Origin of the sequence: Acidovorax temperans (assembly GCF_028596105.1) — a bacterium.
Taxonomy (GTDB): Bacteria; Pseudomonadota; Gammaproteobacteria; order Burkholderiales; family Burkholderiaceae_C; genus Acidovorax; species Acidovorax temperans.
The window spans coordinates 495,229-552,899 of record NZ_CP117193.1 but is presented as its reverse complement, the minus strand read 5'-3'; the positions used below and the strand labels follow the sequence as shown (position 1 = coordinate 552,899).

Annotated in this window: 46 protein-coding genes, 11 pseudogenes and 2 other annotated features (1 of these 59 running past the window's edge); of the genes and pseudogenes, 30 read left to right on the top strand and 27 right to left on the bottom strand. The window is 60.3% G+C overall.

All coding sequences use genetic code 11. The annotated features are described in order from the left end of the window. Positions 1–2,178, bottom strand: the 5' portion of a protein-coding gene (locus PQV96_RS02580) for an ATP-binding protein (RefSeq protein WP_273624469.1). The gene continues 621 nt to the left of window position 1, outside the view; only the first 2,178 of its 2,799 coding nucleotides appear in the window; the start codon lies at positions 2,176–2,178; the stop codon falls past the left edge of the window. A gap of 68 nt (positions 2,179–2,246) precedes the next feature. Here PQV96_RS02580 and PQV96_RS02575 point away from each other — a divergent pair, with 68 nt between their 5' ends. Continuing rightward, positions 2,247–3,353 (top strand): ABC transporter substrate-binding protein, encoded by a 1,107-nt coding sequence (locus PQV96_RS02575; RefSeq protein WP_273624466.1) that lies wholly within the window; start codon positions 2,247–2,249, stop codon positions 3,351–3,353. 771 nt (positions 3,354–4,124) lie between these two features. Here PQV96_RS02575 and PQV96_RS02570 read toward each other — a convergent pair. Then, positions 4,125–4,244 (bottom strand): annotated as a pseudogene (locus PQV96_RS02570) (AAA family ATPase); the annotation flags it as partial. Positions 4,245–4,736: 492 nt separating this feature from the next. On the opposite strand from PQV96_RS02570, the gene PQV96_RS02565 reads away from it, so the two are divergent. Then, the gene (locus PQV96_RS02565) at positions 4,737–8,813 is read left to right on the top strand and encodes a hypothetical protein (RefSeq protein WP_273624465.1); all 4,077 of its coding nucleotides are present in this window, start codon (positions 4,737–4,739) and stop codon (positions 8,811–8,813) included. Between the two features lie 47 nt (positions 8,814–8,860). Then, a protein-coding gene (locus PQV96_RS02560) for an IS3 family transposase (RefSeq protein ID WP_273624464.1) occupies positions 8,861–10,089 on the top strand; the annotation gives its coding sequence in 2 pieces (ribosomal slippage) (positions 8,861–9,152 and positions 9,152–10,089; 1,230 coding nt in all). Further along, positions 9,139–9,255: a sequence feature (AL1L pseudoknot), on the top strand. (Overlaps the previous gene by 117 nt.) Before the next feature lie 41 nt (positions 10,090–10,130). Here PQV96_RS02560 and PQV96_RS02555 read toward each other — a convergent pair. Beyond that, positions 10,131–10,958: pseudogene (locus PQV96_RS02555) on the bottom strand (type I restriction enzyme subunit R domain-containing protein); the annotation flags it as partial. A gap of 385 nt (positions 10,959–11,343) precedes the next feature. Between PQV96_RS02555 and PQV96_RS02550 the strand changes: the two are divergent. Further along, positions 11,344–13,329, top strand: coding sequence for a relaxase/mobilization nuclease domain-containing protein (locus PQV96_RS02550; protein ID WP_207375601.1), 1,986 nt, complete (start codon positions 11,344–11,346; stop codon positions 13,327–13,329). A gap of 68 nt (positions 13,330–13,397) precedes the next feature. Here the strand turns inward: PQV96_RS02550 and PQV96_RS02545 are convergent, their stop codons facing one another. Then, positions 13,398–13,745 carry a DUF4148 domain-containing protein gene (locus PQV96_RS02545; RefSeq protein WP_207375331.1) on the bottom strand — a complete coding sequence of 116 codons (348 nt, stop codon included), beginning with the start codon at positions 13,743–13,745 and terminating at the stop codon, positions 13,398–13,400. Positions 13,746–13,969: 224 nt separating this feature from the next. Here PQV96_RS02545 and PQV96_RS22310 point away from each other — a divergent pair. Further along, positions 13,970–14,176, top strand: a pseudogene (locus PQV96_RS22310) (type II restriction endonuclease); the annotation flags it as partial. A gap of 109 nt (positions 14,177–14,285) precedes the next feature. On the opposite strand, the gene PQV96_RS02540 reads toward PQV96_RS22310, so the two are convergent. From PQV96_RS02540 to PQV96_RS02495, 10 genes and pseudogenes are all read right to left on the bottom strand, one after another. Beyond that, complete coding sequence (locus PQV96_RS02540) at positions 14,286–14,576, bottom strand: hypothetical protein (protein WP_207375602.1); 291 nt, start codon at positions 14,574–14,576, stop codon at positions 14,286–14,288. Positions 14,577–14,765: 189 nt separating this feature from the next. Next, positions 14,766–15,072 (bottom strand): annotated as a pseudogene (locus tag PQV96_RS02535) (IS3 family transposase); the annotation flags it as partial. A gap of 6 nt (positions 15,073–15,078) precedes the next feature. Continuing rightward, positions 15,079–18,210, bottom strand: coding sequence for an efflux RND transporter permease subunit (locus PQV96_RS02530; RefSeq protein WP_207375329.1), 3,132 nt, complete (start codon positions 18,208–18,210; stop codon positions 15,079–15,081). A gap of 15 nt (positions 18,211–18,225) precedes the next feature. After that, entirely contained in the window at positions 18,226–19,830 is a 1,605-nt protein-coding gene (locus PQV96_RS02525) for an efflux RND transporter periplasmic adaptor subunit (protein ID WP_273624462.1), read from the bottom strand. After that, complete coding sequence (locus PQV96_RS02520; protein WP_207375327.1) at positions 19,827–21,101, bottom strand: TolC family protein; 1,275 nt, start codon at positions 21,099–21,101, stop codon at positions 19,827–19,829. The genes PQV96_RS02525 and PQV96_RS02520 overlap by 4 nt, the downstream gene beginning before the upstream one ends. Then, positions 21,098–21,346 carry a DUF2789 domain-containing protein gene (locus PQV96_RS02515; RefSeq protein WP_066697057.1) on the bottom strand — a complete coding sequence of 83 codons (249 nt, stop codon included), beginning with the start codon at positions 21,344–21,346 and terminating at the stop codon, positions 21,098–21,100. The genes PQV96_RS02520 and PQV96_RS02515 overlap by 4 nt, the downstream gene beginning before the upstream one ends. Positions 21,347–21,804: 458 nt before the next feature. Continuing rightward, positions 21,805–22,152, bottom strand: a complete 348-nt coding sequence (locus tag PQV96_RS02510; RefSeq protein ID WP_207375326.1) for a DUF4148 domain-containing protein — start codon at positions 22,150–22,152, stop codon at positions 21,805–21,807. Between the two features lie 124 nt (positions 22,153–22,276). After that, a complete protein-coding gene (locus PQV96_RS02505; RefSeq protein ID WP_207375325.1) occupies positions 22,277–23,686 on the bottom strand; it encodes a heavy metal sensor histidine kinase in 1,410 nt (469 codons plus the stop codon). Beyond that, positions 23,687–24,370, bottom strand: coding sequence for a heavy metal response regulator transcription factor (locus PQV96_RS02500; protein WP_207375324.1), 684 nt, complete (start codon positions 24,368–24,370; stop codon positions 23,687–23,689). It lies immediately after the preceding gene. A 152-nt stretch (positions 24,371–24,522) separates the two neighbouring features. After that, positions 24,523–25,387 (bottom strand): IS5 family transposase gene (locus PQV96_RS02495; RefSeq protein WP_156445078.1). Its coding sequence is split into 2 segments (ribosomal slippage): positions 24,523–24,970 and positions 24,969–25,387, totalling 867 coding nucleotides; the frame shifts between segments, so codons are not numbered across the junction. Positions 25,388–25,461: 74 nt separating this feature from the next. Here PQV96_RS02495 and PQV96_RS02490 point away from each other — a divergent pair. From PQV96_RS02490 to PQV96_RS02470, 5 genes are all read left to right on the top strand, one after another. Then, the gene (locus PQV96_RS02490) at positions 25,462–25,797 is read left to right on the top strand and encodes a hypothetical protein (protein ID WP_242638333.1); all 336 of its coding nucleotides are present in this window, start codon (positions 25,462–25,464) and stop codon (positions 25,795–25,797) included. Next, the gene (locus PQV96_RS02485) at positions 25,794–27,224 is read left to right on the top strand and encodes a TolC family protein (protein ID WP_210570223.1); all 1,431 of its coding nucleotides are present in this window, start codon (positions 25,794–25,796) and stop codon (positions 27,222–27,224) included. The genes PQV96_RS02490 and PQV96_RS02485 overlap by 4 nt, the downstream gene beginning before the upstream one ends. Positions 27,225–27,240: 16 nt before the next feature. Then, complete coding sequence (locus PQV96_RS02480; RefSeq protein ID WP_273624461.1) at positions 27,241–28,653, top strand: multicopper oxidase family protein; 1,413 nt, start codon at positions 27,241–27,243, stop codon at positions 28,651–28,653. 33 nt (positions 28,654–28,686) lie between these two features. Beyond that, positions 28,687–29,178 (top strand): cupredoxin domain-containing protein, encoded by a 492-nt coding sequence (locus PQV96_RS02475; protein WP_207375578.1) that lies wholly within the window; start codon positions 28,687–28,689, stop codon positions 29,176–29,178. A gap of 79 nt (positions 29,179–29,257) precedes the next feature. Then, a complete protein-coding gene (locus PQV96_RS02470; RefSeq protein ID WP_207375577.1) occupies positions 29,258–29,599 on the top strand; it encodes a copper-binding protein in 342 nt (113 codons plus the stop codon). Positions 29,600–29,767: 168 nt separating this feature from the next. Here the strand turns inward: PQV96_RS02470 and PQV96_RS22385 are convergent. Together PQV96_RS22385 and PQV96_RS02460 are read right to left on the bottom strand one after the other, a co-directional pair. Further along, positions 29,768–30,148 (bottom strand): annotated as a pseudogene (locus tag PQV96_RS22385) (IS110 family RNA-guided transposase); the annotation flags it as partial. A gap of 71 nt (positions 30,149–30,219) precedes the next feature. Further along, a pseudogene (locus tag PQV96_RS02460) lies at positions 30,220–31,487 on the bottom strand (IS256 family transposase). A 305-nt stretch (positions 31,488–31,792) separates the two neighbouring features. On the opposite strand from PQV96_RS02460, the gene PQV96_RS02455 reads away from it, so the two are divergent. Further along, on the top strand, positions 31,793–32,143 hold the full coding sequence (locus tag PQV96_RS02455; RefSeq protein ID WP_207375624.1) for a DUF4148 domain-containing protein: 351 nt from the start codon (positions 31,793–31,795) through the stop codon (positions 32,141–32,143). A gap of 67 nt (positions 32,144–32,210) precedes the next feature. Here the strand turns inward: PQV96_RS02455 and PQV96_RS02450 are convergent. Continuing rightward, a pseudogene (locus PQV96_RS02450) lies at positions 32,211–32,456 on the bottom strand (DUF3363 domain-containing protein); the annotation flags it as partial. Positions 32,457–32,584: 128 nt separating this feature from the next. After that, a complete protein-coding gene (locus tag PQV96_RS02445) occupies positions 32,585–33,154 on the bottom strand; it encodes a transposase (protein ID WP_210570231.1) in 570 nt (189 codons plus the stop codon). Positions 33,155–33,265: 111 nt separating this feature from the next. Here PQV96_RS02445 and istA point away from each other — a divergent pair, with 111 nt between their 5' ends. Both istA and istB read left to right on the top strand, forming a co-directional pair. Then, the gene (istA, locus tag PQV96_RS02440) at positions 33,266–34,693 is read left to right on the top strand and encodes an IS21 family transposase (RefSeq protein ID WP_207375626.1); all 1,428 of its coding nucleotides are present in this window, start codon (positions 33,266–33,268) and stop codon (positions 34,691–34,693) included. A 34-nt stretch (positions 34,694–34,727) separates the two neighbouring features. After that, on the top strand, positions 34,728–35,465 hold the full coding sequence (istB, locus tag PQV96_RS02435) for an IS21-like element helper ATPase IstB (protein WP_207375629.1): 738 nt from the start codon (positions 34,728–34,730) through the stop codon (positions 35,463–35,465). A gap of 138 nt (positions 35,466–35,603) precedes the next feature. Here istB and PQV96_RS02430 read toward each other — a convergent pair whose 3' ends face one another. The 4 genes and pseudogenes from PQV96_RS02430 to PQV96_RS02415 form a co-directional block, all read right to left on the bottom strand. Then, a complete protein-coding gene (locus tag PQV96_RS02430; RefSeq protein ID WP_210570238.1) occupies positions 35,604–35,981 on the bottom strand; it encodes a transposase in 378 nt (125 codons plus the stop codon). A 150-nt stretch (positions 35,982–36,131) separates the two neighbouring features. Beyond that, positions 36,132–37,058: pseudogene (locus PQV96_RS02425) on the bottom strand (IS5 family transposase); the annotation flags it as partial. Positions 37,059–37,099: 41 nt separating this feature from the next. Continuing rightward, a complete protein-coding gene (locus PQV96_RS02420; protein WP_242638358.1) occupies positions 37,100–37,423 on the bottom strand; it encodes a hypothetical protein in 324 nt (107 codons plus the stop codon). Beyond that, positions 37,424–38,107 carry a heavy metal response regulator transcription factor gene (locus PQV96_RS02415; protein WP_207375457.1) on the bottom strand — a complete coding sequence of 228 codons (684 nt, stop codon included), beginning with the start codon at positions 38,105–38,107 and terminating at the stop codon, positions 37,424–37,426. A 136-nt stretch (positions 38,108–38,243) separates the two neighbouring features. Between PQV96_RS02415 and PQV96_RS02410 the strand changes: the two are divergent. The 9 genes and pseudogenes from PQV96_RS02410 to PQV96_RS02370 form a co-directional block, all read left to right on the top strand. Then, a pseudogene (locus PQV96_RS02410) lies at positions 38,244–38,402 on the top strand (cupredoxin domain-containing protein); the annotation flags it as partial. 32 nt (positions 38,403–38,434) lie between these two features. Further along, positions 38,435–38,779, top strand: coding sequence for a copper-binding protein (locus PQV96_RS02405; RefSeq protein WP_273624457.1), 345 nt, complete (start codon positions 38,435–38,437; stop codon positions 38,777–38,779). An 89-nt stretch (positions 38,780–38,868) separates the two neighbouring features. Further along, positions 38,869–39,342, top strand: a complete 474-nt coding sequence (locus PQV96_RS02400) for a hypothetical protein (protein WP_273624456.1) — start codon at positions 38,869–38,871, stop codon at positions 39,340–39,342. A 25-nt stretch (positions 39,343–39,367) separates the two neighbouring features. Beyond that, entirely contained in the window at positions 39,368–39,643 is a 276-nt protein-coding gene (locus PQV96_RS02395) for a DUF2933 domain-containing protein (protein ID WP_207375455.1), read from the top strand. Continuing rightward, positions 39,640–40,308, top strand: a complete 669-nt coding sequence (locus PQV96_RS02390; protein ID WP_207375454.1) for a methyltransferase family protein — start codon at positions 39,640–39,642, stop codon at positions 40,306–40,308. The genes PQV96_RS02395 and PQV96_RS02390 overlap by 4 nt, the downstream gene beginning before the upstream one ends. 51 nt (positions 40,309–40,359) lie before the next feature. Then, positions 40,360–40,653: a heavy-metal-associated domain-containing protein gene (locus tag PQV96_RS02385; RefSeq protein WP_011804760.1), complete on the top strand. Its 294-nt coding sequence runs from the start codon at positions 40,360–40,362 to the stop codon at positions 40,651–40,653. Between the two features lie 84 nt (positions 40,654–40,737). Next, the gene (locus PQV96_RS02380; RefSeq protein WP_059401319.1) at positions 40,738–40,989 is read left to right on the top strand and encodes a DUF2933 domain-containing protein; all 252 of its coding nucleotides are present in this window, start codon (positions 40,738–40,740) and stop codon (positions 40,987–40,989) included. A 3-nt stretch (positions 40,990–40,992) separates the two neighbouring features. Next, positions 40,993–43,326, top strand: a complete 2,334-nt coding sequence (locus PQV96_RS02375) for a heavy metal translocating P-type ATPase (protein WP_059401318.1) — start codon at positions 40,993–40,995, stop codon at positions 43,324–43,326. Between the two features lie 20 nt (positions 43,327–43,346). Beyond that, the gene (locus tag PQV96_RS02370; protein ID WP_207375453.1) at positions 43,347–45,257 is read left to right on the top strand and encodes a DUF3141 domain-containing protein; all 1,911 of its coding nucleotides are present in this window, start codon (positions 43,347–43,349) and stop codon (positions 45,255–45,257) included. Between the two features lie 53 nt (positions 45,258–45,310). Here PQV96_RS02370 and PQV96_RS02365 read toward each other — a convergent pair whose 3' ends face one another. Further along, positions 45,311–46,330 (bottom strand): IS30 family transposase, encoded by a 1,020-nt coding sequence (locus PQV96_RS02365; RefSeq protein WP_207373746.1) that lies wholly within the window; start codon positions 46,328–46,330, stop codon positions 45,311–45,313. Between the two features lie 114 nt (positions 46,331–46,444). On the opposite strand from PQV96_RS02365, the gene PQV96_RS02360 reads away from it, so the two are divergent. The 3 genes and pseudogenes from PQV96_RS02360 to PQV96_RS02350 all read left to right on the top strand — a co-directional run bounded on the left by PQV96_RS02360 (position 46,445) and on the right by PQV96_RS02350 (position 48,561). Further along, the gene (locus PQV96_RS02360; protein ID WP_207375758.1) at positions 46,445–47,137 is read left to right on the top strand and encodes a heavy metal response regulator transcription factor; all 693 of its coding nucleotides are present in this window, start codon (positions 46,445–46,447) and stop codon (positions 47,135–47,137) included. Beyond that, positions 47,121–48,041: pseudogene (locus PQV96_RS02355) on the top strand (HAMP domain-containing protein); the annotation flags it as partial. The gene PQV96_RS02360 and the pseudogene PQV96_RS02355, both read left to right, overlap by 17 nt. Before the next feature lie 199 nt (positions 48,042–48,240). Further along, positions 48,241–48,561, top strand: coding sequence for a hypothetical protein (locus PQV96_RS02350; protein ID WP_207375760.1), 321 nt, complete (start codon positions 48,241–48,243; stop codon positions 48,559–48,561). A gap of 93 nt (positions 48,562–48,654) precedes the next feature. Here PQV96_RS02350 and PQV96_RS02345 read toward each other — a convergent pair whose 3' ends face one another. Continuing rightward, complete coding sequence (locus tag PQV96_RS02345; RefSeq protein WP_207375671.1) at positions 48,655–49,221, bottom strand: HAD domain-containing protein; 567 nt, start codon at positions 49,219–49,221, stop codon at positions 48,655–48,657. Positions 49,222–49,539: 318 nt separating this feature from the next. Between PQV96_RS02345 and tnpA the strand changes: the two genes are divergently transcribed. The 3 genes from tnpA to tnpC all read left to right on the top strand — a co-directional run bounded on the left by tnpA (position 49,540) and on the right by tnpC (position 51,888). After that, positions 49,540–49,968 (top strand): IS66-like element accessory protein TnpA, encoded by a 429-nt coding sequence (tnpA, locus tag PQV96_RS02340; protein WP_066161161.1) that lies wholly within the window; start codon positions 49,540–49,542, stop codon positions 49,966–49,968. Beyond that, positions 49,965–50,297, top strand: a complete 333-nt coding sequence (gene tnpB / locus PQV96_RS02335) for an IS66 family insertion sequence element accessory protein TnpB (protein WP_066161156.1) — start codon at positions 49,965–49,967, stop codon at positions 50,295–50,297. The genes tnpA and tnpB overlap by 4 nt, the downstream gene beginning before the upstream one ends. Positions 50,298–50,379: 82 nt before the next feature. After that, positions 50,380–51,888: an IS66 family transposase gene (tnpC, locus tag PQV96_RS02330; protein WP_218298111.1), complete on the top strand. Its 1,509-nt coding sequence runs from the start codon at positions 50,380–50,382 to the stop codon at positions 51,886–51,888. Positions 51,889–51,916: 28 nt separating this feature from the next. Here tnpC and PQV96_RS02325 read toward each other — a convergent pair whose 3' ends face one another. After that, positions 51,917–52,225 carry a hypothetical protein gene (locus PQV96_RS02325; RefSeq protein WP_084397648.1) on the bottom strand — a complete coding sequence of 103 codons (309 nt, stop codon included), beginning with the start codon at positions 52,223–52,225 and terminating at the stop codon, positions 51,917–51,919. Positions 52,226–52,330: 105 nt separating this feature from the next. Between PQV96_RS02325 and PQV96_RS02320 the strand changes: the two genes are divergently transcribed. Continuing rightward, positions 52,331–53,541, top strand: a protein-coding gene (locus PQV96_RS02320) for an IS3 family transposase (RefSeq protein WP_273624443.1) whose coding sequence is annotated in 2 segments (ribosomal slippage) — positions 52,331–52,604 and positions 52,604–53,541 — 1,212 coding nt in all. Because the reading frame shifts where the segments join, the coding sequence is not laid out codon by codon here. Next, positions 52,591–52,707, top strand: a sequence feature (AL1L pseudoknot). (Overlaps the previous gene by 117 nt.) Before the next feature lie 259 nt (positions 53,542–53,800). Here PQV96_RS02320 and PQV96_RS02315 read toward each other — a convergent pair. Both PQV96_RS02315 and PQV96_RS02310 read right to left on the bottom strand, forming a co-directional pair. Continuing rightward, a pseudogene (locus PQV96_RS02315) lies at positions 53,801–56,080 on the bottom strand (heavy metal translocating P-type ATPase). Between the two features lie 147 nt (positions 56,081–56,227). Next, a complete protein-coding gene (locus tag PQV96_RS02310; RefSeq protein WP_207375631.1) occupies positions 56,228–56,500 on the bottom strand; it encodes a hypothetical protein in 273 nt (90 codons plus the stop codon). A gap of 522 nt (positions 56,501–57,022) precedes the next feature. On the opposite strand from PQV96_RS02310, the gene PQV96_RS02305 reads away from it, so the two are divergent. Continuing rightward, positions 57,023–57,547, top strand: coding sequence for a DUF4148 domain-containing protein (locus PQV96_RS02305; RefSeq protein WP_207375632.1), 525 nt, complete (start codon positions 57,023–57,025; stop codon positions 57,545–57,547). Positions 57,548–57,671 lie beyond the last annotated feature (124 nt).

Below are 57,671 nucleotides of genomic sequence, written 5' to 3'. Positions count from 1 at the left end.
GCCGTAGATACTGGCCATCGGGGTGCGCAGCTCATGGGCTGCAGTGGTCAGAAACTCACTCTTCATGCGGTCGACTTCCGTCTCATGCGTGATATCGCGGATGTAGAGAACCTGCGAAACAAACGCCGATTCGGAGGACTTCAGACGCAGTTCAAGCACACGCCCACCTGACCCCGCCATTTCCAGCAGCGGCCTCGGGCCTTCGGACCCCGAACCGCCCCCTCGGCGGAGGCCCTCGAATCCTGAGAAGGACAGGGGCTCACGACATAGCGCCCGTAACACCTCCTCAAAAGCCTGCTCATCCAAGCCTTGAACCTTGCCACTGTCCAGCTTCGTCAGGTGCAGGAACGCCTGATTCACAGAAGCCACATGGCCTTGGCGGTCAAAAGACACCATGCCATCAGGGCTCAGAGCAAAAATGGTGTCCAACTGGGCGGTACGGTCGTTCAGCTCGCGAGTGCGCTGCTCGACCAACTGCTCCAGATTGATGCGATAGCGTCCCAACTCAGCCTCTACGGCTTTGCGCTCAGAAATGTCTCGCTGGCTGGTCAGGGTGAAGGTTCGATCACCCCAGCGCACCTTGCTGGTAGTGATTTCTGCTGCATAGGTGGTGCCATCTTTGCGCCGGTGCACGGTCTCCAGCAATTCACCCTCATTGCGCGTCGTACGGATGTTGTCAGCAATCTCGGCGGCACTGAATTTGACATCCCAGGCTGACGCGTGCATGCCTCGCAACTCATCAGTTGAGTAGCCCAGCATCCGGGCTGCACTAGGGTTGGCCTCAAATACAGAGCCGTCTTCATTGAGAATGACCACGCCATCGCGCTCGTGCTCGAAGAGCGCCCGACGACGTGAGGCTTCGTCGGCGATGGTTTTTTGAGCCACCTTCTGGCTGGCATCTTGCTGGGCAATCGTGTCCAACAACCCATTGAAATGGCGAGCCAGCTTCTCCAACTCGTCTCGGCGGTGCCCACCAGCGACACGAGCGCTGTGGTCGCCCTGCCCCACGCGCGACATGGCTTGACCAATCGCCTGAAGACGCCCGGTGATCTCTCTGCCAGCGGCCAAATAGGAGACAGACACCACCAGCATGGTTACAGCCAGTACGCCGCCAACGGCAATCAGCAGCAGCCGGATAGCCCTTTCGTAGGGGGCGTAGGGAAACGCCACCCCCACTGCGCCCAGGATCTCTCCCTCGTGCATGTCATGGATTGCATCGATGCCCATCATGTAGGTGGCATCACCGAACCTCGTTCGTCCCATCCACTGCTTCTCACCCTTCGCCAATTCCATGGCGGGCTCCACAGTCAGATGTCCACCTGTGAAGCGGCCGCCCTCACGTCGTTGTCTGCTCAGAGAAATGATGGTGTCATCCACCGTCAGCAAAACCAAGCCCTCCGTGTTGTCAGGCAGGGTACCAACCGGGTAGACAAGCTCTCGCATGTACTCGATCAAGGGCGCATTGCGATTGAGCAAAATACCGCCTACCAACATGGCATTGGGACCGTCTACCGCCAAAGGAAAGTGCGCAGCCGCATGTATGGCCAGACCTCTGCGCTCTGCCGAATGGTTGCCACCCTCTGGCAATGACGCAATCGCCTGACTCTGTAGATTTTTACCCAGCAGTTCCAGCACACTGGGCTCGAATCGCTCGAAGGCAGAAGTGACGACGCCCGCCCGAGCCTGTTCAACCACATGGTCCCGAGGCAGCACCATGCCAGCAGAGTGGCCCGAGTTGCTTGCAACTATCCTGCCGTTTTCCTCGATGATCAGCAGGTAATCCAGATTATTGCTGTCAGCCACCTCCGCCAGCACACGCTGCACATTTTTAGGATCGCTGTTGCTGCTGAGGAGTGTGCGTATGCGCTCGCTACGTACCAGCTGACCCAGCTGCTGGCCGGTTTGTCGCCGCGTCTGCTCCAGATAGGTGCTGCTCGCGCCCAACTGCCCCCGCAGGTTGACCAAGAGCATCTCTTCGGCCCGATCACCACCCAAAATACTCAGTGCTGCCATGACCAGTGGAAATGCCATCAGCAGCGGCATCATTCCCAAAGCCAGCAGCCTGAACCGCAGGGAGCGGTTCCACGCTCCGCGCCAGTCGAACCGACGTGGGTGCCCCCGGCCAATGATGTCCTCATTTTCTGGCACTAAGACCGACAGATCATCCAGTTTTTTCATGGGCAAACCGACACGTGCAAGCACGAAGGCGTTATCGTAGAGGTATTTTGTTACATATCGGGTTGCCCATGAAAAAAGTTTCCGCTTTCTTGATTGCGATTGCAGCGGTGCTGGCCGCCTGCTCTGAAAAACCTGTCGAACCTATCCGCATTGGTTTCATCGGGGGCCTTTCGGGGCCTAACTCGGATAACGGGCAATCCGGACTGAACGGATTGACTCTAGCAGTAGAGCAATTCAACAGGGCGGGAGGGGCCAACGGACGATTGGTCGAGATCATGGCCAAAGACGATGCGCAAAGCAAAGAAACCGCGCAGGCTTCCGCCAACCAACTGGTTACCGCCAAAGTAGAGGCTGTGGTGGGCCCGTTTACCAGCGGCATGGCGGCGGTGATCGTGCCGATTACCGGGCAAGCAGGCATTTTTCAAATCAGCCCAACGATCACCGCGATGGAGTTCCTGGGCAAGGATGACAACCTGTATCGCATCAACCGCACCACGCGCGACAACGCGGGGGACTATGCCAAGGTGATGCACAGCAGAGGCCAAAAGCGCATTGCGGTGGCCTACGACCTTCGCAACCGCTCCTTCACCCAATCATGGCTGGATGAATTCCGAACAGCTGTGGAAGGTCTGGGAGCCTCAGTCGCTGCCGAGGTTTCCTACGAGTCAAGCAAGGACGCTGACTTTGAAGGCGTGGTGACCAAGATGCTGCAAAGCAAACCCGACGGCCTACTTTTTATCTCTGGGGCTCTGGACGTTGCGCGTTTGGCGCAGGCCGCTCGCAAGCTCGCTCCCAAGCTTCCCATCGCTGCGTCCGAATGGGCAGCCACCGAGCAATTGATCGACCTGGGTGGAGAAGTAGTCGAGGGCCTGTTGATCGTACAGAACTACGACCGCGACGACGCATCACCTCGATTCAAAGAATTCAGCGACGCTTACTTCAAACGGTTCCAACGCAACCCAGGATACAGCTCCGTTTCGACCCACGATGCCGCCACCGTCGTACTCACAGCCTTGAAAAACCGAAAACCGGGGGAGCCCGTGAAAGCTGCCGTAGCACGCAGTGGCCCGTACCAAGGTCTGCAGCAGGAAATCGTCTTTGATTCCAATGGAGACACCATACGGAAGGTCTACTTCACCGAAATTCGGGAAGGTCGCTATCGCCGAATAGATTAACCGGCGGGGTAAGTGCCCCAACTACGCCAAACCCGCTACTGCACTGCAGGCTTGCGCGACGTCAGCCAGCTTTGCGACGAGCTGGGTAGTGCTGATCAATTAGCTTGGGGCCACCGCTGCGCTAGCAACCGCGTTTGACCTATGCGGAACTCACTTGTGAGCCGAATAAATCGCGCGTCGCAAGGCCGGTCATTCAAACAGATTGTCCAAAGTTAGTGATGTCTACAGCGAACCTCGGGCGGTGCGCCAGAACCGCAGAGGGAAAAACGCTGAAAAATACGCAACCCATTGTCTTTTCTACGTCACGCGAATGACATTCCAATTTGCTGCGAAGCTGGATCGCCAAGTCAAATCTGCAAGGGATTGATCAAGCACCGCAGGGTATGCAGAAGCGATGTCAGCAACTAATCGGCCTGAGCTGAAATGGCTACCCAAAACAAAAAAGCCTGCACGGGTGCAGGCTTTTTCTTTTTTTGGTTGCGCGAGAACTTTGGGTTATGAGGCGACAAACCAAACATGGTTTCAATCGACTCCAAACGCCCAAACCAGACCTTATTCTGTCACATCCACTCTTAACTGGGGCTCATGGTGGCATGACATCCAGTGCTTGCACACCAAACAAACCCGACCCAGTTGTCATTGTATACGTGACTCCCAGGGGGCTGCACAATAAGCATGCGACCATTGGGCACCCTCGCTGGCTTGCAATGCACCACGGCTTTGGGCGCCGACTTCGGATGGAGCATGCTCACAAGATCACGGCAATGCGTCCCGCCCCTGACTCTTCTCCTGCTCCAGCGCATTGACAAGGTCCACCGTGGAGTAGCAGCGCACCGGCTTGCTGTGCCGAGTACGTCCGGCTATCCGCAACGCCGTGGCCAGCCGGCGCCTGCAGTCCCAGCGCGCTGGTGAACAGCGCTTCAATGCGAACACCCATCCTCAAGCCTCCTCAGCAAGCCAGACCCACGGGGTTTCACCATGCTGAATTTTCGCAGTCAAGCTCCACACGGAATGCCGAGGAGCCTTGCAATCAAGCACGGCCCTCGCCTAGAATCAATTCCACGGGTTTCCTCCAGAAATCCGCCTGAAGTTGATCTTCACCCTGATATCCGCATAGATCGACCACATTGTTCTTGTACGCTCAGGCGTCCACGACTCTGTAGTCAAGGCTAATACGCCAAAAATTTTGAAATCGTCCCCCGATTTCAAGCGAAGGCACCTTCGCATCACTTGAGACCTGCATAGGTCTCCCGCTCTGCCGTGGGTCTGACGACTTCAGGGCTGCGCGGCAAAGGCTATTGCGCCTGAATCAAATCAGCTGTTAGCTGACAAATCCTCTTTCCTTTTTTACGTGATGCGCGCACTTGCGCGTTGGGACGATCTATGCACGTCACATCTTTGTCGCCTTTCTGGCCGCACATTCGTGCAGCCCTTCACATTCCCGACTCACTGGTCGGGGCTGCCGCATTGCTGCAGTCAGCGATTGAGCACGTCTCGTGTGCTGAAAATCGCTGGCCGGAAAGCGCACTTACTGGATGGAAACAGGTGCTGCAAGCAGCGCAGCGCGAGCTGATGGCGACAGTCGAGGTTGACGACCGGGTCGCCTCGCGGGTAATGGGCATACCGACGTCTGCAGTCGCACGGATGGTCCACATCCAAGCCCGTCGCGTTGACGTGCAGGAGACCATGTGTTCAGCCGTCTTGGGCCGGGCCATTGTCCTCGCCTGCATTAAAAAATCTGGGCTCAGCCAGAGTTTCCTGCATGGCGCCTACATGTTGCACAAAGGTCTCGGTAATTGGCGTGCCCTGACCAAGTCAGACATCACGGACATTGAGGTTGTCCATCAAATCCGAAAAGGGCAAAGCGGTGTTGTCCATGGATTTCTTGGTGAAGTCCAACAAGTTCTGGAGACGTCCATCCAAGCCTATGAAGAGGTGCAGAAAACACTGACCGCACACCAAAATTTCGCGACGCCAACCATAACCGAGCAACCTGCACTTGACGAAACGGCCCACGCCGTTTTGGAACTCGAGAATAGTGATCTTGATGCCTTGCCGGAAACGGCGCAACAGCAAGAGGATGTCACTGCGTCGCCTGATATCTTGGCGCGCCTGCGTTCAGCGGACTACTCCAATGTGCCAACCAAATTCGGAATCGCTGGCAATGATCATCTGTCTCCAGCCGATCTCAGGCTCGTCACATCAAAACTTCATGGCTTCCTAATTGGTGTCGATCCGAGAAAGTCGGCTCTGGCGTCTTGGTATCTCGTCAGCTTGTCTGTCGGATTCCAAGACCGACAGGTTCTAGGTTTACCCATAGGCTTTAGGGCCGGCCACTCGATATGGCTGGAGCTGGACCATGGTGCTTGGTGCTGGGATCGACGTGCATATCGGCTTGAAGAACAGCGTGCAGATGCACCAACCGACATTGACATTGTTCACTGCCCCATGTCCAGGTTGGTGATAGATCGACTACTGGAAATGCGTGAAAAGAATCCGCACGCAGCATCACTTCTGGACCTCATGAAAACAGAGATCCCAGATCTGGAATCACTCGAGGGTATCAAGTATGCAAGGGCTTTCTTGCGTGCCTGTGGCGATAGCGCACACGAGGCTACTCACGGCCGCTTCTCCCGATCCTTGGGTGTTGCTGCCTTGCACATCACCCGCAGTGACATGTTCACAGCTTTATGGACGGGTCATTTTGTTCTCACGGGAGCCGCGGCCCTCTTCTATTACCACCCTACCACGACAGACATCTGGAAGCGCGCAGACGCGGTACTGAAGTGGCTGGGTCTGGAGGGCGCTGGCGCCAATATGGAGAAAGATCGGCGGATCGGTATTGACGGTTATCCAACCAGTGAATCAATTAAAGCTGGGTGGGAGCTTTTGTGCAATGACGTGACCGCAAAACTACCGCTGCTCGAACATAGATCAGAGGCCACGGCACACCTCGCCGCAGCTGATCTGATGGTGCTTTGCTGCACTGGTTTGGTGACCATGACTGCGCATCGAGCCACTCGGCTTGAAGAATTGACGCTGGGTGCATGCTTCACCTGCGAGAAGGTCATGCTTGTTCTGGACAAAGAGGTCGACAGCCGCAGTCCTGCCCGCCTACTGCCCATTTCCCGCGCGGTTCGACAGTTCCTCGACATTGCTCTCTTGTGCCGACGATACCTGATCCGCTCTTCTGCCAAGGCCTCATGGAATGACCCTGTATTTTTGATCCCCGCTGCAGACGGAGCGGTCCAACCGGTGACCTCTGAGCAGATCACCGGGTGTCTACGCAAGCACTTTGGCAGCCATGTGCCGGCCAACTTATTTAGACATCTATGGATCACAGCACTGGACGAAAGCGACGCGAACCGCTGGCTGATTCGCGCTCTGTCCGGTCACTGGCGTGACGTGACGCGCACGGCCGGGCCTTACCTTGACATACCAGTCATTGAGACCTGTCAACGGCTCAATGAGCAAATGGAAAAAATCAAATGCGATGTCTGGCAATTGGCAGATAAGCGATTTCTCTTTGCACGCGTTGCATCACCCACGTTCAAACCTGCAAGTGACATGAATGCGGTCGCGACCTGGGCGACAGAATCCCGTGTTCCTGACCCACGCATCATTCTCTCGCCCATCGACGTGGTCGTTCTTGCGCAATACCAAGCTGTCGAGCGCGTGCGAAACTCATTCTCCCAAGGCCTTGCAGGCCTGAGCGCTCCCGCGGCAGCGTTTCTCAGCATCTGCATGCTTGATCTGGTCCACAAGACGGAGCTCGCGCTGCGAGTAGCCAAGGGGTTGCATCCACTGCAGCGCCACGGCTCGTTGCAGGGCATCGAATTCACGCGTGAGTATTCAACAGTCCCGACTTGGCTGCCAATTTCCACGGTCAGTTCGGTCCTTCTCACAGGAACGTCCCAGAAGATTGGTTGTGGACCCATTGAAGCTGAAATCTCTGAGTACCTGCGACGCGTCGATGGCGATTTCTGGCATCGGGATCCCGATGAGCTGTTGATTCAAGTCGCCCAATGCGTTCTATCTTTTGTGCGCCTGCGATATCCGCCCTCGCTCGCGGCAATGGCACATCCCACAACACCTGCACCAAGCCTGTCTGCACGTTCCTTGCAGCGTCTCGCCAATCCAGCTTGCGTGAACCTTCCGCAGCAACTTGAGGCAAGGCAGTACCGGCAGCCCAAATCACGCAAGGCAACACCCATCCTGGAAGACGTTTTGCGTGTGCTCAACTACTTCGCAGACACGACCATCCGACTGGGGGAATTACAGAAGCGAGCAAACCGATGTCTGAAAGAAGTCGAGTCGATTCGGAATGGTCAATCAGCAGACACCTACTTGTCTAGTTTCATTTTGGACTGGGTCATCGACGAGTTAAAACGCTCTTCCGCCGTGGAAAAAGACTGTCTTCGCATGAGCTCTCTGTCCACCTACCTTGGCATTTTGCGAAGTGGTTACTCCAGGCTTCTTGTGGCCCAAGATAACGCAGCAAGATCCCTACTTCAGTCTGATCCAGCTGATTGGGAAAATCCTCAATGGCTGTCTTGGATCGACACTGTTGCTGCATCTGTCGCTCACCAGCACGATAGGAAAAACACCGACGATATCGATCAAGCGGCGCTCGGTCGCGCTCGAGAGCCGCTGCTGCGCTTAGTGCGAAATCTCATCAAGCGCGACCACCCCGTTAGTCGTTCTGTCTTCAAGAAATTACTCGTCGACCAGGAACTGCAAAGGACGGGAAGTTCTTCATCGGTCTTCATTCAAGCCGAGGACATTGAACAGGCTCGAGAACTCGCCAAGGTATGGTACGCAGACTCCCCTCTCGATCTTTGGATGTTCAAGGCCCGCCTACTCATCCAGTCGAGCATTCCTACGAGAAGTTCTGAGATTTCCAGTCTACCCTTTGACTGCGTCAGTACTAATGCCATGCTGCTGGTCAACCGCATCGGCTACAGCGTGCACAAAACAGATAACGCGATTCGCACCATTCAATTAAATAGACAAACATACGACAGTCTGAACGAAATACGCGAGGGCATCAGGGCGCATCAGCCGCCTGCCGCGCCATTACTGCTTCGCGGGCGGGGCGAGCAGTCGGATGGACGTCGTGATCAAGGCCTTGTCGATGACCTAAGCGCCGCGCTCAAGCAGGTGACCAGAGACCCCAAGGCCCGCCCGCACAGCTTACGAGCACGGGCGGTCCAGGAAATCACCTGGCCCGGCTGGGAGAGCCATGTCAAGCAACTCCTGCGTGCCGGTCTGCGCGTACAAGAAGCAAAAAAATGGATTACCTCACTGCAAACTGAATGGTATCGGGCCACCTATGCAGCCTCTCAAGCGGGGCATGGCGACTTGCGGGCAGGTTTGGGGAATTACTTCTCCAGCTGGTCACTCATCTACTACGTACATGCCCAGGCTTTACTCAGCGAGGTGGACTTGGGGGCTGACTGAATCGCCCCGGGTTTTGTGGAGGCTCAATACTCTGAGAGGATTGAGCCATGACGAAGTCAAACAAGTTTTCACCTGAGGTCCGCGAACGCGCTGTTCGCATGGTGCGCGAGCACCGAGGTGAGTACCCATCGCTGTGGGCTGCCATCGAATCCATCGCCCCCAAGATCGGCTGCGTGCCCCAGACCCTCAACGAATGGGTCAAGCGCGACCAGATCGATAGCGGCGAGCGCGACGGCATCACGACGTCTGAGCGTGAACAGATGAAGGCGCTGGAGCGCGAGGTCAAAGAGCTGCGCAAGGCCAATGAGATCCTGAAGCTGGCCAGCGCGTTTTTCGCCCAGGCGGAGCTCGACCGCCGTCTGAAGTCCTGAAGGGCTTCATCGATCAGCATCGACAGGCCTACGGGGTCGAGTCGATCTGCAAGGTGCTGCAGATCGCTCCGTCAGGCTATTGGCGGTATGCCGCCCATCAACGCAATCCCCAACTGCGCTGTCCGCGCGCCCAACGTGACGACACCCTGGTGCCGCACATTAAGCGTGTCTGGCAGGCCAACATGCGGGTCTATGGTGCCGACAAGGTCTGGAAGCAGATGAACCGGGAGGGAGTTGTCGTTGCCCGCTGCACGGTCGAGCGCTTGATGAAGCGCCTAGGCTTGCAGGGCGTGCGCCGTGGCAAGGTGGTGCGTACCACCATCAGTGACATGAGGGCACCGTGTCCACTGGATCGGGTTAACCGACAGTTCAAGGCCGAGCGGCCCAACCAGCTGTGGGTCTCAGACTTCACCTACGTCTCGACCTGGCAGGGCTGGCTGTACGTGGCCTTCGTGATCGACGTGTACGCCCGGCGCATTGTGGGCTGGCGGGTCAGTAGTTCGATGCACACGGACTTCGTTCTGGATGCCCTGGAGCAGGCGCTGTATGCCCGGCAACCCGAGCGTGATGGCGCCTTGATTCACCATTCCGACAGGGGGTCGCAATACGTCAGCATTCGCTACAGCGAACGTCTCTCAGAGGCTGGCATCGAGCCCTCGGTGGGCAGCAAGGGCGACAGCTACGACAACGCCTTGGCCGAGACGATCAACGGGCTATACAAGGCCGAGGTAATTCACCGGCGGTCATGGCCAACCCGTGAATCGGTGGAACTGGCTACGCTTGAATGGGTGTCCTGGTTTAACCATCACCGGTTGCTCGGTCCCATCGGATACATACCGCCCGCAGAAGCTGAGGCAAACTATTACCGGCAACTCGCCAGTCAGACCTCCATGGTGGTGGCCTGACTTAAACCAAACAGCCTCCGCGAATACCGGGGCGATTCACAGCCATGCAACATGGATTGCAGGACATCGAGCTTTTCCATGAGTACGCTGTACGCCTCGCGGGCATCCACGGTGGGAGTGCCCCGGCCTTTGCTGGCGGTGTACTCCTTCATGGCGGCTTTGAGTTCGTTGCCGATGCCGATGTAGTCCACCACCAAGCCGCCTTGCTTGCCCTTGAAGACCCGGTTCACCCGCGCAATTGCTTGCATGAGGTTATGGCCCTTCATGGGCTTGTCCACGTACAGGGTGTGAACGCAGGGGGCATCGAAGCCGGTGAGCCACATGTCGCGCACGATCACCAGGCGGAGCGGGTCGGCGGGGTCTTTGAAGCGCTTTTCCAGTCGTTTTTTGACCTTGCCGTCGTAGATATGGGGGCGCAGCAGGGCTTTGTCGCTGGCGGAGCCGGTCATCACGATCTTGATTGCGCCTTTCTCGGGGTCTGGGTCGTGCCAGTCGGGCCGCAGCTTGATGATCTCGTTGTAGAGGTGAACGCAGATGTCGCGGCTCATGGCCACCACCATGGCTTTGCCGGATTGGGCGGTGCTGCGTTCTTCAAAGTGCGCCACCAGATCGGCGGCCACACTGGCAACGCGGGGTTCGGCGCCTACGATTTTTTCCAGGGCGGCCCATCGGCTTTTGAGTTTGGCCTGGGTACTTTCTTCCTCGTCCTCGGCCAGCTCGTCCACTTCGTCGTCAATGCTGGGCAGGTCTTCGTCTTTGAGGCACAGCTTTGCCAGGCGCGATTCGTAGTAGATGGCCACGGTGGCGCCATCTTCCTTGGCCTGTTGCATGTCGTAGACGTGGATGTACTCACCAAACACCGCACGGGTGGCTGCTGCCGTGTCGTCGCGCGTGCAGTGCAAATGCGTTCGCATTGCACTTCGCGCTGCCTACGGCGCAGCCGTCCACTGTGCAGGCGTCTTGCCTTGAACGCGCCCGGCCTGCGGCCCTGGCCGCGTTCGCCGGTGGGCTGGCTGCCAGCAGCGCAGCGCCACCCGGCCGCCATTGCCGGGAGCGCAAGCAGGAGGCAAAGGCGGAAGGCAAGACAAAAGGACGCGGCACCGGCCCGCGTCGAAAGCCAGTCTGCACATGGGGGTGGCGCAGCACGGCGCGGCTTCGCCGCCGTGCTGCGTGTGGCGCTAAGCCCGCGCCAAGACAGGGCGGCCCGCGTGCTTCGCACGATGGGACACGTCGCAGCTTTCCGAGGGGACGGCCATGAGCGACCACCGCGATGACGATTTCCGCATCCGCCCCGGTGTCCCGAAGAACCGGGGCCAGGGCTTTGTTTCCAAGGTGCTCAAGCAGGTCGGCAAGACCAGCGGCGGCAAGTCGGCGATGCGCCGTCCGGCATCGACCGGGAACACTGGAAAGCACGCCGGCCAACGGCCCGGCTCGCGCTTGGGGCGCGGGCATACGGCGGCACGCTTTGCGGGTGCGAAGTTGACGCCGCTGTCGCGCCGCGTGACCATCAAGTCCTTGCTGGTCAACCAGCGCCAAGTCAGCCCGCAATCTTTGTCGAAGCACCTGCGCTACATCGAGCGTGATGGTGCAGGCCGCGATGGAGAGCCGGGCCGGGCCTATGGGCCGCAGGCCGATGAAGCCGATCTGGATGCGTTCAAGGAGCGCTGCGCCGACGACCGGCACCATTTCCGCTTCATCGTCTCGCCCGAGGAGGGGGTCGATCTGGATGATCTTCGGACGTACACGCGCCATCTGATGAACCGCATGGAAGCCGACCTGGGCACGCGGCTGGAGTGGGTAGCGGTCGATCACTGGAACACCGACAACCCGCACACCCACCTCATCGTGCGCGGGCGCGACGACACCGGCAAAGACCTCATCATCGCGGGCGACTACATCGCCCACGGCTTTCGGCACCGGGCCGCCGAGCTGGCGACCGAATGGCTAGGGCCGCGCACCGAACTGGAAATCCAGCAGACCTTGCAGCGGGAGGTGGAACAGGAGCGGTGGACGAGCCTGGATCACACGCTGCAACGTGAAGCTGGCGACGATGGTCGCGTGCAGGTCAGACGCTTCAACGAACCGAAGCTGCAACGCCAGGGTCTGCTGCTGATTGGCCGCTTGCAATGCTTGCAGCGCCTGGGCCTGGCCGACGAAGCGCAGCCTGGCACCTGGACCACCCATGCCGATGCCGAGAAGACCTTGCGCGCTCTGGGTGAGCGTGGCGACATCATCCGCACCATGCAGCGGGCCATGGGCGGCCAGCCGCGCGAGCTGGCGGTGTTCGAGCCGGGTGACGATGGAAGAACAATCATTGGCCGCGTGGCCGCCAAGGGGCTGGCCGACGAGCTGCGCGACCGGAGCTATCTGGTCATCGACGGCGTGGACGGCAAGGCGCACTACGTCGCGCTCAACGCCCGCGACGAACCCGCAAACTATCCGACCGGCGCGGTGGTGGAAGTACGTGGTTCCGCCGAGGTACGGGCGGCAGATCGCAATATCGCTGCGCTGGCCAGCAATGGGCTCTACAGAACCGATCATCACCTGGCAATTGCCCAAGGTCAGGCGCAGGCCGGCCGTGATCCGCACGAAGTCGTTGCCGCGCACGTTCGCAGGCTGGAAGCCCTGCGCCGGGCCGGCATCGTGGAACGTATTGCCGAGGGGCTGTGGAAGGTACCCGACGACCTGCCCGAGCGTGGCCGCCAGTACGATGCGCAACGCCTGGGCGGCGTAGCCGTGGAGCTTAAATCGCACCTGCCCATTGAGCGGCAGGCGCGCGTGATTGGGGCTACCTGGCTGGATCAGCAGTTGATCGGCGGCGGCTCGGGGCTGGGCAACCTGGGGTTTGGCGGCGAGGCGAAGCAGGCGATGCTGCAACGCGCCGATTTCCTGGCCGAACAGGGGCTGGCCGAGCGGCGCGGTCAGCGCGTGTTCCTGGCGCGCAATCTGCTGACGGTGATGCGCAATCGGGAAGTGGCGCAGGCCGGGAAGGACATTGCCGCCGAAACCGGGCTGGAGCATCGGCCTGCGGCAGATGGCCAGCGCGTGGCCGGCATCTACCGCCGCAGCGTGATGCTCGCCAGCGGGCGCTACGCGATGCTCGATGACGGGATGGGATTCAGCCTGGTGCCGTGGAAGCCGGTGATTGAGCAGCGGCTGGGACAGCAGATCGCCGCGACGGTGCGCGGCGGTGGGGTGTCATGGGAAATTGGACGGCGGCCTGGGCTGTCCCGAGGTTAGTCAGGCCGACGCCAGCGATCCCACAGAATGGATTCAACGTGCTCTGCTGGAGCACCAACTGGGGGCTATCAACCCCGGGAGTAGAGACGCAGACGCTCGGAGCGTTCGGCAGGTGACTCGTTCAGCATTTCGTTGATCACTTGCTGACGAGTTTTCCCTGGGCCCACATTAGGCACAGGCATTGGGTAGTTGCTCTCGCCATAAGAAAGAAGTCCTTGCCGCATGGCAGCCTTGGCTTCCGCGATGACCTGCTCTCGCGTCTTCTCGCTCTTGAGGTGTTCCGGGTGAACGATTACACCCTGTTCATTGTTGGCAGGATGCTCATATGCTGCCGAAGCCATCCCTGGAAGGCCCAGAGCAACTACTGCGGTTGCGGCTGCGATCATGGAAGAAAGGGAGAGGCGTTGTTGGGTCATGGTTGAAGCTCCTAAGGAAGGTAGATGAAACTTGCATCTCTCATGCCTTGGTCGGGCGTTGAGGTGATGTGTTCATCTTAGGGAGCGCACCCCAACAGAATCCGGACAGCCAGATGACATTGTTGTTAAGAATCTGCGTGAATTGGAGCGCGAGTTGGTGGACGTGCGCGGGGGACGAATGCGGAGGACGGAGGACCAACCACACGGGTAGACAGAAGTCACCGGTTGCAGAAAAATGTGCGCTCTTTATGGTGGCCCCAGACAATCGCCGAGCCAAGGTGGCGGAGCAACTCCAAAGACCGGCATTCTCCCGTGTTTCGGAACTCGGGATTCGTTATCTGCCTTACAGCCAACTGGAGCAGAACCACGCGTCCATGAGCCGCTTTGGCTCCAGCATCAAGCCATTGCTGGAGATTTCACAGCGGTTGTAAGTCTTCTGCCTTATGCCTTATGCCTTATTTCTCCTCCATGGGTTGGGCCGGCTGGCATGGGCAGGCGGATGAGTTTTGCAGGGCCGACTGAATAGGCGCTTCCTCGGCGTCATTCCTTGCAGGCCTTCATCTCCGCCTCGAAGCGCTGCTTGCGCAGTTGGTTCAGGTAGGGCGTAGTCAAGGCACGCGGACCATGGTCGAGCGGCAGGATCAAGGGCTGGGGCGGGCAGTCGCCACGGCCGGTTTTGGCGGCCTCGGTGGCATCTCGCGTGCGCGTGGCCTCGGCCTCCTGGCCGGCCTTGCGGCCTTGCTCGATAGCCTGAAAGTCAGGGCCGGCCAGGACCGGCAAGGTGGCGCCCAGCATCAGCGCGCCGGCGAGGGGGTAGATCAGCTTGTTCATGATGATTCCCTTGGTATGCGAAAAAGGGGGCTTGAGCTGCGTGAGGGGAACAAAGTGCCTTGACGGCGGCCTATTGATCCGGCACGGTTTATTGCAGAGTCCCGATGCCGTTCAACTTGAGCCCGTCGAGGGGCTTCGACACCTCAGCCCGAGCAAGGTTTACGAATAAAGCCTGCCGGATCAATAGTTGTGCGCCTGCATGCTCCAGCCCACCACCTGGCGGCTGAACAGGTCGATGACCGCTGCCAGGTACACCCAACCTTCGTCGGTGGCGATGTAGGTGGTGTTGCCACACCAGAGCTGGTCGGGTGTATCGGGATTGAAACGTCGCTGTACCAGGTCCGGGGCCACCGGCGGGGCTGTGGCGGCTGTCCGTGGTCACCACAAATTTGTGCTGGGTCTTGGCCCGGATGCCGTGCTGCTGCATCAAGCGGCGCACACGTTTCCTGCCCACCCGGATGCCACGGGCGAGCAGTTCCTTGTGCATGCGAGGCCAATCGCATCAAGCTCGCCTTCTTCGAAGTTCAAACTGCTTGACCAAGCCATAAATAGCGGGAATTACTGCCAGCGTGAGCACGGTCGAAGAAATCATCCCGCCCACCATCGGGGCAGCGATACGACTCATCACTTCCGAGCCGGTGCCGGTCCCCCACAGGATGGGCAGCAGGCCCGCCATGATGGCAACCACGGTCATCATCTTGGGGCGCACCCGTTCGACTGCGCCTTCCATGATGGCTTCGTAGAGGTCGGCCACGCTAGGCTCCTTGTTCTCCGATCGGCGCCGTGCCTGAATTTCTTCCCAGGCATGGTCGAGATAGATCAGCATGATGACGCCCGTCTCTGCTGCCACCCCGGCCAGTGCGATGAAGCCCACCGCGACAGCCACCGACATGTTGTAGCCCAGCCACCACATGAGCCAGATACCCCCCACCAGGGCAAACGGCACCGACAGCATGACGATCAAGGTTTCGGTCAGGCGCTTGAAGTTCAGGTACAGCAGCAGGAAGATGATGAGCAAGGTGACCGGGATGACGACCTTCATCTTCTGCACCGCGCGCTCCATGGATTCGAACTGGCCGCTCCAGGTGGCGTAGTAGCCGGGCGGGAACTGAACTTGCTCGTTCACGGCCTTGCGGGCGTCTGCCACATAGCTGCCGATGTCCCGATCACGGATGTCGACGAAGATGTAGGCAGACAGAAGCGCATTTTCAGTGCGGATGCCGGGTGCCCCCTTGGCGACTTCCACGCGCGCCACCTGTCCCAGCGGGACCATGGCGCCATCCATGGTGGGTACCAGCACTTCACGGGCGATCTGCTGCGGGTCGGCGCGCAGCTCGCGCGGGTAGCGCACCGTCACGCCAAAGCGCTCGCGGCCTTCCACCGTGGTGGTCACCATTTCGCCGCCCAGGGCCGTGCCAATGACGTCCTGCAGCTCTCCTACCCCCAGGCCGTAGCGTGCCAGCTGCGCCCGGTCGGGTTCAATATTGAGGTAAAAGCCCCCTGTGATGCGTTCCGCGAACGCCGAGGTCGTTCCGGGCACCTGCTTGACCACGGTTTCGATCTCGCGCGCCAGGCGTTCCATCTCGCCCAGGTCCTTGCCGAAGACCTTGATGCCGATGGGCGTGCGGATACCGGTGGACAGCATGTCGATGCGCGCCTTGATGGGCATGGTCCAGGCGTTGGACACGCCGGGGAATTGCAATGCCTTGTCCAGTTCCGCGATGAGCTTGTCGGTCGTCATGCCGGGGCGCCATTCGGACTCGGGCTTGAGGTTGATGACGGTCTCGAACATCTCGGTCGGCGCCGGGTCGGTGGCGGTGTTGGCGCGCCCAGCCTTGCCATAGACCGATACCACCTCCGGGAAGCTCTTGATGATTTTGTTCTGCGTCTGCATCAGCTCGGCCGCCTTGGTGATGGACATGCCGGGCAGCGACGCGGGCATGTACAGCAGCGTGCCTTCGTTGAGCGTGGGCATGAACTCCGAGCCGAGCTGGCTGGCGGGGTAGAACGACACGCCCAGCACGATGATCGACGTGGCAACCGTCAGTTTCTTCCACCGCATCACGGCGGCGATGATGGGACGGTAGATCCAGATGAGGAACCGGTTCACCGGGTTGCGTGCCTCCGGCAGGATGCGCCCACGGATGAACAGCATCATCAGCACGGGCACCAGCGTCACCGACAGTAGCGCGGCACCGGCCATGGCAAAGGTTTTGGTATAGGCCAGTGGCGAGAACAGGCGGCCTTCCTGCGACTCCAGCGTGAACACCGGCAGGAAGGACACGGTGATGATGAGCAGCGAGAAGAACAAAGCCGGGCCCACCTCCTTGCAGGCGGCAATCATGGCTTCCACGCGCTCGGTGTTGGTGTGCTCCTCGGGCAAGCGTTCCAGGTGCTTGTGCGCGTTCTCGATCATGACGATGGCCGCGTCCACCATGGCCCCGATGGCGATGGCGATGCCACCCAGGCTCATCAGGTTGGAGTTCATGCCCAGCAGGCGCATGGCGATGAAGGCGATCAGCACCCCCACGGGGAGCATCAGGATCGCCACCAGGGCCGAGCGCACATGCATCAGGAAGACCACGCAGACCAGCGCGACGATCAGGCTTTCTTCGAGCAGCGTGCGCTTGAGCGTGTCGATCGCGCGGTGGATCAGGTCGGACCGGTCGTACACCGCCTCGATGGTGACGCCCTGCGGCAAGCCGCTTGATACCTCTGCGATCTTTTCCTTCAGGTTGTGGATCACCTCCAGCGCGTTCTGGCCGTAGCGCGCCATGGCGATGCCCGAGACCACCTCGCCCTCGCCGTTGAGTTCCGTCAGGCCCCGGCGCTCGTCCGGCGCCAGTTCCACGCGGGCGATGTCGCGCACCAGCACCGGCGTGCCCTTGTCGGCCTTGACCACCAGGTTCTCGATGTCAGACACGCCGCGCAGGTAGCCCTTGCCGCGCACCATGTACTCGGTCTCGGCCATCTCCACCACGCGGCCGCCCACGTCGCGGTTGGAGTCGCGCACCACCTGCGACACCTTGGCCAATGGAATGCCGTAGGCGCGCAGCTTCACCGGGTCGACGGTGATCTGGTAGGTCTGCACAAACCCGCCAATGGATGCCACCTCGGCCACGCCATGGGCCTTGGTGAGCTGGTAGCGCAGGTACCAGTCCTGCAGCGTGCGCAGCTCGGCCAGGGTCTTGTCCTTGGCCAGCAGCGCGTACTGGTAGACCCAGCCCACGCCGGTCGCGTCCGGGCCGATCTGCGGCGTCACGCCCTTGGGCATGCGCCCCGCCGCGAAGTTGAGGTATTCGAGCACGCGCGAGCGGGCCCAGTAGATGTCGGTGCCATCCTCGAAGATGATGTAGACGAACGAGGCGCCGAAGAAGGAGAAGCCGCGCACCACCTTCGACTTCGGAACCGACAGCATGGAGGTGGTCAGCGGATACGTGACCTGATCTTCGACCACCTGCGGGGCCTGGCCCGGATACTCGGTGTAGACGATGACCTGAACGTCCGACAGGTCCGGCAGCGCGTCCAGCGGCGTCTTGAGCACGGCATAGACACCGCCAACAATGACGAACAGGGTCGCCAGCAGCACCAGGAAACGGTTTCTCCCCGACCAGTCGATGATCTTCGCAAGCATGGTGTCTCCCAAAAATCAGTTGTGGCCGGCGTGAGGGTTAGCCGCAGCCTTGCCCAGAGGCTTGACGGCGGTAATCACCCATTCGCCCTGACCGCGTTCGAGAAACTCGAATGCCACCGCTGCGCCGGGCTTGAGCTCTTTCAGCAAGCCGCTGTTGGCGACCTTGAACTCCATGGACATGGCCGGCCATTTGAGGCTGGCCACCGGGCCATGCGCCAGGGTGACCGTGGAGGTTTTGGTGTCAACCTCCTCCACCGTGCCTTCGGCCTGGTGGCCCACGCCGGTGACGGCCTGGGTACTGGTGGAACCCTCCGTGGGGATTTGCGCACCGTGCCCTGCATGTCCCAGGCTCCCGACGGCAGCCTTGAGGTTGCTTTCCGCATCGATGAGGAAGTTGGCGGCCACCACCACCATCTCGCCATCCCGCACGCCCTCGATGATTTCGATGCGGTCCTCGCTGCGCGCGCCGACCTTGACTTCGCGGGGCTCGAAACGCCCCTCCTTGAGTTGCACCAGAACGATCTGCCGTGTTCCGCTGTCGATGACGGCCGACGTCGGCACCGTCAGGACGGCCCCCTTCGAGGTGGCGGGCAGTTCCACCTGGGCAAACATGCCCGGCTTCAGCAGTCCGCCTGGATTGGCCAATTCAACCCGCACGGGCACGGTGCGGGTTTCCGCCGTGAGCGTGGGATAGACGTAGGTGATGGAACCGGTGAATACCTTGTCCGGGTAGGCGTTGATGCGAACCGTGGCCTTTGCCCCTGTTTTGACCATGCCGATGTCCTGCTCGAATACATCGGCTATCACCCACACTGAAGACAGGTTAGTGACCTGGTAGAGCGCGTCGCCTGGCATGAAACGCATGCCCTGTACCGCCTTTTTCTCGGTCACGATGCCTGCCACCGGCGAGCGAAATGTGAGGGTGCGGCGCGCCGTGCCCGACTGAGTCAGCGCCTTCACCTGCTCGTCCGAAATATCCCAGTTGCGCAGGCGCGTCAGGCCCGATTCGGCGAGTTCTCGCATTCCTTTCTGTGTTTCCACGCTGGCGCCCTTCAAGGCGTCGAGCCCTTGGGCGGCAATCGCATATTCGCGTTGCGCCGACACCAGCTCTGGGCTGTAGACCTCGAACAACGGCTGGCCCTTGCCCACGGCCTGGCCGGTGGCGTTGACATGCAAGCGTTCGACGTAGCCCTCGAACTTGGGGGTGATGGCGTAGGTCAGGCGCTCGTCGGGTTCGATGCGGCCTGCCGCGCGCACCATCTTGTCCAGGTTGCGCAGGCTGACAGCCTCAACGCGCACCCCGAGCTTCTGAACCTTGTCGGTGCTGATCTTGATCTGGTTGGCGCTTCCGGCTTCCGGTTCCTGATCGCCCTCGTAGACGGGGATGTAATCCATCCCCATCGGGTCCTTCTTGGGCGTGGGGGACGTATCGGGCAAGCCCATCGGATTGCGGAAATAGAGAACCTTGCGCTCCTTCTTATCGTTTGCCGAAGCAACAGTCGATGTCGCCTGCACTGATCCATGTGCAGCGGACTGGCGTTGCCCGTACCAATAGCCGCCTCCCGCAGCCAGTGCCGTGGCGGCCAGCACGAGCGCGCCCACCTTGATAGTTGTTGTCATAGATCTTCTCCCACGATGCGCTCGATGTCTGCCAGGCGAATCTGCGCCGCGACTCCTGCTTTGACTTGATTGAGTTTGGCTTGTCGTATCTGTCTCTGTGCATCCAGCAGGGTGGCGAAATCCACCTTGCCCGATTCGTAGCCTGCCAAAGCCGACCGGAACGTCAGCTCCGACTGGGGTAGCAGGCTGTCCGTGGTCAACGCCAGCGTACGGCGAGCCGCATCCAGGCCCGCCAAGTTTTCATACAGATCCGCCAGTACTTGGTTGGTGGCCGCTTCGCGGCGCGAGCGGGCGGCATCCAGCATGGCCTGTGCTTCCTGCTCCTGTGCGCGCCGGGTGTCCTGCTGCAAGGGAATGGTGACCTCGACCATCAACTCCCATTCCCGGATCGACTTACCGTACTGGATGGGTGACACCCCCACCGCAAAGTCCGGATAGCGGTTCTTGTAGGTGAGTTCACGGTTCTTTTCTGCAGCCTGGATTTGTGACTCCTCGGTTCTCAGCAGCGGATTGCTGGACCGTGCACGCTGCTCCAGGACATCAAATCGCATGGTCTCAGGCGCCGGAAGTGTGCGAATGCTCTCTGGCGTAGCCAGCATCTCGCTGGCAGGGCGCCCCACGAGCGCTTTCAGCTTGGCCTGCAACTGACTTCGCTCTGCTTCGAGTGCAATCAATTCGTTGCGCATGGTGGTTTGCTCCAGCTGCGCACGAATCACGTCCTGCTGCGCGGCCAGGCCACCGGCGTAGCGCACCTGGGCGACTTTTTCCAGGCGAGTCATCAGGTCCAGGATCTCCCTGGTCAGCCGCTCGTTCTGGTCCAGATAGTAGAGTTGGGCGTATGTCGTCTTGATCTTGGTCGCTAGTTCACTCCAGGTGCCAGCCACTCGCCCTCGAGCCGCCTCGGCCTGCAATTGGGCCGATTCACGCTTGAGGCCCCGTTTCCCAAACCACGGCAATTCCTGTGTGAGCAGGTATCGCGTGCTGCCCACACGCCCTGGCAGCAGCGTCGGGTTGCGCTCGCCCATCCGGGTAAGGTCACGAAGTTCCATGCTGAACTTTGGATCCGGCAAGGCACCCGCGGGTACGACACGCTCGGCAGCGGCATCGGCATCAAAACGCATGCTTGCGATTTCGGGGTTTCGCTCCCAGGCCGCTTGCAGCAACCCTTCAACACTCGACCCAAGCTTGACCTCCTGCGCGTAAACCATCGAGCTCAGCGCGAGAGACACCATTACCACACCCAACGACAGGCGATTCCTCATAGGCATCATGACCTCCCCCTTGGCGCACGCAAAGCGGAATTCAACCGGTCAATTACTTCGGCCCAGTCCGCGTCTTCCAGAAGTTCTTCGCGCAACAGAGTCGCCTGAGATGGTGTCCAGAATGGCGCATCGGCCAGCAGCACATCGGCCGGCAGTGGAGCGTGGGCCTCCAAGAACTCCCCGATGCCTGCCGCGTCCATGCGCAGACCAAGCTGGGAAAACAGTTCAGAGAAGCGATGAAATGACTTTTCCATAGCGGTGGTCCCTATTGTTCAAACACAAAAATAGGACTTACGCAAAATTGTTCCAGTAAGGCGCTCTGACGCAGACAGCGCAAGCGCACGGCAAGGAAGAGCAACGCCGCTGGGGCGATTTTGCGTAAGTCCTGAAAAATTCTGAAGACGTGGTCGGTGGAGGCTCACGAAAGCGTCAGGCTCAGCGCCAAAATGACCGCTCTGCAAGCCATCCCACCCTCTTTCACTGAAATCCAGGGTGTTGCACTTCGTATTTGAGTCCGCCCACCGCGTGCGAATTCACGTTGTGATTATGCAAGCCCGAGACTGACGGGAAAATGTTTCAAAAATTACATTTCTGTCAGGTAATTTTTGGGGCGTGACCTATCAGGCTGCTGAAATCCCGAGGTTAGCCAGGCCGACGCGCGATCCCACAGAATGGATTCAACGTGCTCTGCTCGAGCCCCAATTGGGGGCTATCAACCCGGGGAGTAGAGACGCAGACGCTCGGAGCGTTCGGCAGGTGACTCGCTCAGCAGTTCGTTGATTACTTGCTCACGCGTCTTGCCAGAACTTACATCAGGTGTGCGGATGGGGTAGTTGCTCTCACCATAAGAAAGGCGGCCTTGCCGCATCGCAGCCTCGGTCTCCGCCTTGACTTGGGCGCGGGTTTTCTCGCTCTTGAAGTGTTCCGGGTGAACGATTACGCCCTTTTCATTGTTGGCAGGATGCTCGTAGGCTGCCGAAGCCATCCCTGGAAGGCCCAGAGCAACTACTGCGGTTGCGGCTGCGATCATGGAAGAAAGGGAGAGGCGTTGTTGGGTCATGGTTGAAGCTCCTAAGGAAGGTGGATGAAACTTGCATCTCTCATGCCTTGGTCGGTGTTGAGGAGATGTGTTCATCTTAGGGAGCGCCCCCCAACAGAATCCGGACAGCCAGATGAGATTGTTGTCAGCTTGATGGCTGTGAGCCACGGTGAGGAAACATCAAGGTGAAGCAGGTTCGCCCGTCGCCCGACGTCGCCGTGACGCTACCGCCGTGGGCCTCAGCGATGGCACGTGTGATGGCCAGGCCCAGCCCGGAGCCATCGGAGTCCGGGTGGGCCCTGGAAGCATCGGCTCGGTAGAAGCGGTCGAACAGCCGGGGCAGGATCTTGGCATCGATGTCGGTTCCAGTGTTCTCCACGGCCACTGTCGTGGTTTGTGCCGTGCTGGTGATACGGATGGTGATGTCGCCGGCCTCGGGCGTGTAACGCAGGGCATTGGACAGCAGGTTGCTCACCGCACGACGGAACATCAGGCGATCGCCTTCGACCTCGCCGTCTCCTTTCAACTGGAGCCGGATGCGTTTTTCCTCGGCCACGGCCTCGTAGAACTCCAGCAGCGCCAGCGCGTCCTGGCGGGCGGAAAACCGCTCCTTGTGCGGCAGATCCACGCCGCGCTCGGTCTTGGCTAGGAACAGCATGTCGGACACCATGCGTGCTAAACGCTGAAATTCCTCGGCATTGGAGGCCAGGATGTCGCGGTACGTCGCGGCATCGCGCTTGGTCGTCAGCGCCACCTGCGTCTGCGTCAGCAGGTTGCTGATGGGGGTGCGCAGCTCGTGCGCGAGGTCCGACGCGAAATCGGTAAGGCGCTGGAAGTCCTCCTGCAGGCGGTCCAGCATGCGGTTCAGCTCTTGCGCCAGATCGGCCATTTCCACCGGCACGGCCTCAACTGGCATGCGCTCGGACAATTTCTGACCTGTGACCACGGCTGCGCGCGACTTCATTTCACGCAGAGGCGCCAGTCCTTGACGCGCCGCGAGCCACGACAGTAGCCCACACACGATGATGGCCGCGATCACGTAGAACGCCAGACTGCTGCGCAGCTCAGTGAGGAATTGGGTGTGGTGTTTTGTATCCGCTGCGATCAACACCTGCAACGCTGATGCGGAGTAAGCCGGGGCAGTTCCAAAGCTCAATGTGTGGAACTCGGTATCGTGGTGACGCCAAACCCCGAAAACACTCGTCTCCTCGGTACTCAGGGCATCGCCGCTTTGCACATTGAGGTTGGATGTTGACGATTGAAAAATGCGCTCTCCCTGGGGGTTCTGCACCAGGACATAGAGATCATGGTGATAGTTCAAAGCTTTGCTCAAGCGCAAGCTTGCGTCGTCCACTGAGTTGGCATTGCCAAGAATTTCCTCGATCAAATGCCGCTTTTCCTGCAGAGCCATCCGGTCCAGTTCGACGAAATGCTGCTCAATTTCCACCAGAAAAAGACCTCCCAACCCAAGCACCACAGCAGCTGCCACCACGGTGAAGAACAGGGTGAGGCGACGGGTCAGCGAAAGCTTGCCCAAACGCAATTTCGACTCCACCTATTCTTCCTCTCGCACGTCCAGCACATAGCCCATGCCGCGCACGGTCTGGATGAGCTTGAGGGGTTGGCCTTCATCGATCTTCATGCGCAAGCGGCGCATCGCCACTTCGATGACGTTGGTGTCGCTGTCAAAGTTCATGTCCCACACCTGCGAGGCGATCAGGGACCGTGGCAGCACTTCACCGTGTCGGCGCATCAGTAGCTCCAGCAGGCCGAATTCCTTGGCCGTCAGATCGATACGCTCGCCGTTGCGGGATACCCTGCGGCGCAGCAAATCCAGTTCCAGGTCGGCCACTCGCAGCGTGGTGCTCTCGTTGCCTGCATGGCCGCGCCGCAGGATGATGCGTACCCGGGCCAGTAACTCGGCAAACGAGAACGGCTTGACAAGGTAGTCGTCGGCCCCGAGTTCCAGTCCTTTGACACGATCTTCCACTTGATCGCGGGCAGTCAGGAACAGGACGGGCATTCCGATCCCCCGGTCACGCAGGGCTTGCAGCACTTGCCAGCCATTCAGGCCAGGCAGCATGACATCCAGGATCAGCAGGTCATATTCGCCCTGCTGGGCCATATGCAGGCCATCCGCGCCGTTGGGCACGAGGTCGGAAATGTATCCAGCTTCTGTCAAACCCTGACGCAGGTACTCACCCGTTTTGGGCTCATCTTCGACGATCAATATTTTCACGTGTGCGCTTCCGTTCAATGCTTTGGCGAGAGTTTGCCAAGTTTGAGGCGTTCTGACAGGTAGATAACAACAATGTAATTTTCAGAACATCTGAATGAAAGGGTGGTCTCTCCAGAATCTCCACATCATGAGATCAAAGATTCTTTTAGGATTTATCCGTAAATAATATTGACGGGCAGACTGATCTTTCGCAAGGTGATGATGGCAGCGGCCAGATGGTTAAGCGCGAGAAACGTGTGCTCCAGCTTTTCGTAGCGCACGAGCAGCTTGCGGAATCTGTTGAACCACCCATGGCATGCCTCCACCACCCAGCGGCGCGCCTTCTTCTGCGGATTGCGTTTCTTGCGCTCTGCCTCGCTCTTGCGGCCCACTACATGCGGGATATAGCCGTGGGCCAGGATGATCTTCATGGCGTTCTTTCCCCGGTAGCCGGCATCAGCGCATAGGTGCTTGCTGCGTCGCTGCTTGGGTGTGGGACGCTTGATCATGCAGGACGCCAGCACGGCCTCAAGTTGCGTCACGTCGTGCGCGTTGGCCCCGGTCACGACGAGTGACAACGGGACGCCACGCCCGTCCACCAGCAGGTGACGCTTGCTGCCCTTTTTTCCCCCGATCCGTCGGGTTGCGCCCCACAGCCTCTTGCGCCAGTGGCGCCTTGAACATGGCCCCATCAATGCTTTGCCAGCGCCAGGCAACGCCTTCGAAATCATCGTACTCAGCAAGGCCTGCACGCCACAGGTTCTCAAAGAACCCGGCCTTGGACCACAGCATGAACTTCTGATGGATCGCGCTGGCGCTGCCGAAGCGCTCAGCAGGCAATGCCTTCCATTGGCAGCCAGTGCGCAGCACATACATGATGGCCTCGAACACCAGCCGTGGCGGTTTGCTCGGGCGGCCCGCTCCGGCTGCGCGCTTGTACTGCTTGTCAGGATCGCGCGCAGGCTGTGGCACCAGCGGCTCCACCCGGCTCCAGAACTCGTCCGTCACTTCCCACGAATTGGCATGCGCCTTGGCCATCTACACCTCCTGCGCCGCATCACGGGCGACTCAGGAACATAGTTTAATTTACGGATAGATCCTTAGAGGAGACCATGCTCACTTCCAGTTACCTGCCGCCCTTCAGGGCTCTGTTGCCTTCGACACTGGTGTTGTTTGCGGGGGCAGCTTTCGCACAAGCTCCAGCAGATACCGAGGCTCCCAAGCCTGCACCGCTGGCAACGTTGCAATACGCGTCCCCTATCGGGGCTTATCAGGGCTATGCGGATCAACCGGTGCAATCCTGGCGCGAAGCCAATGATCGTGTGGGCCAGATTGGCGGCTGGCGCGCCTATGCTAAGGAAATCAAGTCGGGCGAGCCCGCGTCCGCCAAGGATGCTGCTCCTGCTAGCGATCCCCACACGGGCCATCACGGGGGAGGAAAACCATGATGCCTTTGCGTGCCACTCATGCCAAATTGGCTCTGTCCGCACTCGGATTGGCAGTGCTGACGGGATGTGCCAGCGTCAGCCTGGATCAGAACATCAATCGCGTCAACGACGAAGCTGGCAGTTTTACCGGGGGCAAGCTCGCGTTGGCTCGTACCCTGGATGAACGCGACCAGCGTGCGCAGGCCGCTCAAGCCTTGCTGGCGCAGCCTTTGGAGCAGAAAGATGCTGTCCAGTTGGCCTTGGTGAACAGCCCATCCCTGCAGACCCTTCTGGCGCAGGGTTGGGCAGAGTCGGCGGATGCCGCGCAGGCCGGGCGGATTGCCAACCCCATTTTCAGTTTTGAGCGCATGGTCGCAGGCGATGAGCTGGAGTTTGGGCGCGCTTTGTCCTTCGGCTTGCTGGATCTTTTGACGCTTCCCGCACGGCACGGCGGCGCTACCCGGCGCATTGAGCAAGCGCAATTGCGTCTGACCAGTGATGTGGTGGATCAGATCACCCGTGTGCGCCAGTCCTGGGTGCGGGCCGTGGCCGCGCAACAAACGCTCAAATATGCCAAGCAGGTCTATGACAGCGCGGAAGCAGGAGCGGAACTGGCCAAGCGCATGCAGGCGGCGGGCAACTTCAACCGGATTACCCGTGCACGGGAGCAAGCTTTCTACGCCGATGCCGCCACCCGGCTGAGCGCAGCGCAGCACCAGGCTACGGCCAGCCGCGAAGAACTGGTGCGACTGCTGGGGCTAGATGAGGCGCAGGAACAAACGCTTAAGCTGCCGGAGCGATTGCCGGAGCTACCTAAACAGCCAATGGAGCCGCAGACGGTCGCCTTGCAAGCAACCCAGGCGCGTCTGGATATCCGCTTGGCCCAATCCGCGCTCAATGAGGCCGTCAAGGCCCAGGGTCTGAACATGGTGACCAGCTTCACCGATATCGAACTCACCGGGCGTCGCAACACGACCTTTGACAACGCTGAGGGCACTCGTTCTACTGCGCGCGGCTGGGAAATCGACGTGCGTCTACCCCTCTTCGATTGGGGTGGGATGCAGCGCGATGCGATGAATGCACGCAGCCTGGCTGCGGCCAACCAGCTCGAAGCCACCGTGCGCTCTGCCGGCTCCAACCTGCGCGAGAGCTATTCGGCCTATCGAACCGCCTACGACGTGGCGCGTCACCACCGCGATGAAGTCGTGCCGCTGCGCAAGGTGATCTCGGAGGAAAACCAGCTTCGCTACAACGGCATGTTGATCAGCGTCTTTGAGCTATTGGCCGACGCGCGCGAGCAGATCAGCGCCGTCACGGCCGCCATTGATGCGCAACAGCAGTTCTGGCTGGCCGATGCCGCCATACAGGCATCCGTGATCGGGCGCCCCACCAACACCACGTTGTCAGTCACGTCCAGCGCGCCCAGTGCGGGCGATGCGGGCCACTAAAGCAAAGATTCATGTCATGACATCCAGAAGAGATTTTTTCAAATATGCGGGCATCGCAGGCGGAGCGGTCGCGGCCAGCTCGGTGAGCCGCGTGGCCATGGCGGCATTGCCCGAGCCGGTGATCCAGACCAGCCCGAACACCATGGCGCCGCTGGTTCCCAACTCGGGGCGGCCCTACAACCCGGTGGTCACACTTAACGGCTGGACACTGCCGTGGCGGATGAATCAGGGCGTCAAGGAGTTTCACCTGGTCGCCGAGCCTGTGGTGCGCGAGATGGCGCCTGGCTTCAAGGCCCATTTGTGGGGCTACAACGGCCAGAGTCCCGGGCCCACCATCGAAGTGGTGGAAGGCGATCGCGTTCGCATTTTTGTGACCAACAAGCTGCCTGAGCACACCAGCATCCACTGGCATGGACAGCGTTTGCCCAATGGCATGGACGGTGTGGCGGGATTGAACCAGCCCGCAATCCAGTCGGGCAAGACCTTCGTCTACGAGTTCGTGGCGCGCCGCCCGGGCACCTTCATGTACCACCCGCATGCCGATGAAATGACCCAGATGGCCATGGGCATGATGGGCTTCTGGATCACGCACCCCAAGGCCAAGCATCCGCTGATCGACGAAGTGCACCGTGATTTCTGCTTCCTGCTCAGTGCTTATGACATTGAGCCAGGGGCCGCGACGCCCAAGGTTGCAGAGATGACGAACTTCAATCTGTGGACATGGAACAGCCGCATCTTTCCTGGCATCGACTCCTTGAACGTCCGGCTCAACGACAAGGTGCGTATTCGCATCGGCAACCTCACCATGACCAACCACCCGATGCACTTGCACGGTCACGAGTTTTTGGTCACCGGCACGGATGGTGGTCCTACACCCAAGAGCACCCGTCTCTATGAAGTGACCACCGACGTGGCCGTGGGCCAGATGCGCCAGATCGAGTTCCTCGCGGACGAAGAAGGTGACTGGGCATTCCACTGCCACAAGAGCCACCACACCATGAACGCAATGGGTCACGACATTCCCACCATGATTGGCGTAGACCACCGGGGCGTGGCCAAGAAGATCAACAACCTGATTCCCGACTACATGGTCATGGGCGAACGGGGCATGGCGGACATGACCGAGATGGAGATGCCCATTCCGGACAACACCGTCCCCATGATGACCGGGGAAGGCCCCTTCGGCTCGGTGGAGATGGGTGGCATGTTCAGTGTCCTGAAGGTGCGCCGCGACCAGAAGCCAGGCGACTACAAGAACCCGGGTTGGTACAAAAACCCGGAGGGCACGGTGGCGTATGAGTACACCGGTCCGATGGCGGAGCCTGCCCGCTTCAAAGCCGAGGGCGGCCAGTCCATGCCGCGCGTTCGCAAACCTGCAACGCCGACCGAAGTCAAGGTGCGCAAGCCTACATCGCATGGCGCGCATTGATTTTTTCCTTCAATTTTCAACGAGAGCCCATCCATGAAATTCACGCGATCCACTATTTCTCAACTCTTCGCTATGGCTGCGCTGGCCACATCGGGGGTAGCCTTCGCCAGCGGCACCCATGCAGGTGGCCACGGTGACGGGGGTGAGACAGCCATTGGCAAACCCGGCGTTGCCGCCAAGGCCGGTCGCATCATCACCATCGAAATGAGCGACAACATGCGTTACACGCCGTCGAACATTCAGGTCAAACAGGGCGAAACCGTGCGCTTCGTTGTCAAGAACGTCGGCCAGGTCAAGCACGAACTCAGCCTAGGCACCGAGAAGGAACTGCTGGAGCACCTGGAGCAGATGAAGAAGTTCCCGGACATGGAGCACGACGAACCCGGCAAGGTCACGCTCGCACCGGGCAAGCAGGGTGAAATCGTCTGGCAGTTCACCAAGGCGGGAGCCGTGAACTTTGCCTGCCTGATGCCTGGCCACTATGAGGCCGGCATGAAGGGCGCCATCAAGGTGGGCCGCAAGTGATGGCCTGAAGCGCCCACCACAGCCGGCCCAGCCATGGCAGGGCCAGCCCATAGATCCATCCATTTACCCAGAGGTCACCATGAACACCATCCAACGTCTGCTCACCATCTCCGCCCTCGCCATGGGCGCCGCCCTGCCGCTGGCGGGCCATGCACAGGTCAGTCCCAATTCAGGCCAGACTTCGGCTCCCGCACCCGCATCCATGACCGATGGCGAGGTCAAGAAGGTCGATCTGGACAACGGCAAGATCACCCTCAAGCACGGGGACATCAAGAACCTGGACATGCCCGGAATGACCATGGTCTTTACCGTCCGCGACAAGGGCCAACTCACCAACCTCAAGCCCGGCGACAAGGTGCAATTCATGGTCGTCCAGGAAGGCGGGAAGATGATCATCACGGACATCCAGCCCGTGCGCTGAGCAAATTCACAACCGCGCCATCTCGTCGGACGCGGCAGCCCTAGCCAACCCCTGCACCGCAAGGAGGATGCATCATGGTTCACATTCGCCATACCCTGATCGGCCTCTGTGTCGCCGCCGCCTCCGTGGGCGTGCTGGCGCAAGGCTCCGACGAGCACAAGGACCACCAACGATGCAATTCACGCCGGTGATGGTCAACAGCCTTCTGAGTTGCTCGTTCTGGACCACGGATTCGCACAACAGCCGATCGATCGCCGCAAGGTCCTCGCCGCCGAGCCGATCGATTTCGCGCAGGCGCTGCTCCACCGCAAGACGCTCATCCATTGGAAGCGGCTGTTGATTCAGCCAGACGCGCCCTTTGCGCCCGAACAGATCGCTTGCCGGACATGACGGGATCAAGGGCGCCGCAAGGACTGCATGGATCTCGTTGTTCAAGCGTGTGCGGTGACGATCAATCTGTGAACGGTGTGCCACCTGGCGGCGCAGCGCGAGGGTCTGCTTGTCGGGCATCCAGACCTGCGGCAGAAAGCCACTGGCGTACAGTTGTGCAGGGCGTGTCCGAATTTCTGTGTGTGAGGCTCATTGAACCTTCACCGATATCGTGAAGCTAGTTGAATATCTTACGTGCTCGATTTCGTGAACCGGTCTTCGTAGAGGATCGCGAATTGGTTCATCGCTGATTTCCAGTTGTTGGCCGCCCGTCCCCAGTCCTCGGTGATGTTGCGCAGTGCCAGCCAGATCAGCTTGGTGGCCGCGTCGTCGCTGGGGAAGTGTCTGCGCGTCTTGAGATCAAAGCGCAGCCTCGCATTCACGCTCTCAATCGCGTTGGTGTGTAAATCACCCTGCGCACCTCGGGCGGGAAGGCGAAGAACGGGATGACCTTGTCCCGGACCCTGCGCCAGGCGCCAACGACGGTCGGGAATTTCTGGCCCCATGGCCCCTGGGCAAACGCATCCAGTTCGGCCTCGGCCGCCTCTGCGCTCACGGCCGTGTAGATCGGCTTAATGGCTGCGGCCAGCAGCTTACGATCCTTCCCGCTGGCGAAGTCCAAGCTGGTGCGTATCAGATGCACGATGCAGGTCTGCAGCGTCGTGGCCGGGAACACCGCTTGCAGCGCCTCGGGCATGCCCTTGAGGCCATCGGTCACGGAGATCAGGATGTCATGGACTCCGCGCGTCTTCAGATCGTTGAACACGCAACATCGCAGAACTTGGCGCCCTCGGTGTTCTCGATCCAGATCCCCAGGATGTCACGGCTGCCGTCGGGCAGCACGGCCAGCGCCAGATACACGGCCTTGGAGCGCACCACAGCGTCTTCACGTATCTTGACCCGCAGCGCGTCGAAGAACACGACGGGGCACATGGGCTCGAGCTGGCGCGTCTGCCAGGCCGAGACCTCGCTCATCACCGCGTCGGTGACGCTGCTGATGAGATCGGGCGAGACATCGACCGAGTACATCTCGGCCAGGAAGCCCTGGATCTCGCGCACCGTCATGCCGCGTGCGTACATGGCGGAGATCCAAGTCGTTAAAGCCGGTGAAGCGGCGCTCATGCTTGCCAATGAGCTGGGGCTCGAATGTGCCCTCGCGGTCGCGGGGAACGTCGATGCGCAAGGCGCCGACGTTGGTCAGCACGGTCTTGGCGCTCTTGCCGTTGCGGTGATTGACGGCAGCCCCTTCTGGCTTGGCCTGGCCGGGCGCGTAGCCCAGGTGATGGCTCATCTCGGCGCCCAGCGCTCGTTCAAGAACCGACTTCTTGAACTGCTGGAAGATGCCTTCGAGTTCGGCCGGCGTTACCGGCCCGGGAATGAGTTGCTCCAGCAGCTCGGCTGAGAATTGCGGCTGCGCCGCCTTGTCCGCTGCTGCAGTCGTCTTCGTCTTGCGTGGCATTCATGCTCCTTGTTGACATGCTATGCCTCACACACAAAATTTCTGACAGGCTTTCTGACAGGCTCGCTCGCGCCGATCCACTGGCGACTTCTGTCTACCCGTGTGGTAGATCCTCCGTCCTCCGCGTTTGTCCCCCGCACAGGTCCACCTACTTGCGCTCCAGCTCGCGCCGCTCCCTGATAAAAATGTCATCGGGCTGTCTAGATTCTGTTGGGGTGCGCTCCCTACGATGAACACATCTCCTCAACGCCCAAGCAAGGCATGAGAGATGCAAGTTTTATTCACCATCGCTAGGAGCTTCAACCATGATCCAACAACGCCTCTCCCTTTCTTCCATGATTGCCGCGGCGGCCGCAGTGGTTACCCTGGGCCTTCCAGGGATGGCTTCGGCCGCATACGAACATCCTGCCAACAATGAAAAGGGCGTAATCGTTCACCCGGAACACTTCAAGAGCGAGAAAACCCGTGCCCAAGTCAAAGCAGAAGCCGAGGCTGCCATGCGGCAAGGCCTCCTTTCTTACGGCGAAAGCAACTACCCTATCCGCACACCTGATGCAGCAGGTCCAGGCAAGACGCGTGAGCAAGTAATCAACGAATTGCGGAGCGAGTCCCCTGAAGAACGCGACGCGCGTCTGCGTCTCTATTCCCCCGGTTGATTGTCCTCGGTGGGGCTGCAGAAAATTCCTTGGAATCCATTCTGTGGGATTGTTGGCGTCGGCCTGACTAACCTCGGGCCAGCCCAGGCCGCCGTCCAATTTCCCATGACACCCCACCGCCGCGAACCGTCCCGACGAGTCGCTGACCCAGCCGCGGCTCGATCACCGACTTACACGGAACGAGCGAGAATCCCATGCCGTCATCCTGCATCTAGCAGCGTGCACTCGCCAGCATCACGGAACGCCGGTAGATGTCCGCAGCGCGCTGCGCGTCGGCCACGGGTCGATGTTTCTGGCCGGTTTCGGATCCGATCCTGAGGTTTCCCCTCAAACTTCAAGCGCGGCATTGGGATTGCTCCAGCGGCTAATGATCTGCAACAGTGGCTCGGTGGGCGGATCAAGGACAGTAACGATTAACCAGCCCAGTTGATGCACCGACAGCTATGGGCGGCTGCGGCGGTTGGTCAGTTGCCAATGGCGTTGTTGCTGACCGTCGTAGGCCCATTGCCCGACCAGATACAGCACCCACTGCGCCAGCGTGGCGATCAGCACCAGCACGGCCAGGCGCTCGGGCGTGCGCGTACCGCTGCGCTCCAGGCCCAGACCCCAACGCGCATTCTTGGTGTCGCGAAACGATGGCTCGATTTGCATGCGCTGCGCGTACCGCGCCGCAATCGCTGCAGCGCTGAGCTGGCGCAGCGAGCATGAGGCGGCCAGCAGCCACGGCTCGGTTTGCGAGCGGGCATTCTTGCGTGAGTGTTTGCTGCGCGCGCGGGTGCCGCGCACCGTGTGCTTGTGCCGGCCTTTGGGCTCGTGCTTGAGCAGTACCAGCCGGCACACATGGGGGCGCGAGCGCACGCATTCATAAGCGCCCAGGTCGCTCGGCCTGGTGGTGGCTTGCGCCCACACGCTGCGGCAGCTGGCCCAGCGCGCCTGCGGGTGGTCCGCTGGACGCAGCAGATCACGCCCACGGATACGCCCCAGCTGCGTATTCCATGCGATGGCGGACACGATTCCACGCTGAAGGCGGACAGCATTCCAAACTGATGGCGGACACCTGTAGGGTGTTCTGAGTGACCCGAACGCGGCATACGCTGCCCGGTTTTTTGACCGGAACCAGCGATGCCCACACCCAGGGTCACCATGAGCAAACTACGACACACACTGCAACTGCTGCACGGCGGGGCCTTGAGCACCCGTCAAATCGGTGCCGCCCTCGGCATCTCCAAATCCACTGTCAGCGAGATAGCCAGCTACGCGCGCGTGGCCGGCGTGGACTGGGCACTGGCCCAGAGCCTGAACGACGAAGAACTGCAGGCCCGGCTGTACAAGCCAGCGGTGGCGCGCGAGTCCCGGCACCTCGAACCCGACCACGCCCACATCCACCGCGAACTGTGCCGACCTGGCGTGACGCTGCAACTGCTGTGGGAGGAATACCAGCAACAGCACAGCGGTCAGGCGTACAAGTACAGCGCCTTCTGCGAGAAGTACAAGGCTTGGGCCCGGCGCCTGCAGCGCTCCATGCGCCAGACCCACACGGGCGGTGACAAGCTCTTTGTGGACTACGCCGGCCAGACCGTTCCCGTGGTGGATGCCGACACTGGCGAGATACGCCCGGCCCAGGTCTTCGTGGCCGTGCTGGGCGCATCCAACTACACCTACGCCTGCGCCACCGCCAGCCAGAAGGCCACCGACTGGGCGGCCAGCATCATCGCCACGCTGGAGTTCATCGGCGGCGTGCCCCGCCTGCTGGTGCCTGACCAGCCGCGCGCCCTCATGGCCCGCCCCGACCGCTACGAGCCCACCGCGCACCGCCTGCTCGAAGAACTCTCGGCCCACTACAGCCTGGCCGAGCTCAACCGGGCGATTGCCGCCTTGCTGGTGGACTTGAACCAGCGCGCGTTCAAGAAGCTGCCGGGCAACCGCACCAGCGCCTTCGCCGAACTCGACCGGCCAGCCCTGCGTCCCCTGCCGCCGGTGCGCATGCCCATTGCGCGCTTCAAACCCGCCCGCGTCAACATCGATTACCACGTCGAGCTCGATGGCCACTACTACTCGGTGCCCCACGCGCTGGTGGGCGAGCCGGTGGAGTTGCGCATCACGGCCGGCACGGTCGAAGTCCTGCATGGCGGCAAACGGGTGGCCGCCCACGCCCTCAATCCCCGCCGGGGTTCACACACCACCACGCCCGAGCACATGCCGGCCTCGCACTGGGCGCACCTGCAGTGGACGCCGGCCAAGCTCATCGCCTGGGGCGAGCGCGTGGGCGCGGCCACCGCCTCCGTGGTGCGCTGGCAGATGGAGCACCGCCAGCATCCCGAGCAGGGTTACCGCTCCTGTCTGGGCCTCATGCGCCTGGGCCGTGAGTACGGGGCTGACCGGCTGGAGGCCGCCTGTGCGCGGGCGCAGTCGATTCGCTCACCGTCCTACAAGAGCATCGCCTCCATCCTGGGCTGCGGCCTGGACCAGCGGCCGCTGGATGCGCCGATGGCCGCACAGGCGAGTCTGCCGCTGCACGAGAACGTGCGCGGGCCGGGCTACTACCACTGACACCGCGATGCAGACAAACAAAGCACCAACGACCATGCTCAACGAACAGACCTTGAACCAACTGCGCGCCCTGCGCCTGGACGGCATGGTGGCCGCCCTCAGCGACGCGGCCACCCACATCACGGCCAGCGAACTGCCCTTTGAACAACGCCTGGCGCTGCTGGTGCAGCGCGAGGTGGACTGGCGTGACAGCAAGCGCCTGGAGCGCCTGTTGAAGGCGGCCCGCCTGAAGGTCTCCAGTGCCTGCCTGGAGGACATCGACTGGCGCGCCAGCCGGGGCCTGGGCCGGGAGGTCATCAGCAGCCTGGCCGGCGGCGACTGGCTGCGCCATGGCCACAACGTGCTGCTGACCGGCGCCACCGGGTGCGGCAAGACGTGGCTTGCCTGCGCACTGGGGCAGCAGGCCGCGCGCCTGGGCTTCTCGGTGCTCTACACCCGCGCGCCACGGCTGCTGCAGGAGCTGCATGTGGCCCACGGCGATGGCAGCCTGGGCAAACGGCTGGCGCAACTGGCGCGGCTGGACCTGCTCATCCTGGACGACTTCGGCATCGCGCCGATTGCCGCGTACGAGCGAAACGACCTGCTGGAGTTGCTGGACGACCGGGTGGGTACTCGCTCGACGCTCATCACCAGCCAGTTGCCGGTGACGGCCTGGCACGCCTGGCTGGACGAGCCCACGCTGGCCGACGCCATCCTGGACCGCATCGTGCACGGCTCACACAAGATAGCCCTCAAGGGCGAGTCGATGAGAAAGCTCACCAAGGCCGTCTGAGCCGGCCGCGCCGACCGCCATTCCACGCTGATGGCGGACACTTCGGCTACGATTTGAGCGTCACTCAGGACACCCGCGCAACGTGTCCGCCATCGCATGGAACGCTGTCCGCGATGGAAATGGAATCACTGTCCGCCATCAGTGGAATGCGCACCCCAGCCAATGCCAGCCGAGTTTTTCCACGGCGGCAAACCAGGGCGCACGAAAGCCTGCATCGGTGACGATGATAGGGCACGCCCGCTCGCCAACGATGGCCTTGAGCTGGCGCAGAAAGCGCGTATGCGTGCGGGGCGTGGCCGCCTGCTTGGCGCCGTACACCTGCTCGAGCAAGCTCAGGCTGCGCCCATGCAAGGCCAAGCTGGCGCGGATCAGCTGCACACTGCGATCGGCCTTGAGATCGCTCCAATCGACCAAGATCACTGGCTGCTTGCAGTCCGCAAGTATTTGCCTGGCCATGCCAGCGTAGATGTCTGCACATTGGCGCTGCAATGCCGCGTTGCCCAGCAGGCGATCCATGCATTAGGGCAATGCTGAACAAGTAACGTCATATCCATCGCACAGCCATTTGAATGCCAAATGGCCCGCAAAGATACTGTGCTTTGCCCCACAGGGCCTGTTTCGGGAGCCTTTGAGCCCCCTTCGAACCCTTACGGGCGCACCTGTCCCAGCAAGCGCCAAGGCCGTGAACGCACGCGTGGCGTTCTTTTGCAGCCCGCGATAGCGCACCTTGCCAAAACCCCACAGCCGTTTGACCACCCCGAATACATGCTCTACGCGAGCGCGGATGCGGGACTTGTTGCGGTTCTTGGCCCGCTGAACTTCGTCCACCTCGCCTGCACGGCGGGTGCGCTGGTTGGTGAAGTCCTTGGCCTTGGGGGCCTTGCTCGCTATCAGTGCTTTCTGGCTGGCATAGGCCGAGTCGCCGTACACGCGCCGCTCATTGCCATGCAGCAGATCGGGCAGAGGGTGTTTGTCATGCACGTTGGCCGCCGTCACCACGGCGCTGTGCGCCAGCCCGCTTTGGCTGTCCACGCCAATGTGCAGCTTCATGCCGAAATACCATTGCTGGCCTTTGCGTGTCTGGTGCATATCGGGGTCGCGCGCCTTGTCGGCGTTCTTGGTGGAGCTGGGCGCTGCGATGATCGTGGCATCCACGATGGTGCCGGTGTTGACCTTCAAGCCGCGCTCCTGCAATTGCTGGCCTACCTTGGCAAACAGGGCTTCGCCCAGTTTGTGCTCATGGAGCAGTTTGCGAAACTTCAGCAGCGTGGTGGCATCGGGCACGCGCTCGCGGCCCAGGTCAATGCCCACAAAGCGGCGCAGACTGGCACTGTCATACAGAGCCTCCTCGCACGCCAGATCGGCCAGGTTGAACCAGTGCTGAAGAAAATGGATGCGCAGCATGCGCTCAAGGCCAATGGGCGGGCGGCCGTTGCCTGCTTTGGGGTAGTGCGGCTCTATCACCTGGCACAGAGCGGCCCATGGCACTATTGTCTGCATGGTCCGCAAGAACTCTTCGCGTCGGGTGGGTTTGCGCGAATGCTCGAATCCGTTGTCTTGATCTGCGGCCATTGCCAGGGTCTGCTGCTTCATCTGCGGATAACGTTTGCCCCCCCCTCAACGGTGGACCTTAATCAGCGTTGCCCTAAAGTGGCTGGAGGTTGAAACCCTTCAGTCTTGAAAAGAACATCCCCTTTAGCGTTTTTGACAATGACAGACAAGCCGTGGTGATTGTTCAATGACTCGCGTAAGCGCGATGGGATGTCATCGATGGAGTTGGTATTGACTACTATGTTCTCGATCAGGTGCTGTTTGTCTTGCAGCGTGATTCGATCCAGTTCCAGGAAGTGGCGTTCGGTCGGAACCAGGAACAACATTCCAAGCCCCAGCACCATGGCTGCAGCCACCATCGTGAAAAAGATGGCCAAACGATGGATAAGCAAAAAGAACCGGAACATTTAAACGCTCTCCGGCGCTTCCAGCACATAGCCCATGCCTCGCACGGTCTGGATCAACTTGACGTCCTGGCCTTCGTCGATCTTCAGACGCAAGCTGCGCATCGCCACTTCGATCACGTTGGTGTCGCTGTCGAAGTTCATGTCCCACACCTGGGAGGCAATCAGCGAGCGAGGCAACACTTCTCCATGCCTGCGCATCAGCAACTCTAGCAAACCAAATTCCTTGGCTGTCAGGTCAATGCGGCGGCCACCCCGCCAGACCCGTCGGCGCAGCAGATCAAGCTCCAGGTCAGCCACGCGCAGTGTGTTGGTTTCGGTGCCTCCTCGGCCCCGGCGCAGAATTGTGCGTACACGGGCCAGCAACTCGGCGAATGAAAAGGGCTTGACCAGATAGTCGTCAGCGCCCAGTTCCAACCCTTTGACCCGATCTTCCACCTGATCCCGGGCCGTCAGGAACAGCACGGGCATCTGCAAGCCGCGATTGCGCAGGGACTGCAGCACCTGCCAGCCATCCAGTCCGGGCAGCATGACATCCAGGATCACGAGGTCGTACTCACCTTGGAGTGCCAGGTGCAGCCCATCGCTACCGTTTTGAGCCAGGTCGGCCACAAATCCGGCCTCGCTCAATCCCTGGCGAAGGTATTCACCGGTTTTAGGCTCATCTTCGACGATCAATATCTTCATGGTCACTCTCCGCTATCTGGCGTAGACGTAAGATTGACGAGTTTCTGCGTTCCCGACATGCAGATAACAAATATGTAATCTGGCGCACAGCTTTCTGACAGGGTCGCTCTTCAGAATCTCTTCCATGAGATCGGTCATTCGTCGTGATGTGCCCAGCAAGGTCACGTTGGTCCCTGGCAAGCAAGGTGAGATCGTCTGGCAATTCGCCAAGGCGGGCACTGTCAACTTCGCGTGCCTGATGCTTGGTCATTACGAGGCCGGCATGAAGTGGGCCGTCAAAATGGCCAAGAAGTAATCCACTTTTTTACTCTCATTCCTGAGGAAATCATGAACACCATCAAAAACATTCTTGCTATCTCCGCCCTTGCCATGGGCACATTAACGCCCATGGGCAGCTTCGCCCAGACCATGATGGATCACGGCAAGATGGATATGTCCCAAGCATCGGCATCCATGACCGACGGCGAAATCAAGAAGGTCGATCAGTCCACTGGCAAGGTCACCATCAAGCACGGAGAAATCAAGCACATGGACATGCCCGGCATGACCATGGTGTTCACCGCAAAAGACAAGAGTCTGCTGGGCAAAGTGAAGCCCGGCGACAAGGTCAAGTTCATGGTCGTCAACGAGGGCGGGAAGATGGTTGCCACTGACATTCATCCCGCTCAGTAAGAACGCGCTGCTTGGGCGTGCTGTGTCGTCGCGGACGTATGGGTTGAATGCTGAATGCGACGGTTTTTCACCGCAAGAAGGAGAGCACTATGTCAAAAATTCGCCATACCCTGGTTGGTATCTGTATCGCTTCGGCCTCGCTGAGCTTGATGGCGCAAACCGCCGATGAGCACAAGGCCCATCACCCTGCAGGAAGCACATTGCCTGCGTCTACCCAAATGAAGGCGGCCGCGAAGCCAACGGGTGCGGGGCAGATGGCTGGAATGGCCAAGATGGACGAGCACATGAAAGCCATGCAAGCGATGCACGAAAAGATGATGGCGGCCAAAACGCCGGAAGAGCGGCAGGCGCTCATGGACGAGCACATGAAGCTGATGCAGGACGGTATGGGAATGATGCAGCAGATGGGCGCAGGCATGCAGGGCATGGGTGGCATGCAAGGTGGCAAGGGCATGCCCACCAACATGGCCGAGCGCCATCAGATGATGGAAAAGCGCATGCAAATGATGGAGTCCATGATGCAGATGATGCTGGACCGTCTGCCTGCCTCGATGACCAAGTAACGCATCCACCGAATTGGGAGTCACCATGAACCATCAACACGACGGGCACGAGTCGCCCCCCAGATTCTGGAGTTCTCGCTATGCCATCGGCCTCGTGGTGATAGGCGGCGTGGCGGCGTATTTCCTGTTGACCGAACACCTCGCGCATGTTGTCGGGGCGCTGCCTTTTCTCTTGCTCCTCGCCTGCCCGCTGATGCATATCTTCATGCACGGCGGACATGGCGGACATGGCGGACATGGCCAGAGTAAGCCTGATGCCAAGAAAACTACCGAATCACGCAATGAGGGGGATTCACGATGAACAATACCGAATCCGCTTATGGCCTGTGGTCGCTGGTCATCATCAATTCAGCGATCTTCATCATGTTTGCGTTCAGCTTTTTCAAGCCTGCAACGGCCCGTGACTGGAGGACGTTTGGCGCATTCGCAGCCTTCATAGTTGCCTTGTTCGTAGAGATGTATGGCTTCCCGCTGACGATTTATCTGATATCGGGCTGGCTTCAAACCAAGTTCCCTAATCTGGATCTGCTCTCCCACACCTCGGGTCACTTGTGGTCCACCCTGTTGGGCGAAAAGGGCGACCCGCATTTCGGCGTACTGCACATCGCCAGCTACGTTTTTCTGGGCTTTGGTTTCTACCTGTTGTCCACAGCGTGGAATGTGCTCTACCACGCTCAGCGTGGCCAATCGCTTGCAACAACAGGCCCCTACGCGCGCATTCGCCATCCGCAGTACGTGGCTTTTGTGATGATTCTGCTGGGTTTCCTGCTGCAGTGGCCCACCTTGCTGACCTTGGCCATGTTCCCTGTCTTGCTCCTGATGTACGGACGTCTGGCAATCACCGAAGAGAACGAAATGCACAAACAGTTCGGTGCAACTTACGACACATACGCCCAGCGCACACCCCGGTTTATCCCTCGCATGGGCAAGGCCCAGTCGACGACTGACTCGGTGTCAAAAAGATGATCTGGAATATTTCCCCGGCGGTATACGTTTCAATTTTTAGGAGTTTGATACATGAAAACGATTGATCTGCAAGTCGAGGGCATGAGCTGCGGCTCATGCGTCAAGCACGTCACGCACGCATTGCAACCGCTGCCGGGTGTCAGTGGGGTGGAGGTCGATCTCCAGTCTGGGCATGTCCGGGTGAGCGGGGAACTGGCGCAGGGCAGCGCCCCATTGTTGATGGCATTGACGGATGCGGGTTACCCCGCAAAGCTGGCCACAGACGCGCCCATTCCCGCTGCGACCTCGCAGCCTAAAGCCTCGGGCTGCCACAGCGGCGGTGCGGGGGGCTGTGGTTGCCGATGACGGCCACGGTATTTGATTCAGGGTCGACCGGCTGGGCGCGTCCGCGCCCGCACCTTTTGCTGGCAACTTTGAAGGAGCAACGCCATGGATCAGCCTGACAACGACTCCCATGCGCCATCGTTCTGGCGCCGCCCAGCCGGCATGGCGCTGGCAACGGCTGCCGTGATCGCTGGTTTTTATCTGCTGCGAGAGCACTGGGGCCATGTTCTGGGTTATTGGCCCTACCTGCTGCTGCTCGCCTGTCCGCTAATGCACCTGATGCACGGCCACGGCGGCCATGGTGGGCACGGCAACCATGCGCAGACGCCCCGGCGCACCAACAACGACAAGGAATAAGCAATGGACATGCATGCACACCACCATCACGGCAGTCACCCCCCTGCCGAGCCAGCCTCGCCAAAGGATCTAAAGGATCCGGTGTGCGGCATGACCGTTACGGAGCAGTCTGAACACAAATTGACGCACGAAGGGCGGCCCTACTATTTCTGTAGCGCCAAGTGCCAAGGCAAGTTCGCAGCGAACCCACTGCAATACCTTGTATCTACTGCACCCGAGGACACCGCGCCAGAGCCGGCCGGCACCATCTACACCTGCCCTATGCACCCCGAGGTGCGGCAGGATCATCCTGGAGTCTGTCCCAAGTGCGGCATGACATTGGAGCCCATCATTCCACTGGACGAGGAAGACAACCATGAGTTAAAGGATTTTCAGCATCGCTTCTGGTGGACGCTGCCATTCACAGTCATTGTCACCGTTCTTGCAATGTTCGGCCATCGTCTTGGATGGTTTGACATGAAGGTGCAAACCTGGGTTGAGCTGGTGCTTTCCTTACCCGTCGTGTTGTGGACGGGGTGGCCCTTCTTCGTACGCGGCTGGCAGTCTCTCGTCCTCCGCAGCCCCAACATGTGGACCTTGATCGGTTTGGGTACGGGCGCGGCCTTTCTCTACAGCCTCGTGGCTACCGTGGCGCCGGGCGTGTTCCCGGATTCATTCATTTCCATGGGGCGCGTGGCGGTCTACTACGAGGCGGCAGTGGTCATCATCTCGCTGACCATGCTGGGCCAGATCATCGAGTTGAAGGCCCGTTCGCAAACTTCTGCGGCCATCAAGGCGCTGCTCGGTTTGGCACCCAAGACGGCACGTCGGATCAATGCGGATGGCAACGAAGAAGACGTACCGCTGAACCATGTTCACGTCGGTGACCTGTTGCGCATCCGCCCCGGCGAGAAAGTGCCGGTCGACGGCGTTGTGACTGAAGGCAGCAGTGCGGTCGATGAATCCATGCTGACCGGTGAGCCTGTGCCGGTGACCAAACGCCTTGGTGACAAGGTGATTGGCGCCACGATGAACACCAGTGGCGCCCTGGTAATGCGCGCCGAGAAGGTCGGTGCGGCCACCATGCTGTCGCAGATTGTTCAGATGGTGGCCAATGCCCAACGCTCGAAGGCGCCCATGCAGCGCATGGCGGACGTGGTCGCAGGCCAATTCGTGGTCGTGGTGGTGCTCATCGCCATTGCCACCTTCTTTGTCTGGGGTTGGTTCGGTCCGGAACCTAGCTGGGTGTTTGGCTTGATTAACGCAGTGGCCGTCCTGATCATCGCTTGCCCCTGTGCGCTGGGGCTGGCCACGCCGATGTCGGTGATGGTGGCCACAGGGCGTGCCGCGACACAGGGGGTGCTGTTCCGTGATGCTGGCGCCATCGAAAAAATGCGCGAGGTCGACACGCTGATTGTGGACAAGACAGGAACACTGACCGAAGGTAAACCCGCTTTCGACACCGCAGTTGCCGCACCTGGCTATACAGCGGACGAAGTTCTGCGCCTTGCTGCCAGTTTGGACCAAGGCAGCGAGCATCCTTTGGCAGAGGCCATCGTCAGTGCAGCACGCGCCAAGGGCCTGGAACTGATCAAACCGCTAGATTTCGAATCTGGCAGCGGTATTGGCGTGCGCGGCATGGTCGATGGGAAGCATCTGGTGCTGGGCAACACCGCATTGATGCAGCAGGAGGGCGTGGCCACTGATGCGCTCAAGATCGATGGCGAGCGTCTGCGCAGTGAAGGCGCCAGCGTGATGCATCTGGCCGTGGACAGACAACTGGCTGGCATCCTGGCTGTGACCGATCCCATCAAGGCCACCACGCTGGAAGCCATTAGGACTTTGCACGCCAGCGGCTTGCGCATCGTGATGGCAACTGGCGATGGTCTGACCACCGCCAAGGCAGTGGGTGCAAAACTTGGCATCGACGAGGTGCATGGCGAAGTCAAGCCCGCAGACAAGCTGGCGCTCGTGGAACGGCTCCAGAAAGAGGGCCACATTGTCGCCATGGCCGGCGATGGCATCAACGATGCGCCTGCGTTGGCAAAGGCCGATGTCGGCGTGGCCATGGGCACGGGGACCGATGTGGCCATGAACAGCGGCCAGATCACGCTGGTCAAAGGCGATTTGCGCGGCATCACCGCCGCACGCGACATCTCTATCGACACCGTCCGAAACATGCGCCAGAACCTCCTGTTCGCATTCGTTTACAACGGCATTGGGGTGCCGATTGCGGCAGGCGTGCTGTACCCATTCACTGGGTGGTTGTTGTCCCCGCTGATCGCGGCGCTGGCCATGAGTCTGAGCTCGGCCTCGGTGATTTTCAATGCTCTGCGTTTACGGCGCGGAAAAAAATGACCCCGTAGTTCGGAGGAATGATGAAAATCTCCACGTCACCACAAATGCCTCGAACCTCTCAACGCACCACGGCGGTGGGTAAGGAAGCAGCGGTGCAATGGACGCACCGCCAGACAAAGGATCTACCACCGACCGTCTTGGATCATTCCGAGGAGTTGTTGAAGCCTGCGCCACAGGATGCGTCTAGTGGCATGAAAAGAGCAGCTGAAGCACCTTCGGCGCAGGACTATTTCGATTACCAGCGCGACTTCTTCGAACGCACCATTCTGTTCTGGGACACGCTTCGCCAGCGCGCGAACAACATGCTGGAGCACGAGCGAGCCGGATTGCCGCCGCTTCTGGACTTCAAGTATGAAACGCTGTTGGACGCGCGCAGCTTCGAACGGTCCGTCAACTATGCACTGCTGCGCATCACGGAAATCGACGGGCATTGCTGGGACGACTGCGTCGATCCTGACAAACCTCCGGTCATTGTTGTCGATCCACGCGCCGGCCATGGCCCTGGGATCGGCGGCTTCAAGCGCGACTCTGAAGTCGGAATGGCGACGCGCGAGGGCCATCCGGTTTATTTCGTGATCTTCTTTCCCGAGCCGACTCTGGGGCAGACCCTGGCAGACGTGTTGCATGTGCTGCGGCGTTTCGCCGAAGAAGTTGCGCAACGCCATCCTGGCAATCCTCCTGTGCTTTATGGCAACTGCCAGGCCGGGTGGGCGCTGACGCTGCTGTCCGCAGACTGCGCCGGTCTGGTCGGACCGGTGGTGCTCAATGGCTCACCCTTGTCATATTGGGCTGGCGAGTCCGGTGTCAATCCGATGCGTCTTTCCGGAGGGCTCCTTGGCGGCAGCTGGTTGGCGCATCTGACGGCCGACCTGGGCAATGGCCGCTTCGATGGAGCCTGGCTGGCGCAGAATTTCGAGAACCTCAAGCCCGAAAAGGCTGTTTGGGAGAAGTACGCCCAACTCTTCACCAACGTCGACAGTGAGCAGGCGCGTTTTCTGGAGTTCGAGCGTTGGTGGAACGGTTTTTATTTCCTGAGTCGGGAAGAGATCCTTGCGATTGTTGAAAACCTGTTCATCGGCAACCAGCTTGAACAGGGTCTTTTCCAGATTTGCCAGGGTTGCACTGCTGACCTCAGGCGGATCAGGAATCCAATCGTCATCTTTGCGTCCTACGGCGACAACATTACGCCACCACACCAGGCGCTCGGATGGATTCCGGCAGTCTACAAAGACACCGAGGATCTCAAGCAGGCCGGACAGCGCATCGTCTACCTCACGAACCCGCACGTCGGCCATCTCGGCATTTTTGTCTCCGCCGGGGTGGCGCGTCTGGAGCACCGGGCGATCCTGGAGAGCCTGGCTGAGATTGAGGCGCTGGCCCCGGGCCTCTATGAAATGAAGATCGACAACCCGTCGGGTGACCCGGACTGCCATAAGCCCACCTACAGCATCCGCTTTGAACCCCGTCAGGTTGAAGACCTGAAAACGGATTACCCGCAGGAAGCTTTTGAGCGGGTGAAACAGGTCTCGATATTCAACGAGGCGCTTTACCGGGCATTCGTCAGTCCTTGGGCGCAAGCGCTGTCCACACCCTGGACAGCCCAAATGCTCAAGTGGCTCCATCCGATGCGCACCAGTCGGTATTTGCTCTCGGAAACGTTCAGTCCGTGGATGCGCGGCGTTGCCTTGCTGGCCGAGCCGCTTGGCAAGAACCGCCAGCCGCTTGCGCCGCATCACCCGTTGATCGAGCGTGAGCGTGAAGCTGCAGGGGAAGTGACCCATGCGCTGGGAAGGCTGCGCGAAGGCCGAGACGCTGCGAGCGAGCAGGCGTTTCGCCTGATGTTTCAAAACCCTGTCTTGTTCGCAGGCGTCCTGGGGATGGTGGGTAAAGAGGGTGGCAACGGTAATTCAGTGCGCCCCAACGCCGACTGAGCCCTGATAGAAGGGCGGTCTCAAATCTGAAGTGCAACACCGCTGGTTGATATTCAATGAATGGTAGCGGAGCTTTTCTCGGCGATAGCAGCCATGAATCGCTGGAAGGCCTGATAGGGAGAATCCCAGCCAAGCGTCTGCCGAGGACGGTTGTTCATCAGATCGGCCATGGAGTCCAGCGCATCCTGGTCATGCACGCTCAGGTCTGTGCCCTTGGGCATGAGCTGGCGCAGCAGCCCATTCGTGTTCTCACAACTGCCTTTTTGCCAAGGGCTGTGCGGATCACAAAAGTACACCCGCATGCCAAGGGCTTGGGCGAGTTCCTTGTGCCGGGCCATCTCCTTGCCCTGGTCGTAGGTGAGCGTCTGGCGCATCGGCTGTGCGATCTGGCGCAGCTTGTTGGTGAACGCGGCCAGCGCACTGTCTGCGGATGCGTCAGGCATCTTGCACAGCAGCACCAAGCGCGTTGAGCGCTCTACCAGCACACCCACCGCTGATTGGTTGCCAGCACCCTTGATCAGATCCCCCTCCCAATGCCCCGGGATCACGCGATCATTGACCTCGGGTGGGCGAACATGGATAGAGACCATGTCTGGAATCTGACCACGCCGATCAGAGCCTGCTGAACGCGGGCGGCGTGTACTCTTGCCTTGGCGCAGCAGTGCGATGAGCTGGCGGCGCAACTCACCGCGTGGGTATGCATAGATGGCGGTGTAGATGCTCTCGTGCGAGGCATGCATGGTTGGGTCCTGGGGATACATGCGCTGGAGTGTGCATGCAATCTGCTGGGGCGACCACAGCCAGCACAGCATGGTGGTCACAAGAGTCCACAACGCCCCGCAGCTGTGAAGCTTGGGGCATGGCTTGGCCTGAATGCGCCGCAGCTGGCACAGACGCTGCGCAGGCGCGCTGGCGTAACCGCCGTGGCAGGCGTTGCGCCGCAACTCACGGCTGATGGTGCTGGGGCTGCGGCCTTGAAGGCGGGCTATGGCCCTGATGCTCCAGCCCTGCTGGCGCAGCGATGCCAGCGTCACTCTGTCTTCTGGCTGCAAGTGCTCGTATCTCGTTCCCATTTGCGTACATTACCCTTGGCGAGGGTGTTGCACTTCAGATTTGAGACCGCCGGATGAATGCGTACATCGTGAGCGGCTATTTTTCCGCGCCGTAGCGATTTCATGGGACATGCGATGAAACTGCTGGTCGTTGAAGACGAGAACAAGACGGCGGATTACGTCCGCCAAGGTCTCATGGAGGCGGGATTCGTCGTGGATCTGGCGCGCAACGGATTGGACGGACACCACCTGGCCATGGGCGAGACATACGATCTGGTGGTCTTGGATGTCATGCTGCCGGATGTCGATGGCTGGCGCATCGTGCGTGCCCTTCGAGATGCCGGTAAACAGGTCCCTGTGCTCTTTCTGACGGCGCGTGGCGGTGTAGACGACCGTGTCAAGGGATTGGAACTGGGAGCGGACGACTACCTCGTCAAGCCATTCGCGTTCTCTGAGTTGCTGGCGCGGGTGCGGACGCTGCTGCGACGCGGAAGCGCTCCGAGCCAGCCTGATCGCATCCAGGTTGCCGATTTGGTGCTGGACTTGGCGCGCCGGCGCGCAACGCGCGCTGGCCAACGCATCAATCTCATCAGCAAGGAGTTCGCGTTGCTTGAGCTCCTGGCCCGTCGCCAGGGGGAGGTCCTTCCACGTTCTCTGATCGCGTCGCAGGTATGGGACATGAATTTCGACAGCGACAGCAACGTCATCGATGTAGCCATCCGCCGTCTACGCGCGAAGATAGACGATACGTTCAATCCGAAGCTCATCCACACCGTGCGTGGAATGGGATACACGCTCGATGCGCCCGATGATGCCCCTGCGCCATAAGCCGCGGCAAAGCCGTCCAGCGTCGCTTGCATTGAGGGTCACGGCCCTCGTTGGTATCGCCACGACCTTGGTGTTTCTTGTGTTCAATTGGGTCATTCTCCGGTCGTTGGAGCACCACTTTGCTCAACAGGATGCCCACGAACTGGAGGCAGTGACAACCGCTTTGGCTCAGCCCTTGCACCAGCTTGCAAGTGACATCGCTAGCGACGAACTGAAGCAACACTTGGCCAACGCAGTCGCAGGACATCATGGGATGACGTACGGCGTCTACGATGGGGCTGGCAATAGCATCTATGCCACGCCCGGTCCTGACCTGTCTAAACTTGCCAGTAGCAAAAAGTTGGTCAACCGCATCACCGCTGACGATTTGATCGTGTGGCAGGAGGATCAGAGGTCATATCGAGGTGTGGTGCTGCAACTGCCTGCTGACGATTCAGCGGCGCCCGGCTACCGCATCGTCGCTGCCATGGACATCGGCTTTCATCTCGACTTCCTGGCGGAGTTCAAGCGCATGCTCTGGTGGGCAACCGGCTTGGTCATGTGTCTGGCGCTCGGTGTGGCTTGGCTGGCGGTGCAGTGGGGCCACCTGCCGATTCGCAAGGTCAATGAAGAGATTCGGGCGATTCGCTCTTCAAAGCTGGATGTGAGGCTGGATCCTCGGGATGTGCCGATCGAACTGGCGGAACTGGTATTCGCCTTCAACGATATGTTGGCGAGAATCGAGGAAGGCTTCACCCGGCTATCACACTTTTCCGCAGACATCGCGCACGAGTTGCGCACGCCCGTCACCAACCTGGTCACGCAGACTCACGTGGCGCTTGGCCAGCCGCGCAGCAACGAGGAATACAGAGAAATCCTCTATTCAAATTTGGAAGAGTTTGATCGGATGGGACGCATGATGGGGTGATCTCACTTTCGGTGCAAAACACCCGGTTAGGAGTCAAGGGTAATCCCTATGTTGTTGTCAGATGAACCCATGTCGCCTCCCTTTCTCGGTGTATTTCAAGGAAGGCCTTGCAGATGAGCTACAGGTCACGAACCGACAGCGTGCGCCTAGCCCCGAGCGGCTACCATTGAGCAGAATGCGTCAAACGAGATCACCTATGCAGATTTTTGCTTCGGGCGAAGGCCGTAAATTGAGTGCTCCGGATGAGTTCTTGCCGCAGGGATCTGTCGGCAAGGTGGTGGGCCTCATTGATCTGGGGAAGAACAATAGATCCAATGATTTCGGTTGGTCTGGGGTCAAAACGGTCATTGACTTCGAGGGCGACGCTTACGTTCTGGATTTCCCGGAGCACACTCGCTTGGTAACCGACGATGGTCTTGAACTAGTGCAGGCAGATGCAGGGGACGTTGGAGGCTGGTGGCCCGATTCGAGCAACATGCAGCGTTATGGGCTGCGCTGGATCGATCTGGCAGACTGAGAAATCCTAAACTTGCAAAGTGCAGTTTCAGTTGAGCCTAGCGAGACGGCCTTTGAAAGGTTGGCTGCGCATCAATCACCCAGCGGAAACCACTCAAGCTACAGTACTTCGCACCAGCTTTCGCCGAAGTTCACGGCGGACTTCGGGGCTGGAAAGGCCAGTGGTGCCCTCACAAGCGACCAAGTTGTCGATGGCTTGGGAAGGCCAGTCCTCAACGTCATCATCCAGCGCGATCCAATGGCGCGGCTTTCTTCTCCGCACGTCTGCGAGGATCTGCATGCCACGGGGCGTACTCTGGAACGATGCCAGAGTCCACGGATCGGCTCCATGGACGCGCTTGTGGTAAGTACCCCCGATGAATCGAGCTCGAAGGTGCGCCGGTAGGCGCTCAAGCGTTTTGGCATAGCCTGGCCTGACACACCAGGAACTACTCAGCACCAGTGCCGCTGAGGGATATGGTGCTAGCTCCTCCTCCAAAATTGGAAGCCACTCAAACAACGTATGGCCTGCGGCTTCGTAGGGACTCATGTAGATGCCACGGTTCGGGTGCCAGAGGACGGCTTCAGGGTGAAGCACGCCGTCGAGGTCGAGGTACACGATCAAGTCAGCGCTGCGGGGAGTGGACGCTGGTATGTAGGGCTCCAACTGGCTTGAAGTCATGTTCACTCAAAGCGAAACTCTCGTTGCTATGCGGTTTTGAAATCGGCGCCTGTCACCCCTTCGGTGCGAGCTGGTTGACCTGACTCTGTGCCTGAGCTGCTGTGACCCACCGTCCTCGCTTTCCTTTTACAAAAGGCTGTGATGAATCGCCCCGGGTTTTGTGGAGGCTCAATACTCTGAGAGGATTGAGCCATGACGAAGTCAAACAAGTTTTCACCTGAGGTCCGCGAACGCGCTGTGTAAGCGGCCGGCGAACTCATCTTGAAGGACCTGCTGTGGTTGAGCACGATCGTGTGCACGCAAACGAGAGTGGACACGATGCTCAAAGACCCTCAGACACCCCGCTATGCGGTGCGGCGCACGCACCGCACCTACACGCAGCAGTTCAAAGCCGAACTGGTGGCCGCCTGCCGGCAGCCCGGCGCATCGATTGCCGCCGTGGCCCTGCAGCACGGCATGAACACCAACGTGCTGCACCGCTGGCTCAAGGAATGGGCACAGGGCATGCACCGCCTCGAAGGAGGCCTCGCCACTGCTGCCGTAGAACCTCGGACCCCGGCCTTCGTCCCCCTTGCGCTGAGCGCCGTAGCGTCAACAACCGCCAGTGAGCAGCCGTGCGTGGCCGCCTCGACACCAGCGACCGAAATCCGTATCGAATGCCAACGTCCTGGCATGTCAGTGACCGTGCACTGGCCCTTGTCTGCCGCAACCCAGTGCGCCCAGATGCTTGGCGAGTTGCTGCGGTGATCCGTATCGATGCGGCCTGGCTGGCCACGGCCCCGCTGGACATGCGTGCGGGCACCGACACCGCCCTGGCGCGGGTGATCGCCACCTTCGGCGCGGCCCACCCACACCACGCCTACGTCTTTGCCAACCAGCGAGCCAACCGTCTGAAGGTGCTGGTGCACGACGGCGTGGGGCTGTGGCTGGCCGCGCGTCGGCTGCACCAGGGCAAGTTCGTCTGGGCGCCGCCGGGCAGTCCGAACGTGGCACTTGAACATGCCCAGCTCAATGCGCTGGTGCTGGGCCTGCCCTGGCAGCGCATGGGATCGCAAGGCTCCATCACCGTGGTCTGAATCTTCTGCTTGAGGCGCAGACCATGGCAATCGGGAGATGCGCCAATGGTCTTGCCCGGCACGCACGAGCACACTGCGCCTCATGGTGATCGACGAACAGGCACTGGGCGAACTGGACGCAGAACAACTGCGTGAGGTCAGCCAGCGCCTGCTGGCCGAACTGCGCCATCAGCGCGCTCTGAACGAGAAGCTCGCCTACGAATGTGCTCTGCTCAAGCGGCTGAAGTTCGCAGCCAAATCCGAACGCCACAGCGCTGATCAGCGCGACCTGCTGGAAGAAGAACTCGATAGCGATCTGGCGGCCGTCGAGCATGAGATCGATCAACTGCGGCCGGCACCCGCTGCGACCGAGAAGCAGCCGCCCAAGCGCACACCGCTGCCGGCCCATCTGCCACGGCGCGAGATCCGCCATGAACCCACGTCCACGACATGCCAGTGTGGCTGCCAGATGAAACGCATCGGCGAGGACGTGGCCGAGAAGCTGGACTACGTGCCCGGCGTCTTCACGGTCGAGCGCCACATCCGGGGCAAGTGGGCCTGTGCGAAGTGCCAGACCCTCACACAGGCGCCGGTGGCCGCACACGTCATCGACAAAGGCATCCCGACGACTGGCTTGCTGGCCCAGGTGCTGGTGGCCAAGTACGCCGACCACCAGCCGCTGTACCGCCAGGAGAACATCTTCGGCCGCGCCGGTCTGGCCATTGCACGATCGACCCTGGCGCAATGGGTGGGCACCTGCGGCGCGCAGCTGCAGCCGCTGGTCGATGCGCTCAAGACCGAAGTGCTCGGGCACCGGGTGCTGCACGGCGATGAGACGCCAGTGGCCATGCTCAAGCCGGGCAACGGCAAGACACACCGGGCCTACCTGTGGGCTTACGCACCGGGTGCGTTTGAAGACATGAAGGCCGTGGTCTACGACTTCTGCGAGTCGCGCGCCGGGGAGCATGCCAGAACCTTCCTGGGTGACTGGCGCGGCAGCCTGATCTGTGACGACTACGCCGGCTACAAGGCCAGCTTCAGCCAGGGCGTCACAGAGGCTGGTTGCCTGGCGCACGCCCGGCGCAAGTTCTTCGACCTGCACGCGGCCAACAAGAGCCAGATCGCCGAGTTCGCGTTGACGCAGTTCGCTCGGGTCTACGAGATCGAGAGGGCCGTCCAGGACACACCGGCACCCCAGCGGCTACAGACTCGCCAGCAGCACAGCCGGCCGATACTGGACGCCTTGCACCAGTGGATGGTGCTGCAGCGCCAGCAGGTGGCTGGCAACTCGGCCACGGCCAAGGCCCTGGACTACAGCCTCAAGCGCTGGGCGGCGCTCACACGATTCATTGATGACCCGCAGCTGCCGGCGGACAACAACTGGATCGAGAACCAGATCCGGCCCATTGCCATCGGACGCAACAACTGGCTGTTTGCCGGCAGCCTGCGCGCGGGCCAGCGGGCAGCGGCCGTCATGAGCCTGATCCAGTCGGCGCGCATGAACGGGCACGACCCGTATGCTTACCTCAAGGACGTGCTCACCCGGCTGCCCACGCACAAGGCCAGCCGGATCGACGAGCTGTTGCCGCACCGCTGGCAGCCGGTGGACTGATCCTGGTCATCGACGCCAGGGCACCCGTTCAGCGGGGGGCTGTCTTGCGCAGCAGGCCCGGCGAGACCTTCCAGTTCTGACCTTCGTCGGTGTGCACGCTGGCGGTCTTCTTGTTCAGGCGCAGCACGATGCCGTGCTTGACGCTGCCATCGCTGGCCGTGAAGTGGACCCGATCACCTTCGGCGAACTGCGCCAGTTCCACTGTGCTCCTTGCCTGGGCCAGGAGGTTCAAGCGTTCGACCACCATCCGGTTGAGGTAGAGCAGGTCTTCTTCACCCATGTGGCGCAGGGCTTGGGTAAACAACTCGCGGTCCAGAATCGTCTGCTTGGAATTCATCGTCGGTGCACATCTCAGCCGCGTGACGGCGGCTGTTCACCGCGAGTCTATGGCAGCGTAAACCATGCGCTGGCGCGCACACCATCCATTCAAGTCAGGCGCAAGATGGGTTGGCCGAACGCATACCGCGCTGTTCGCATGGTGCGCGAGCACCGAGGTGAGTACCCATCGCTGTGGGCTGCCATCGAATCCATCGCCCCCAAGATCGGCTGCGTGCCCCAGACCCTCAACGAATGGGTCAAGCGCGACCAGATCGATAGCGGCGAGCGCGACGGCATCACGACGTCTGAGCGTGAACAGATGAAGGCGCTGGAGCGCGAGGTCAAAGAGCTGCGCAAGGCCAATGAGATCCTGAAGCTGGCCAGCGCGTTTTTCGCCCAGGCGGAGCTCGACCGCCGTCTGAAGTCCTGAAGGGCTTCATCGATCAGCATCGACAGGCCTACGGGGTCGAGTCGATCTGCAAGGTGCTGCAGATCGCTCCGTCAGGCTATTGGCGGTATGCCGCCCATCAACGCAATCCCCAACTGCGCTGTCCGCGCGCCCAACGTGACGACACCCTGGTGCCGCACATTAAGCGTGTCTGGCAGGCCAACATGCGGGTCTATGGTGCCGACAAGGTCTGGAAGCAGATGAACCGGGAGGGAGTTGTCGTTGCCCGCTGCACGGTCGAGCGCTTGATGAAGCGCCTAGGCTTGCAGGGCGTGCGCCGTGGCAAGGTGGTGCGTACCACCATCAGTGACATGAGGGCACCGTGTCCACTGGATCGGGTTAACCGACAGTTCAAGGCCGAGCGGCCCAACCAGCTGTGGGTCTCAGACTTCACCTACGTCTCGACCTGGCAGGGCTGGCTGTACGTGGCCTTCGTGATCGACGTGTACGCCCGGCGCATTGTGGGCTGGCGGGTCAGTAGTTCGATGCACACGGACTTCGTTCTGGATGCCCTGGAGCAGGCGCTGTATGCCCGGCAACCCGAGCGTGATGGCGCCTTGATTCACCATTCCGACAGGGGGTCGCAATACGTCAGCATTCGCTACAGCGAACGTCTCTCAGAGGCTGGCATCGAGCCCTCGGTGGGCAGCAAGGGCGACAGCTACGACAACGCCTTGGCCGAGACGATCAACGGGCTATACAAGGCCGAGGTAATTCACCGGCGGTCATGGCCAACCCGTGAATCGGTGGAACTGGCTACGCTTGAATGGGTGTCCTGGTTTAACCATCACCGGTTGCTCGGTCCCATCGGATACATACCGCCCGCAGAAGCTGAGGCAAACTATTACCGGCAACTCGCCAGTCAGACCTCCATGGTGGTGGCCTGACTTAAACCAAACAGCCTCCGCGAATACCGGGGCGATTCAAGTTAGAAAGCTCTGGTTTTTTGAAAGACTGCGTGATTTGAGAACGACCGTACCAAAGAGAACTTCAGCGGCGAAGCCCGCATCCATCTTGTCTCTGAATGAGAAAGATGGACATAAAGGTCTTTAGTTTGCCGAAGAAGCCTTGATCAGGTAGTGCCACCTGCAGATTTGGCCCAAAAAGCCTACCTTCAAAGCGGATCGCCGAAGCGGAGTTTCACTTTCACCTGCGCGGCTGAACTATCAATGGAGTCTGGAGGCGCAAAGCGTTGAAAACGACCGAAGCTGAGCTAAGACTCATCGCCAAAGCTGCGATCATTGGCGACAACAGTCAGCCAGTGAAGGGATAGAGCAGCCCTGCGGCAATCGGTATGCCCAGCGCGTTGTAGAGGAAGGCAAACATCAGGTTCTGCTTCATGTTTCCTACCGTAGCCTCCGACAGTTCCCGCGCCGTGGAAATCCCCCGCAGATCGCCCTTGACCAGGGTGACCTGCGCGCTGTTCATGGCCACATCAGTGCCAGTACCCATCGCGATTCCCACGTCTGCCTTGGCAAGGGCTGGCGCATCGTTGATGCCGTCTCCAGCCATGGCAACGACGCGGCCTTCGGCCTGCAACCTGGTCACCAGGGCCAGTTTGTCTGCAGGTTTGACTTCGCCATAGACCTCATCAATCCCCAGCTTTGCACCCACCGCCTTGGCGGTAGTCATGCCGTCGCCCGTGGCCATGACGATGCGCAGTCCCGCCGCATGCAAAGTGGCCAAGGCTTCCGGCGTGCTCGCCTTGACGGCGTCTGAGACTGCCAAAAGACCTTGAAGCTGGCCATCGGCTGCCAAGTACATCACGCTCGCACCTGTGGCGCGCAAGGCCTCTGCCTGCGCAAGCAGCGGGTTCGCAGAAACGCCCACCTGCTCCATGAGGACCGTGTTTCCCAGTGCGAGCTGGCGCCCGGCTACCCGTCCGCGTACGCCTATGCCTGACCCGGACTCGAAGTCCTCGGGCTTGTCCAGGGCCAGCTCCTTGGCGCGGGCCGCCTGGACAATGGCATCGGCCAGCGGATGCTCGCTGCCCTGGTCCAGGCTGGCCGCCAGGCGAAGAACCTCGTCCTCGGACAAACCGGGCATGGCCACCACGCGCTCGAACGAGGGCTTGCCTTCAGTGAGCGTGCCAGTCTTGTCCACGATCAGCGTGTCCACCTTGCGCAGGTTTTCGATGGCTGCAGCGTCCCTGAACAACACGCCACTGGTCGCCCCCCGGCCCGTGGCCACCATGATGGACATAGGGGTTGCCAAGCCCAACGCGCAGGGACACGCGATGATCAGCACGGCCACGGCGTTGACCAGACCATAGACCCAACGTGGCTCCGGACCGAACAGGCCCCACGCGAATAGCGTGAGCAACGCGATACCCACCACAGCCATCACGAAGTAGCCCGCCACCTGGTCGGCCATGCGCTGCATGGGAGCTCGAGAGCGCTGTGCCTGCGCAACCATCTGAACGATGTGGGACAGCATGGTGGCCGAGCCCACCCGCTCGGACCGGATCACCAGTGCACCGTTGGTATTGAGCGTGGCACCGATGACAGCATCGCCAGGTCCTTTGACGATGGGCACTGGCTCGCCAGTGAGCATGGCTTCGTCCACCGCACTGCTCCCCTCGACCACCACGCCATCCACCGGCACCTTCTCACCGGGGCGCACGCGCAGCAGATCGCCCACATGGACATGCGACAGCGGGACGTCGCTCTCCTGGCCGTTGGCTTCTATGCGCCGCGCGGTCTTAGGTGCCAGGCCCAACAGCGATTTGATGGCGGCCGAGGTCTGCGAGCGTGCCTTGAGCTCCAGCATCTGGCCGAGCAGCGTGAGTGAGATGATGACGGCTGCTGCTTCGAAGTACACCGCCACACGGCCCATGGCCTGGAACGAGGCCGGAAATACCCCAGGCGCCACGGTGGCGACCAAGCTGTAGACAAAAGCAGCGCCAGTTCCCAAGCCGATCAGCGTCCACATGTTGGGACTGCGGGTTACGATGGACTGGGCGCCACGCACAAAGAAGGGCCAGCCAGCCCATAGCACGATGGGAACCGTCAGCACGAGCTCAATCCAGCTCTGGGTGGCCATTTCGAACCACTGCAGCCGGTGTCCCACCATGGCCAGGACGGTGACCACCACGGTCAGAGGCAGCGTCCACCAAAAGCGATGCCGGAAATCCACAAGTTCGGCGTTTTCTCCCTCGTCCAGCGTGGGAAGCATAGGCTCCAGCGTCATGCCGCATTTAGGGCAGTTTCCTGGATGGTCCTGCTGCACCTCCGGGTGCATGGGGCAGGTGTAGATGGTGCCGGACTGAGTTGCTTCAGGCTCACGCACAACCCTCTCGGTACCAGGAGGCGTGACAGCGTACCTGCCTGGTTCCTCAACAAACTTCGTCCGGCACTTGGAGCTACAGAAGTAATAGTGCTGTCCTTCGTGGTCCGCCGTGTGATGCGATTGTTCCGTCACGTCCATGCCGCAGACTGGATCTTTAACTCCCGTCGTAAGCGGCGGTGCCACCCCGTGGGGCCCCTCATGATGATGGCCATGGTGGCCCCGCTTTGTTGCTGCCAAGCGGCCCAGTTTCCTTCCAAGCACCTGAAAGTTTTTGACTCTTGAATGTCAATGCGTGCGGGTTGAGGGCTGCCCGGAAGGAACAGAAGGTCGCGCAGTGTCATTGGCGGCCAAGCGGGTGGAGGACATGCGGCCGGCAGCATCAACCTTGACCATACCCAGTCTCGGATGACTCCAGTAACGTGTTCTTCCTTCTTCTGCCTGCGCGTTGGCAGGCAATGCCTGATCGCGTACTTCAAGATTTGGGGGAGTTGCAAAAGAGGTTGCTGAAGCCAGGGACAGAGCAGTGGCAAAGATGGCGGTAAATAGGTTGTTGGACATGCACTTGACTCCCACATTGTTCATTGAAAAATCAGCGTGGCTGACTGCCCTACATCACGCAGCGTGAAGAGGCCCTACGCGCCGTGATAAGGGGAGTCTGGAGCACGGTCCATCACCGCAAGATGACGCGTAGATGACTTTTTTGTAATGCGGCAATCCACCGCGCTGAGAACGATTTCAACGTCATCCGTTCTACCAGAGCGAACTATTTGCTGCTGCCAGATGTATTCAAAGAAGTGGGTATGACGGCCTGCCAAAGCACAAGCCGCTTTGTCATGGGGAGTCCTCCAGGATCAGCTCTACCCGATGGTTTTCCTAGTTGGTGATTCGCTCTCCCTGTCTGTTCGAATGTGAAATACGCTGAGCACGTATATCAAATACGCGTGCATTCTCAGTTGCTGTCAGAAGCGTAATCGAGTCGTCACCTCACCGTTGGGGGGCTGTTTCTAGACTTCTCTTCGTGGCGCAGAAATCGCCACCTGGATGGACCATATCGGGCATCCGGCGCCGCAGGAGATCATCATGAAACTCAAGTCCACCCTCATCGTCCTTTCCCTCATCGCCGCTCCCGCTTTTGCTTCGGACCAATTGGTCAGCAAGACGCGCGAACAAGTGCGGGCAGAGTTGGCCCAGGCCATGCAGAGCGGTGACATGCTCGCTTCCGGCGAATCGGGCCTGACGCTCAAACAACTCAACCCCGGTGCATACCCGGCGACTGCATCCGCGCAGGCCGCAAAATCGCGAGAGCAAGTGCGCGCAGAACTGGAACAAGCAATCCGCACGGGCGACATCCTTGTGGGCGGTGAATCGGGTGCCAAGCTCAATGAAGTGATGCCTGACCGTTACCCCGTAGTGGTCAACGCTTCTTCCAAGACCCGCGCCCAGGTCAAGAGTGAGTTGGCACGCGCCATCCGCGAAGGCGAAATCGTCTCCGTGGGAGAAGACGCCCGCAAACTCAATGAAATCTATCCTGACCGATATCAGGCTGCGCGCCATGCTGCCGTGGCCGCCACCTCGGGCGAAGCCAGCCAGGCCCCTCGGTTCTAAACAAGTTCTCCGAGGGGTCGGCTGCTGATCTGGAGGGGTCTTTCGAAACAGGCCCACCTCCAGTGGACTCGCCAGGCATGTCTGCGGTGTCAGAAGCAAGTGTGCTCCACACCTCCTATTGCAC

Excerpts from the sequence above, each read along its gene's own strand:
- PQV96_RS02515 (WP_066697057.1), bottom strand. The coding sequence starts at position 21,346 with ATGGAAAAGTCATTTCATCGCTTCTCTGAACTGTTTTCCCAGCTTGGT.
- PQV96_RS02525 (WP_273624462.1), bottom strand. The coding sequence starts at position 19,830 with ATGACAACAACTATCAAGGTGGGCGCGCTCGTGCTGGCCGCCACGGCA.
- PQV96_RS02530 (WP_207375329.1), bottom strand. The coding sequence starts at position 18,210 with ATGCTTGCGAAGATCATCGACTGGTCGGGGAGAAACCGTTTCCTGGTG.
- PQV96_RS02430 (WP_210570238.1), bottom strand. The coding sequence starts at position 35,981 with ATGGATCGCCTGCTGGGCAACGCGGCATTGCAGCGCCAATGTGCAGAC.
- PQV96_RS02550 (WP_207375601.1), top strand. The coding sequence starts at position 11,344 with ATGAGCGACCACCGCGATGACGATTTCCGCATCCGCCCCGGTGTCCCG.
- PQV96_RS02490 (WP_242638333.1), top strand. The coding sequence starts at position 25,462 with ATGCTCACTTCCAGTTACCTGCCGCCCTTCAGGGCTCTGTTGCCTTCG.
- PQV96_RS02325 (WP_084397648.1), bottom strand. The coding sequence starts at position 52,225 with ATGAATTCCAAGCAGACGATTCTGGACCGCGAGTTGTTTACCCAAGCC.
- PQV96_RS02350 (WP_207375760.1), top strand. The coding sequence starts at position 48,241 with ATGCAGATTTTTGCTTCGGGCGAAGGCCGTAAATTGAGTGCTCCGGAT.
- tnpA (WP_066161161.1), top strand. The coding sequence starts at position 49,540 with ATGCTCAAAGACCCTCAGACACCCCGCTATGCGGTGCGGCGCACGCAC.
- PQV96_RS02520 (WP_207375327.1), bottom strand. The coding sequence starts at position 21,101 with ATGATGCCTATGAGGAATCGCCTGTCGTTGGGTGTGGTAATGGTGTCT.
- PQV96_RS02370 (WP_207375453.1), top strand. The coding sequence starts at position 43,347 with ATGAAAATCTCCACGTCACCACAAATGCCTCGAACCTCTCAACGCACC.
- PQV96_RS02385 (WP_011804760.1), top strand. The coding sequence starts at position 40,360 with ATGAAAACGATTGATCTGCAAGTCGAGGGCATGAGCTGCGGCTCATGC.
- PQV96_RS02310 (WP_207375631.1), bottom strand. The coding sequence starts at position 56,500 with ATGTCCAACAACCTATTTACCGCCATCTTTGCCACTGCTCTGTCCCTG.
- PQV96_RS02545 (WP_207375331.1), bottom strand. The coding sequence starts at position 13,745 with ATGACCCAACAACGCCTCTCCCTTTCTTCCATGATCGCAGCCGCAACC.
- PQV96_RS02380 (WP_059401319.1), top strand. The coding sequence starts at position 40,738 with ATGGATCAGCCTGACAACGACTCCCATGCGCCATCGTTCTGGCGCCGC.
- PQV96_RS02360 (WP_207375758.1), top strand. The coding sequence starts at position 46,445 with ATGAAACTGCTGGTCGTTGAAGACGAGAACAAGACGGCGGATTACGTC.
- PQV96_RS02470 (WP_207375577.1), top strand. The coding sequence starts at position 29,258 with ATGAACACCATCCAACGTCTGCTCACCATCTCCGCCCTCGCCATGGGC.
- PQV96_RS02365 (WP_207373746.1), bottom strand. The coding sequence starts at position 46,330 with ATGGGAACGAGATACGAGCACTTGCAGCCAGAAGACAGAGTGACGCTG.
- PQV96_RS02375 (WP_059401318.1), top strand. The coding sequence starts at position 40,993 with ATGGACATGCATGCACACCACCATCACGGCAGTCACCCCCCTGCCGAG.
- PQV96_RS02420 (WP_242638358.1), bottom strand. The coding sequence starts at position 37,423 with ATGTTCCGGTTCTTTTTGCTTATCCATCGTTTGGCCATCTTTTTCACG.
- PQV96_RS02400 (WP_273624456.1), top strand. The coding sequence starts at position 38,869 with ATGTCAAAAATTCGCCATACCCTGGTTGGTATCTGTATCGCTTCGGCC.
- tnpC (WP_218298111.1), top strand. The coding sequence starts at position 50,380 with ATGGTGATCGACGAACAGGCACTGGGCGAACTGGACGCAGAACAACTG.
- PQV96_RS02405 (WP_273624457.1), top strand. The coding sequence starts at position 38,435 with ATGAACACCATCAAAAACATTCTTGCTATCTCCGCCCTTGCCATGGGC.
- PQV96_RS02565 (WP_273624465.1), top strand. The coding sequence starts at position 4,737 with ATGCACGTCACATCTTTGTCGCCTTTCTGGCCGCACATTCGTGCAGCC.
- PQV96_RS02390 (WP_207375454.1), top strand. The coding sequence starts at position 39,640 with ATGAACAATACCGAATCCGCTTATGGCCTGTGGTCGCTGGTCATCATC.
- PQV96_RS02575 (WP_273624466.1), top strand. The coding sequence starts at position 2,247 with ATGAAAAAAGTTTCCGCTTTCTTGATTGCGATTGCAGCGGTGCTGGCC.
- PQV96_RS02345 (WP_207375671.1), bottom strand. The coding sequence starts at position 49,221 with ATGACTTCAAGCCAGTTGGAGCCCTACATACCAGCGTCCACTCCCCGC.
- istB (WP_207375629.1), top strand. The coding sequence starts at position 34,728 with ATGCTCAACGAACAGACCTTGAACCAACTGCGCGCCCTGCGCCTGGAC.
- PQV96_RS02415 (WP_207375457.1), bottom strand. The coding sequence starts at position 38,107 with ATGAAGATATTGATCGTCGAAGATGAGCCTAAAACCGGTGAATACCTT.
- PQV96_RS02510 (WP_207375326.1), bottom strand. The coding sequence starts at position 22,152 with ATGACCCAACAACGCCTCTCCCTTTCTTCCATGATCGCAGCCGCAACC.
- PQV96_RS02480 (WP_273624461.1), top strand. The coding sequence starts at position 27,241 with ATGACATCCAGAAGAGATTTTTTCAAATATGCGGGCATCGCAGGCGGA.
- PQV96_RS02485 (WP_210570223.1), top strand. The coding sequence starts at position 25,794 with ATGATGCCTTTGCGTGCCACTCATGCCAAATTGGCTCTGTCCGCACTC.
- PQV96_RS02540 (WP_207375602.1), bottom strand. The coding sequence starts at position 14,576 with ATGAACAAGCTGATCTACCCCCTCGCCGGCGCGCTGATGCTGGGCGCC.
- PQV96_RS02475 (WP_207375578.1), top strand. The coding sequence starts at position 28,687 with ATGAAATTCACGCGATCCACTATTTCTCAACTCTTCGCTATGGCTGCG.
- PQV96_RS02455 (WP_207375624.1), top strand. The coding sequence starts at position 31,793 with ATGATCCAACAACGCCTCTCCCTTTCTTCCATGATTGCCGCGGCGGCC.
- istA (WP_207375626.1), top strand. The coding sequence starts at position 33,266 with ATGCCCACACCCAGGGTCACCATGAGCAAACTACGACACACACTGCAA.
- PQV96_RS02395 (WP_207375455.1), top strand. The coding sequence starts at position 39,368 with ATGAACCATCAACACGACGGGCACGAGTCGCCCCCCAGATTCTGGAGT.
- PQV96_RS02305 (WP_207375632.1), top strand. The coding sequence starts at position 57,023 with ATGAAACTCAAGTCCACCCTCATCGTCCTTTCCCTCATCGCCGCTCCC.